Here is a 56,126-nt window from a genome sequence, read left to right as displayed (position 1 = left end):
ACCGAGCATTACCCACGCGTGGACCCGGCGATCATCGTGGCGGTCAGCGATGGCGCGCGCTTGCTGCTGGGGCGGCAGGCAAGCTGGGCGCCGGGGCGTTACTCGGTGATTGCCGGCTTCGTCGAACCCGGCGAGTCGCTGGAGCAGACCGTGGCGCGCGAGGTGTTCGAGGAAACCCGCGTGCGGGTACGGGACTGCCGCTATCTGGGCGCGCAACCGTGGCCGTTTCCGGGCGCGTTGATGCTGGGCTTCACCGCGCGCGCTGCGGCAAGCGAAGTGCCGCAGGTCACCGGTGAGCTGGAAGACGCACGCTGGTTCAGCCATGCCGAAGTCACTGCAGCACTGGCCGGCGAAGGCGAGATCGGGCTGCCGCCGCGCATTTCCATCGCGCGGGCGCTGATCGAGCATTGGCATCGCGTCCATGGCTGAGCCGGGGCGAGCGCTGCAGCGCGGGCAGACCAGGTGCGCATGCATCGGCTCGGCTAGACTCGGCTGAGGAGGCCCACCCATGTTCACCACCCTGGTTGCTGTCGTCGTCGCACTTGCGCTGGGCCACCTGGCGCCCGCCCAGGTGGCGCGGCTGCGGCGTTTCGAATGGTTCGGCCAGTGGCTGCGCCGGCTGGACGGCCATGCCGCCGGGCGCGGTGCGTGGCAGGGGCGCTATGGCGTCGCGCTGGCGCTGTTGCCGGCCTTGCTGGTGGTATTGCTGCTGCAATGGCTGCTGGACGATGTCTGGCGCGGCTTCTTGGCCTTGCTGTTCGGCGTGGCGGTGCTGGCCTGGACCTGGGGGCCGCGCGATCTGGACCGCGATGTGGAAGCGGTGATCGACGCCGACGAACCGGGCGCGCGCCGCGATGCGATCGCGCAATTGCAGGCGGCCGGCGGCAGCGTGCACGAGGATGCGCCGTCGCTGGTGGAAGCGGTGGTGGTCAACGGCCTGCGGCGCTGGTTCGCGGTGCTGTGGTGGTTTTTGCTGCTGGGGCCGTTCGGCGCGGTGCTGTATCGGCTCACGGCATTGGCGGTGGAGAGCCCGCTGTCGGTACTGCTGCCGCCGCGCAACCTGGCCGGCGCGCGCTGGTTGCTGGCCGCGCTGGAATGGCCGGTGGCGCAGTTGATCACGGTGTCGATGGCGCTGGTGGGCAATTTCGACACGGTGTTCCGCGCCTGGCGGCAGGCGCATGGCAACCGCTGGTCGCTGGAGCCGCATTTTCTCGGTGCGGTGGCGCGTGCCAGCGTCAGCGCCGAGCTGCGCGAGGAAGCCCACGACTACACCGATTCGGGGCTGGTGCCGGTGTGGCGCCGCCTGCCGGAGGTGCGCGATGCGATGAGTCTGGTCTGGCGCGTGCTGCTGCTGTGGATGGTGGTGCTGGCGTTGCTGGTGATTGCCGGGTGGGTGCGGTAACACCACGATGCGTGGTGCGTCGCCGCGCGTAGGAATAGCACCGCGGCAAGCGGCTGTTCGCGGCTAACCCGGCGCCAGCAAGGTAAATGGGTACCACGGCAAGTTCCTGGCGATCCAATACGTAGGCAACGCCCACAACCAGAACTTGGGTTCGGACATCACCGCCACCACCGGTGCAAACCAGCGTGCGCGCCAGCCGGCTTTCCAGGCGATCAGGCCGGGCAAGGTGAACAGGCCGAGCACGGCGGCCGGGTTCATGGCGAAGGCGCCGGGCAGATCGAAGTGCACCAGCGCATACAGCGCGCGGGTCATGCCGCAACCGGGGCAGTAGCAACCGGTCACGGCACGGAATACGCAGGGCGGGAACGGGCTGTTGCTCGCGTTCGGATCGAAGCGATACAGCAAGCTCACGCCGAAGGCGGCCACGCTGGTGGCCGCCCCCAGTCCAAGCCAATGGCGTGGACGCAGTTCCATTACTGCATGTGCTGCAACTGCTGCATGTAGTCCATGTAGCCCTGCATGCCGCCGGTGGCGACCATGCCGATATTGATCAGCAGGCCGATGACGGCCAGCACACTGGTCACGATGCACCAGGTCTTGGCGGTGTTGGAGGCGCGCCGTGCGCCGTCGATGTCGCCCTGGTTGAGCAGGCCGTTGACCTTGCTGGAGAACACGATCGCCACGATGCCGCTGATCAGGGCCGGGCAGCACAGGCAGAAGCCGAGCACGGTGGAGACGATCGCCCAGATCAGGTGATTGGGAACCGGGCCGGGTGCGGCGCTGGACGAGGGATGGATCGGCGGCGGGATGGCACTCATGGTGAAGCTCCTTGGGTGGTAAACGACTGCGAACTGATGGGTGAGTGGGGAGAATTATCGGGTGCGTGCCGCAGCAAGAGCGACAGTCGAAGGGGTACGCAGACAACGGCCGCACGCCCCTGACGAGGCGATGGCTGGCCGCTGGAATGAGCGGCAGCTGCCGATCACGGCAGACGCCTCAGGCGCGATGATGTTGAGCACGACTTCCCCCGGTACGATCTGTCGCGTTCGTTAGACGAACGCGGCGGCAAAACGTGTGATGGCGCACAGGCTACTCGCGGCGCGCGACGGACGCAAAGCCTGCGCCCGCCGGGCTCAGGGGTGATCCTGACGCAGCGCCCGCACTTGCTGTTCGAGTAGCGCAGCGGTCGCTTCGGTACCGGGCACCGCCGCAGCTGCGGCCACGTCGATCTGCGCGCGCATCCGGCGCGGCACGCGCATGCGGCCCAGGCGGGTGTCGCGGCGGCTCCACATGCTCGACCACATGCCACGCAGCGCCATCGGAATCACCGGTACCTGGCGGCGTTGCAGGATCTTTTCCACGCCCGATTTGAACGGCGCGATCTCGCCATCCCTGGTCAATGCGCCTTCGGGGAAGATGCACACCAGCTCGCCGTCGGCCAGCGCCGCATCGATGCGGTCGAAGGCCTGTTGCATCAGCGCGGGATCTTCGCGCGCGCCGGCGATCGGGATCGCCTTGGCGGTGCGGAAGATCCAGCGCATCACCGGGATGCGGAAGATCTTGTAGTACATGACAAAGCGCACCGGGCGCGGAATCACCGCCGACAGGATCAGCGCGTCCATGTAGCTGACGTGGTTGCTGATCAGCAGCGCGGCGCCCTCGTCGGGCACGTGGCGGTCGATGTCGCGCGCGCGCAGCCGGTACAGCACGCTGACCAGCACCCAGCTGAGAAAGCGCATCAGGAACTCGGGCACCAGGGTGAAGATCCACAGCGCCACCAGCGTATTGGCCAGCGCCAGGGCCAGGAACACCTGCGGAATGCTCAGGCCCGGCAACGGAATGCGCACGCCGAACAGCACCAGCTGCGGCAACTGCAGCGCGATGCCGATGATGGCGGCGGTGACGATGAACAACGAATTCTGGATGTTGAGCCCGGCGATCACGCGCGAGAGTTCGGCCTTGGGCGTGCGACTCTGGATCAAGGCGAACAACGGCACCACGAACAGACCGGTGAACAGGCCGATGCCGACCAGATCCACGATCAATCGCACGCTGCCGGCTTGCTGCACGAACTGGCCGATCGACAGAGCGGTGGCAGGCGCGGCACCGGGGCGGGCGAAGTACAGGTCCAGCAGAAATGCGCTGATGCCGAACGCGCCCAGCGGCACCAGGCCGATTTCCACGGTGCGCCCGGACAGCCGCTCGCACAGCAGCGAACCCACACCGGTGCCGATCGAAAACAGCGCCAGCGCGAACACGTACAGATCCTGCTGCCCGCCAAGATTGACCTGCGCGTAGGTGGGCAACTGCGCGGTCAGCACGGTGCCGACGAACCAGAACCACGACACCCCGAGCACGGCGTTGCGCACTGCCGGCGTACGCCGGGTCAGGCGCATGATGGCGCGCGATTCGGGGATGGGGTTCCAGTTGATCGTCAGCTCGGGCGCGCCGGCATCGACCCTGGGCACCAGCCGCGCGACCAGGTTGCCGGTGACGGCAATCGCGATCACCGCGGTGGCCGCGGCGATCGGCCCATGGCTGCCGGCGATCTGGAAGATCAGCCCACCGAAGATCATGCCGCACAGGATCGAGATCGAGGTGCCCATCTCGACCAGGCCGTTGCCGCCGGTGAGTTCCTCCGGTTTCAGCACCGAGGGCAGGATCGAATATTTCACCGGCCCGAACAGCGTGGACTGCAGGCCGGTGCAGAACAGCGCGATGAGCAGGATCGCCATGTTCTCGGTGACAAACCCCACCGCCGCCAGCGACATGATCGCGATCTCCATCGTGGTGGTGATCACGATGAGTTTCTGCTTCTCCAGCTTCTCGGCGATCTGCCCGGCCAGCGCGGAGAACAGGAAGTACGGCAGGATGAACAGTGCCGGCGCCAGATTGGTGTACAGCGTGCGCTGCGCCGCATCGATGCCCAGGTAGAACAGCAGGCCGATGATGGCCTGCCGATAGACGTTGTCGTTGAATGCGCCCAACGCCTGCACGGCGAAGAACGGCAAGAAGCGGCGCTGCCTGAGCAGGGCGAACTGACTGTGACCGGACATGCAGTTTCCTTTGCGAACGCGCGCAGCCTAGCAGGCTTCCGCAGCGCCCTGGTGCGTGGGCCAGGCGCGCTTGGAAGATGCCGCGTCACCGCCCACACTGCGCCCCTTCTTTCAACAGGCTCCTGCCATGAGTGTGCAAACCGCTCCCTATCCGCCCCTGCCCCGACGGCTGGTCGTGTTGATGGCCGCCGCCACCGGGCTGGCGGTGGCGAGCAACTACTACGCGCAGCCCTTGCTGGAGACGCTGGCGCAGGCGTTCGGGATCCAGGTGCGCAGTGCCGGGGCGGTGGTGACCGCCGCGCAGCTGGCCTACGCGGCGGGGCTGCTGTTGCTGGTGCCGCTGGGCGACCGGCTGGAGCGGCGCGGGCTGATCGTCGGCCTGTTCGTGCTCAGTGCGCTGGGCCTGCTGGTGAGCGCCGCCTCGCACAGCTTCGGCATGTTGCTGGCCGGCACGATCCTCACCGGTGCCAGCTCGGTGGCGGCGCAGATCCTGGTGCCGTTTGCCGCGACCCTGGCCGCCCCGCACGAGCGCGGGCGGGTGATCGGCACGGTGATGAGCGGCCTGTTGCTGGGCATCCTGCTGGCGCGCACCGCGGCCGGGGTGCTGGCCGGCGTTGGCGGCTGGCATACGGTGTACTGGATCGCCTCCGGCCTGTTGGTGGTCACCGCCTGGCTGCTGTGGCGCGGGCTGCCGCGGCACCCGGGTAATGCGCAGCTGGCGTATCCGCAGCTGGTGGGCTCGGTGCTGACGCTGCTGCGCGACGATGCGGTGCTGCGCGCGCGCGCGGTGCTGGGCGGGCTGATCTTTGCCGGCTTCAGCATGTTCTGGACCACGCTGGCGTTCCTGTTGTCCGGGCCTGCGTATGGCTATGGCACGGCGGTGATCGGGCTGTTCGGCCTGATCGGTGCGGCCGGCGCGCTGGCGGCCAACCGCTCCGGTCACTGGTCCGATCACGGCCATGGCGACCGCGTCAGCTGGGGCGGGCTGGGGATGCTGCTGCTGTCGTGGGGCTTGCTGGCGTTTGCGCCGCAGTCGATCGCGCTGCTGATCGTCGGCGTGCTGCTGCTGGATATCGCGGTGCAAGGGGTGCATATCGCCAACCAGAGCGTGATCTACCAGCGCAACCCGAATGCACGCAATCGCATCACCTCGGCCTACATCACCTGCTACTTCATCGGCGGTGCGGTGGGGTCCACGCTGGGCACGGCGGCCTATGCGCAGGCCGGCTGGAACGGCGTGGTGATCGGTGGGGCGGTGCTGGCGGTGGCGGCGCTGGGCTGGGTGGGGCTGAGCGTGGCGCGCAAGCACTGGAAGTAGGCGCGGCTGCCGGAACGACGCCATGGCGATCGGATGCAGGTGGGACCTGCGCGCGCATCGGAGGGTTCGGCTTCGTCGCTGATGTGGATGCGGCAGTGACTGCGCGGCGCATACGCGCACCGCCGCCGACGACGCACTAGGCCTTGCTGGTTGCCAGGCGCGCTGCGCCCTCTGCCGGCGCGGTGGTGACCGCCAGGGCAGCGGCACGCAGTTTGGGTAGCAGCCGCAGGGTCAGTGCCAGCTGGTCGCGTACCAGGCGCTGCTTGGGCGGCAACTGCACGGCGTGTTGCTCCAGCGCTTCGGCGGTGGCGATTTCTTCGCTTTCGTCGTGCGCCGGCAGCGGCTGGCGTTCGCGCAAGGCGGTGGCGATTTCGCCCAACGCGTGTTGAAGATAGTCGCCGGCCTGCGCGATGGCGGGGTCGTGTTCGCCATCGAGTGCGGCGCGGTGCGCGCCGAGCGCAGACAGATAGCCGAGCAGGGTGTTGGACAGCGCCAGGAAGCGGAAGCCCGCATCCAGGTTGCGCCGATAGCGGCCCGGTTCGCGCAGCATGTTGGACAACGCCACCGACAAGGCGGCATCGGCGTTGTGCATGTCGCGGCGTGCGATGCGGTAGGGCAGGTCGTCGCGCATGCCGCTGGCGTATTGCTCCAGCACCTGGGCCAGATAGCGCGCGCAGCTGGCCAGCACCGTGGCCATCACCTGGTTGAGGCGGCGGCCCTGCCAGTCCGGCAGGATCAGGAACGAGGCAGCCGCGGCGATCGCGCAACCGATCAGCGTGTCGATCAGGCGCGGCCAGATCAGCACGAAGCCATCGCCGAGCAGGTTGAAGCAGAACAGCGCCATCACGGTGATGCCGGCGGTGGCCAGCATGTAGCGATCGGTGCGGGCGATGAAGAAGATCAGCGCGGCGGCCAGCGCCAGCAGCAGCTGCACTTCGGTGCCGGGGAACAGCTGCATCAGCGCCCAGGTGGCGACCAGGCCGATCAGGGTGCCGGCGATGCGCTGCACCAGCCGCAGGCGGGTGGCGCCGTAATTGGGCCGGCACACGAAGGCGGTGGTGAGCAGGATCCAGTAGCCGTTGTCGGCATGGATGGACTGCATGATGGCGTAGCCGACCACCAGTGCGATGGCCATGCGCAGGCCGTGGCGGAACAGCACCGAGCCGGGCGTGAGTTGCTGCATCAGACGCGCGGCCATTTCGCGCAAGGTGTGCGGCGCCGAGTCGCGCAGGCGGGTGTCGAGGTTGTCGCTGGTGGAGTCCGATTGCGCCGCTTCCGACAGCTTGCGTTCGATGCTCTGCAGGTTGGTCACCAGCAATTCCAGCGCACCGAGCAGGCGCGCCAGTGCGGGATCGGCACGCGCGTGCAGGTAGTCCAGCGATTGCCGCAGGTCTTCGGTGGCCAGGCGGCTGTTGTCGCCGTAATCGAACGGATGGCGCAGGCGGATCGCCTCGCCCAACGCGGCGCAGGCCTTGCCTTGCAGCGCGAGCAGGCGCTGGCAGCGGTACAGCACGTCGCTGTGGAAGAACGCCTCGGTCAGCGCTTCGTAGGGATAGTGCGAGGAACTGGCGCGCTCGTGGAATTCCTGCGCCATGTAGTACAGGCGGAAATACAGGCCCGATTGCACGCCCGGCCGCCCCGACCGGCCGAAGCGGCTCATGATCGCGGTCTTGGCGGCGTTGAGCGCGCCAACCACCCTGGCGTTCTGCTCGGCCAACGCCAGCCGGCGCGCATGCAGGTCGCTCTGCCGCACCGGTTCGAACAGATCGGCCTTGAGCTTGAGATAACGGCCCAGCTCGAAGAACAGCCGCGACAGCCGCTCGCGCACCGGGCGATTGGCGAACAGCAGGGTCCACAGGATCGACAGCACGCCGTACCAGGTGGCGCCGATCAGCAGCAGTGCCGCGCCGTGCCAGGCGATCGACGGATCGTGGCTGCCGTGCTGGTCCATGCCGATCATGGCGTAGATCGACAAGGCCACAGTGGCCTGCGCGATCGAGGCGTAACGCTCGCCCAGCGCGCCGAGCAGGGTCAGCGAGAAGGTCGCCGCCGCCATGCCGGTCACGAATGCCAGCGGATACGGGAACAGCAGCACCACCGACGCCGCAGCAGCGGCGAAACACAGCAGCGACAGCAGCACCGACTTGATGCGGCCCAGCCAGTTGTCGTCGGTCTCGGCGATGGCGCTGGCGATCGCGCCCAGGAACAGTGCCGGTACCGCAGTGAGTTGCTGCCAATGCCAGCACACCCCCATCGCCACCGCCAGCGCGATGAACACGCGCAGGCCATAGCTGGCCTTTTCATGGGCCCACAGGCGGCTAAGGCGGGTTTCGAAGGAGGAAGTGGCCACAGTCTCTGCAAGGCAAGGTGCCCGGGCATTATTGCCGCAGGCACGCGCCATCCGGGTGGAGGGCGGCTAGTTCTTTGTCAGTAGCCGCGCGGTGCCAGCTGCCGGAGCAAGCCGCTCAGGCCTGTGCGTCCTGCTCGCGGGCGATCGCGCGCCAGCCGATATCGCTGCGCTGGAACGCGCTGGCCCAGTGGATTGGCTGCAGGCCGGCATAGGCGTTGCGCTGCGCCTCCAGCACGCTGTCGCCCAGCGCGGCAACGCACAGCACGCGGCCACCGGCACTGACGACCTCGCCGTTTGCACTCAATGCGGTGCCGGCATGGAAGACCTTGGCGGTGGCAGGCACCGCGTCCAGGCCGCTGATGACCTCGCCGGTGATCGGGGATTCGGGATACGGCCTGGCGGCGATGACCACGCCCAGCGACGGACGCGGATCCCACTGCGCCTGCGCGGTGTCGAGCTTGCCGTCGATGGCCGCTTCCAGCAGGTCCACCAGGTCCGACTGCAGGCGCAGCATCACCGGTTGGGTTTCCGGGTCGCCGAAGCGCACGTTGAACTCGATCACCTTGGGCGCGCCGTGTGCATCGATCATCAGCCCGGCGTACAGGAAACCGGTGAACGGCACACCGTCGGCGATCATGCCTTGCACGGTCGGCTCGACCACCTCGCGCATCACCCGCGCGTGCACCTCGGGCGTGACCACCGGGGCCGGCGAGTACGCGCCCATGCCGCCGGTATTGGGGCCGGTGTCGCCATCGCCGACGCGCTTGTGGTCCTGGCTGGTGGCCATCGGCAAGGCGTGGGTGCCGTCGACCATCGAGATGAAGCTGGCTTCTTCGCCATCGAGGAATTCCTCGATCACCACGCGCGCGCCGGCATCGCCGAACGCATTGCCCGAGAGCATGTCGCGCACCGCGTCTTCGGCCTCGCCCAGCGTCATCGCCACGATCACGCCCTTGCCGGCGGCCAGGCCATCGGCCTTGACCACGATCGGCGCGCCCCCGCTTTCAACAGACTTGCTGCGCACGTAGGCCAGCGCTGCGTCCACCTCGGTATGCACCGCGTAATACGCGGTGGGGATGCCATGACGCGCCAGAAAATCCTTGGCGAAGGCCTTGCTGCCTTCCAGCTGCGCGGCCTTGGCGGTGGGCCCGAAGATGCGCAGGCCCAGCGCATGGAAACGGTCGACCACGCCCAGCACCAGCGGCACTTCCGGGCCGACCACGGTCAGCGCCACGGCTTCGCGCTGCGCCAGCGCGAGCAGGCCGTCCAGGTCGTCGACCTTGATCGCCACATTGCGGCACTTGGTTTCGGTCGCGGTGCCGGCATTGCCGGGTGCCACCAGCACCTCGCTCACGCGCGCGGACTGCGCGATCTTCCAGGCCAGGGCATGTTCACGGCCGCCGGAGCCGATGACGAGGATTTTCATGTGAGTGCCGAGATTGGGGAATGGGGAATAGGGAATGGGGAATGGGGAATAGAAAAGTCTTTGCTCGTGCAGGCCGTACGATGTGGAATGGCATCTAGGGAGCCGCTCTTGCGATTCCCTATTCCCCAATCCCCATTCCCGGCACGTCAGTGCCTGAAATGCCGCACGCCGGTGAACACCATCGCGATGCCGTGTTCGTCGGCAGCGGCGATCACTTCGCCATCGCGCATCGAGCCGCCGGGCTGGATCACCGCCTTGATGCCGGCCGCAGCGGCGGCATCGATGCCGTCGCGGAACGGGAAGAACGCATCCGACGCCATCACCGAGCCGGCCACGGTGAGCTTTGCCTCTTCGGCCTTGAGCGCGGCGATCTTGGCGCTGACCACGCGGCTCATCTGCCCGGCGCCCACACCGATGGTGCGGTGGTCCTTGGCGTAGACAATCGCGTTGGATTTGACGTACTTGGCCACGCGCCAGGCGAACAGCAGATCGCCCAGCTCGGCCTCGCTGGGCGCGCGCTGGGTGACCACGCTCAGCTCGCCCAGCGACATGCCGCGGTTGTCGGACGACTGCATCAGCAGGCCCGAGCCGATCCGCTTGGTGTCGTAGTTGTTGAGGCCGTTGCCGTGCGGGATCTTGAGCACGCGCACGTTGGCTTTCTTGGTCGCGTAGTCGAGCGCGCCCGGCGCGTAGTCCGGGGCGATCAGCACCTCGACGAACTGGCGATCCAGGATGGCTTTGGCAGTCGCCGCATCGAGGGTCTTGTTGAAGGCCAGGATGCCGCCGAAGGCGCTGGTCGGGTCGGTCGCATAGGCCAGCTCGTAGGCATCGCCGCAGGCCGCGCCCACCGCCACGCCGCAGGGGTTGGCGTGCTTGACGATCACGCAGGCCGGCGCGTCGAACTGGCGCACGCATTCCCACGCCGCATCGGCATCGGCCAGGTTGTTGTAGCTCAGTTCCTTGCCCTGCAACTGCTGGAAGGTGGCCAGCGTGCCCGGCACCGGATACAGGTCGCGGTAGAACGCGCCGGCCTGGTGCGGGTTCTCGCCGTAGCGCAGGTCCATCACCTTGACGAAGTTGGAATTGATCTGCGCCGGGAACGGGCTGCGCGTGGGCACGTTTTCGGTGCTGTCGGCCACCGCCGACAGATAGTTGCTGATCGCCGCGTCGTACTGCGCCACGCGGTTGAACGCGGCCACCGACAGCGCAAAGCGCCTGGCCGCCGAGAGCTGGCCGTCGTTGGCATCGAGTTCGGCCAGCAGCTCGGCGTACTGCGCCGGGTCGGTGGCCACCGCCACACGGGCGTAGTTCTTGGCCGCCGAGCGCAGCATCGCCGGGCCGCCGATGTCGATGTTTTCCACCGCATCGGCCAGCGTGCAGTCGGCCCTGGCGGTCACCGACTCGAACGGATACAGGTTCAGCACCAGCAGGTCGATCGGGACGATGCCGTGTTCGGCCATCACCGCGTCATCGATGCCGGCGCGGCCGAGCAGGCCGCCGTGCACCAGCGGGTGCAGGGTCTTGACGCGGCCGTCCATCATCTCCGGGAAACCGGTCAGCTCGGCGACGTCGGTGACCACCAGGCCCGCCTCGCGGATCGCCTTGGCGGTGCCGCCGGTGGAAAGCAGCGCGACGTTGCGCGCTGCCAGCGCGCGGGCCAGATCGATCAGGCCGGTCTTGTCGGAAACGGAGAGCAGGGCCCGGCGCACGGGCAGGAAATCGGAGGCCATCGGTGGGGGGAGGTCGTTGCGGGGCAGCCGATATTGTAGGCTGCGCCAGCGCTCGAATGGACTCAACACCCCGCGATGGCTTCGATCTATGCTCTGAAAGGACGCTTCCAGGCGCTGCTGCGGCCGATGGTGGGCGTGGCGTATCGTGGCGGCGTCACCGCCAACCAGGTGACGCTCACGGCCGCTGCGGTGTCGTTGGTGGTCGCCGCGGTGGTCTACCGCGGTGGCGCAAGCTGGCCGCTGCTGTATCTGCTGCTGCCGGCCTGGATGCTGCTGCGCATGGCGCTCAACGCGGTCGACGGCATGCTGGCGCGCGAGTTCGGCCAGCAATCGCGGCTGGGCGCCTACCTCAACGAACTGTGCGATGTGGTGGCCGATGCGGCGCTGTACGTGAGCCTGCTCGGCGTGCCCGGCGTCGATGCCACCGCGCTGTGGAGTTTTGCCTCCTTCGCCGCCTTGACCGAGTACGCCGGCGTGCTCGGCCTGATGGTCGGTGCCAGCCGCCGTTACGACGGGCCGATGGGCAAGAGCGACCGCGCCTTCGTCATCGGCGTGCTCGGGCTCGGCCTGGCGCTGGGCCTGCTCGGCGCGCGCGGTGTCACCTGGGCCGCCATTGCGCTGGGTCTTGCCTGCCTTGCCACGGTGTGGCGGCGCGTGCGCGCCGGTCTGGCCGAGGCGGCCACGCAGTAATTTCCCCCTTCTACTTTCAGGATGATGCGATGCGCACAGTCGTAGAGCGCGAGTTCGCCAGTTTCGATGGAACGCCATTGTTTTACCGGCATTGGCCGGTGGCCGATGCCGCTGGCGGCACGCCCAGGGCGGTGGTGCTGCTGCATCGCGGGCACGAGCATTCCGGCCGGGTGATGCATCTGGCCGAAGAACTGCAGCTGCCTGACGCCGCGTTGTTTGCCTGGGACGCGCGCGGCAACGGGCGCTCGCCCGGGGTGCGCGGCGATGCGCCCGGTTTCGAGGCGCTGGTGCGCGATCTGGACCGTTTCATCGCCCATATCGGCACCAGCCACGGCATCGCGGTGCAGGACATCGTGGTGATCGCGCAGAGCGTGGGCGCGGTGGTGGCCGCCACCTGGGTGCACGATTACGCCCCGCCGCTGCGCGCGCTGGTGCTGGCCTCGCCGGCGTTCAAGGTGAAGCTGTATGTGCCGTTCGCGCGCGCCGGACTGGCGTTGATGCAAGCGCTGCGCGGCAATTTCTTCGTCAACAGCTACGTCAAGCCGCAATGGCTCACCCATGATGCGCAGCGGGTGGAAAGCTATCGCAGCGATCCGCTGATCACCCGGCCGATCTCGGTGCGCGTGTTGCTGGGGCTGTATGCGGCCGCCGCGCGCGTGGTGGCCGATGCGCAGGCGATCACGGTGCCGACCCAGTTGTTGGTGTCCGGCTCGGATTTCGTGGTGCATCGCGGCCCGCAGGATCGGTTCTACGAGAACCTGCGCTCGCCGGTCAAGCAGCGGCACTGGTTGCCGGGGTTTTTCCACGACACCCTGGGCGAGCGTGACCGCGCCATCGCCATTGCGTCCATCCGCCAGTTCATCGAAGAACGCTTTGCACAAGCGCCGGTGCGCACCGACCTGCGCGATGCGCATCGCGCCGGGCCCAGCTTCGAGGAAGCCGAGCGGCTGGCCTGGCCGCCGCAACGCAACAGCGTGCAGGACCTGCGCTGGCGCGGCGTGCGCGCCGGGCTGCGGCTGGGCGGCAAGCTGTCCGACGGCATCGCGCTGGGTCTGCAGACCGGCTTCGATTCCGGCAGCACGCTCGACTACATCTATCGCAATCAGGCGCGTGGCCGCGGGCCGCTGGGGCGCATGATCGACCGCAACTATCTCAACGCGATCGGCTGGCGTGGCATCCGTATCCGCGGCATCCATCTGGGCGAGCTGCTGCGCGATGCGGCGGCGCGGCTGCGCGACGCCGGCATGCCCGTACGCGTGCTGGATGTGGCCGCCGGGCATGGCCGTTACGTGCTCGAGGCGCTAGGCAGCGGCGCGCAGCGCGCCGAGACGATCGTGCTGCGCGACTTCAGCCCGCTCAACGTGACCCAGGGCGCCGCGTTGATCCACCGCCTGGGCGCAGGCGATATCGCGCGCTTCGAGCAGGGCGATGCGTTCGATCCTGCGGCGCTGGCGGCGGTACGGCCGGCACCCACCCTGGCGGTGGTGTCGGGCCTGTACGAGCTGTTTGCCGACAACGACCAGGTGGCGCGTTCGCTGGCCGGCCTTGCTGCCGCAGTGCAGCCGGGCGGCTATCTGCTCTACACCGGGCAGCCCTGGCATCCGCAGCTGGAATTCATTGCGCGTGCGTTGACCAGCCACCGCGATGGCGTGGCCTGGGTGATGCGCCGGCGCAGTCAGCAGGAGATGGACGCATTGGTGGAGGCGGCGGGCTTTCGCAAGGTCGAGCAGCGCATCGATGCCTTCGGCATCTTCACCGTGTCGATGGCGCAGCGGATCGGCGCATGAGCGAGGCCGCGCGTCCGCTCGGCCGTGCCGCGCTGTGGCTGGCGTTGCTGGGGCCGTTGTTCTTCCTCAGTTACGGGCTGGCCAACACCCTGGCCGGGCGCGCGCCGCAGCTGCCGTCGGTGGTGTTCGGCTGGGAATACGGCCTGCCGTTCGTACCGTGGACCATCGTGCCGTATTGGTCGATCGACCTGTTCTATGCGGCATCGTTCTTCGTCTGCCGTACCCGACGCGAACTGGATACGCATGCGCTGCGTCTGCTGAGCGCGCAGCTGATCTGCGTTGCCTGTTTCTTGCTGTGGCCATTGCGCTACAGCTTCGTGCGGCCGCAGACCGAGGGCATCTTCGGCTGGCTGTTTGCGGTGCTGCTGGGCTTCGACAAGCCGTTCAATCAGGCGCCGTCGCTGCACATCGTGTTGCTGGTGGTGTTGTGGGTGCGCTATGCCCGGCATCTTGGCCGCATGTGGCGCGTGCCGCTGCATGGCTGGTTCGCGTTGATCGGTGTTTCGGTGCTGACCACCTACCAGCATCACTTCTTGGATATCCCCACTGGTTTGGCCGCGGGCTGGTTGTGCGTATGGCTGTGGCCGGAGCGCATCGTCGCACCGTTCGCGCAGGCGCGACTGACGCGCGATGCGCGCCGCTGGCGCTTGGCAGTGGCGTATCTGGCGGGCGCCCTCGTCAGCGCGGCGCTGGCGGTAGGGGTGGGCGGCGCCGGGTTGTGGGCGCTGTGGCTAAGCCTGTCGCTGAGCCTGGTCGCGCTCAACTATGCAGCGCTGGGCCCGGCCGGATTTCAGAAACGCAGCGACGGGCGCCTGAGTCTGGCCGCGCGCTGGTTGTTCGCCCCGTACCTGCTGGCCGCATGGTGCAACTCGCGGCTGTGGACGCGTCGCGACCCGCTGCCGCGCATGGTCTGCGACGACGTATGGCTGGGGCGTATTCCGCTGCCTGCGCAGCGCACGGCATTTGCCGTGGTGGTGGACCTCAGCGCCGAGCTGTCGCTGCATGCGGTGCGCACGCACGACACGGTGATTCCGATGCTGGATCTGGTGGCACCGACGCCTGCCAGCCTGTGCGCAGCCGCACGCGCCATCGCGACCGCACGCGCTCAGGGCTCGGTGCTGGTGTGTTGCGCGCTGGGCTACTCGCGCAGCGCCGCCGGGGTCGCCACCTGGCTGATCCGCAGCGGACGCGCGCATGACGTGGACGCGGCCATTGCGCAGCTGCGCGCCGTGCGCGCGTCGATCGTGCTTGGGCAAGCCCACCGCGCGGCCATCCGGGCGGCATGCACCGGCGACGACGTGGCCGACTGGAGGCCGCGATGAACAACGCCCTCATGCGGCTGGCGACCATGCGCGCGGTGCTGCGCCAAGGCGCGCCGCTGGACCGGTGTTCACTGTTGCTGCTGGCCGCGGCCATCGTATTGCTGGGGGTTGCGCAGGCACCGCCGCTGATCCAGTTGAGCTATGCGCTCAGCATCGTGACCGGCCTGATCCAACGTTATTGGGCATTGCGTGTGGGGCTGGACGTGGACCTGCTGGAAAGCGTGATCGCACATGTCGAGCGCCGCGGCGGCAGCGAGGAGGACGCTGCGCAACAGCTCGATGCGGCGCTGTACGCGGTTGGCCTGCTGGCGCGGTTGCCACCGGTACGCGACTGGTCGTCGCGCTGGGCCGGCATGCGCCGCCTGCTGCGTCGGCAGGTGCTGTGCCTGGCGGTGCAGGCACTGGCGCTGGGCGCGGCGCTGGCCCTGTGGGTACTGCGATGACGCACACGCATCGCGCCGGCCAGGGCGAGCCGATGCAGGCCACGCCAGCGCAGCCGGCGCTGTGGCAGCGATTGCAGGCTTGCCGTTCCGGTCGCAATGACAGCGCGTTGCCGGCGGTCGTGCAGCGTGTCGCCAGGCAGTCCCGCTGGCAGGTGTCGCAGGCGCAGCAGCTGGTGGGCGAGTCCCGGCAATGCTGCGTTCTTGCCTGCACCGACACGCACGATGGCACGCCCACGACGCACCCGCTGCGCCGTGGGCGGCGCTGTATTGAGTGGCGAGGGCCGATGTCCGCATGCTCGGGCTGCCTGCGGTGCGCCCGAGCCGCGCCAGGGGCCGATGGCACGCGGGCAGCGCATGCGCTGGTTGTCGCTGGGCACTGCGCTGGCCATGCCGGTGCAATGGATGGGCCACGCGCAGCGCGCGACGGGGAGGCTGGTCGGCGCACGGCGGTGTTGATCGCCGGTGCGCTGTTGACGGTGGGATTACGGTTGCGCACGCGCGTGCGCATAGTGGAGTGGACATGATTGCCCGTTTGATCGCGCGTGCCTGCAGTGGCGCCATCCGTACGCTGACCGGTGCGCGTGCGCTGTGGCGCGGCTGCGCGCCCTCCAACGAACGCCGCGTGTATTACGGCAACCACGCAAGCCACGGCGATTTCGTGCTGATCTGGTCGTCGTTGCCGGCCAGCCTGCGGCACCAGGTGCGCCCGGTGGCGGCGGCCGATTACTGGCAGCGCGATGGCCTGCGTCGCTATCTGATCCATGCGGTGTTCAACGGCGTGTTGATCGAGCGCGACCCGGCGCAGCGCACGCGCGACCCGATCGCCTGTCTGTGCGATGCGGTGGATGCAGGCGATTCGTTGATCCTGTTTCCCGAAGGCACGCGCAATCCCGACGAGGGCGTGCTGCCGTTCAAGAGTGGGCTGTATCACCTGGCACGGCAGCGCCCGGAACTGGAGTTCGTGCCGGTGTGGATCGACAACCTCAAGCGCGTGATGCCCAAGGGCAAATGGCTGCCGTTGCCGCTGTTGTGCACCACCACCTTCGGCGTGCCGCTGCGGCTGGCGGCTGACGAAGACAGGCACGCGTTTCTGGCCCGTGCGCGTGAGGCGCTGCTGGCGTTGTCGCCGGATCAGCTGGAGGCACGCGCATGAGCCTGATGGTCTATAGCGGGCAGCTGCAGCGGTCGTCGATGCATGAGCAGACCATATGGTTGTTCAGCGGTATCGCGCTGGTACTGGTCGTGGCGACGCTGATCTCGGAAACCTTGCGCTGGCGCGCACGTGCGCAGCCCAGCGCGGTGTTGGACAACCTGGTCGCGCGTATCCGCGCGTGGTGGGTGATGGCGGCGGTGGTCGGCATCGCCTTCGTGTTCGGGCGCGCCGGGGTGATCGGTCTGTTCGCGCTGGTGTCGCTGTTCGCCCTGCGCGAATTCATCACCCTGACGCCGACGCGGCGCGGCGATTACTATGCGCTGTTGGCCGCGTTCTACATCGTGCTGCCGTGGCAATACGGGCTGGTGTGGACGGGCTGGTACGGCATGTACACCTTGCTGATTCCGGTCTACGCGTTTTTGGTTTTGCCGATCCTGGCCACCATCGGCGGCGACACCACGCGCTATCTGGAGCGCACCGCGAAGGTGCAGTGGGGGCTGATGATCTGCGTGTTCTGCATCTCGCACGTGCCGGCGCTGCTCAATCTGGACATTCCCGGCTATGCCGGGCGCAATCTGCTGTTGATCACGTTCCTGGTGATCGTGGTGCAGTCCTCGGACGTGCTGCAGTACGTGTGGGGCAAGCTGGCCGGCCGCCATCTGATCGCACCCAGGCTGTCGCCGTCCAAGACCGTGGAGGGTTTCATCGGCGGCGTGCTGTCGGCCAGCCTGCTCGGCATGGCGCTATGGTGGATTACCCCGTTCGCGCCGTGGCATGCCTTCGGTCTGGCGCTGGTGGCCAACCTGATGGGGTTTTTCGGTGGCCTGGTGATGTCGGCGATCAAGCGCGATCGCGGCATCAAGGACTGGGGTCACATGATCGAAGGACACGGCGGCGTGCTCGATCGGCTGGACTCGGTGTGCTTCGCCGCCCCGGTGTTCTTCCATCTGATCCGCTACGGCTGGGCGTAAGACCCAGCACCTCAACGTTCACCAGGCGTGCGGTGCCGCTCACCGACGCGGCAACGCGCTTACGATTCCGCAATACCCATTCCCGATTCCCGGCTCACGTCAGCCCGTACTCTTTCAGCTTCTTGCGCAGCGTGGCGCGGTGAATGCCCAGCATTGCCGCCGCACGGCTCTGGTTGCCCTCGCAGTGGTTGAGCACTTCCACGAACAAGGGGATCTCCATCTCGCGCAGCACGATTTCGTAAACATCGTCGGCGTCGCTGCCGTCCAGGTCGCGCAGATAGCGGCGGACGGACTGGGCCACGTGTTCGCGCAGCGGCGACTTCGGTGCGCCACGACTGGTGTCAGGACGAGAGGGGGCTGCGTTCAAAGGAGGTTCCCAGTGTCACGAAGCCGGGACGCGTGGCCGGCGAGGGGGAGTGAGTCTAGCGCGTGACCTCACCGCTCGCCACGCCCGTGTGGCCATCGATGCAGGTCGCGTCTGCTCAGCGGAAGTCGAAACTGAAGGCTGCCGTGCTCGCGGCCGGTTCGCGCACGACAAATGCCACCTGCACCGCCTGGCCTGGCGCGAGCGTGTCCTGCGGCGCCGGCGGCTGGCCCAGATACTCCTGCGGCGCCAGCACGCGGGTGCCGATCACCCGCCCGTCGGCGTCGGACAGCGACAGCTGCAGCCACGGCCAGGCCTGCGCCCAGCGCGCCTCGTTGCGGAAACTGGCCTGGATCTGCAGCACGCCCGGCACCCCGGGAAGCGGGCGCACATCGCGGTTGAGCAGGGTCAGCGCGGCCGGCTCGCGCCAGGCCGGCAGCGTGCAGCGCGCCACCGCGCAGGCCGCGCTCACCAGCGGGCGCCAACGCGCGTCGGCGGCCAGCTGCGCGCGATCGGCGATGACGATCTGCAACGCCAGCAGGCCGACCAGCCCGACCAGCAATGCCCACTGACGCCCACTGGCGCGCAGCCGTGGCCGGGCCAGTGGGCGGCGTGCGAACGCAGGCGCGGCCTGGGCGGGAAGCGGCTGGAACTGGGCATGCGCCGCTGCGCCGGCAGCGCCCGCGCCGCCGCCGCTTGCCGCGGCGTCCCTGTCCGGATCGGTACCGGACGCGGGCGTGACCGCGAGATTGGATGCGGCGCCGTGCTCACGCTCCCGGTCTGCGCTTGTCATGCCGCCGTCAGCTGCGCCATTGGGATCTGCATCGGTCGGCTGTGCGGTGGGAGTGCCGGCGAGCGCGGCGCGGGTATCGCCGGGGCCGGCCGCTTGGCCGTCCGCAGGATCGCCGGGCAGCAGGCGAGTGGCCGATGTGGTCCATGCCAGCCGATCCATCCCGGCGTCTGCCGCGGTCTGGCCGGAATCGCCGCGTGGCAGGGTGATGTCCGCCGGCGCAGCGTCGCTGCGCGGCGTGGTCGCAGGTGGCACAGCCGGTGGCCGGACCAGCGCCGCCGCCGGGGCGGCCACTGGCTCCGCCAACGGCGCCGGCACCAGGTCGCTGGCCGGCACCGGTGGCGCGTGCGCCGGCGCTTCGGCAGCAGGTACCACCGGGGTCGGTATCAGCGAGGGGGCAGCCGGCGTCGCACGCAGGAACGTGGCCAGGGGGCGGCGCGGTGGCGGAGTCTGGGACATCGGCAGGCGTGCAGCGGGAAGAACCCTATTCAACCACGCGCACGCCGATGGGCGAACCCGGGCGCGTCATGCGTGCGGCACGCAGCCGCAAGCGCAGATGCCGCTGCTATCGACTGCGCGCACGCATTCCCATTGGTTGGCCAACCGTCGCGCTGCTGTTACCACCCTGTCGCAGCCCAAGTCCGCATTCCAGCAAAGGCCGCATTCCATCTGACGTGCAAACGGAACGACCGGCACCACATCATCCAAATCCGACGGCGCCGGCTGCCGGCGCCGAGCTTGCCTCACGAATGACGCCCCAAGCAGCCTGCCCCCGATTCCCGATTCCCGAATCAACGCCTGCGCCGCGTCTTGCCTTCGGCCAGCAGCAGATCGAGCAGGCCGCTGCGCTGGCGCGGCGCCAGCGTGTCGAAGCGGGTCAGCAGCACGCGTTGCTGGTCGTCCAGACGGCGGTACTGCGCGGGTTCCTCGGCGATCGCCGACACCGGCGGGCCGAAGGTCCGCTCGCCGCGGCCGGTGGCCAGATATTCGAACGCCATGCCGCTGCGCTTGGCCAGGCCGATCAGGTTTTCCACCGAGGGCGCGGTGCCTTCGGCCATCTCCCACTGCGCCACTGCGCTGCGGGTCACACCCAGCTCGCCGGCCAGGGCTTCCTGGGTCAGCTTGGTCAGCGCGCGAGCCTCACGGACTCGCTCATACAACTTGCTCACACGGCACCGTGAGTGGGAACAGGCCGGGAGATATAGCCCTAGCAGCATCCAGGGATAGTTCGTATGCCTTTCATATACTGATATGTTTGCGATACTGTCAGGATGTCGATGATGACGGGATCACAGCGAACTCAAGGAGGGACGTCGATGGGCGAGCCAGCCGCTTCCAAATCCGCCTGCACGACGGCGCCCGTCGCGGCGCCGGCCGCTCCGCCTGCAGCCGCATGGCCGGCCCATTCACCGCTGGATCCGGCGATCAGTGGCTTTCGTGGCGCGCCGTGTTATCAGGTCTGGCAGCGCCGGGACGCGTGGACGGCCGTGGCCGACGGTACGCAGTGGGCAGCCGGGCTGGCACCGCGTTGGTGGGCGCTGCGCCAGCGGCACTGGCGGCTACTGGCGACGAGTATGGGGCTGCTGGCGCTGGCCGGCGGCCTGGCAAGCCTGGGTCCGCAGACGTGGTCGCCCCCTGCCTGGGCAGCGTTGCTGCTGACTGAGCTGGGGTTGCGCATCCATGTGGCCCGGCAGGCCGGGCCGTGGCGCAGCGCGGCGCTGCGGCGCGCCGGCTGGCAGGCGGTGACCCGCCTGCGCGCCATCAGTGTGGCCGATGCGGTGACCACCGCGCAGATCCGCGCCGGCCGGCCACCCCGCTGACACGGCGCGGCATCAGTGGCGGCGCACGCCGTCGATGCGCATCCAGTCCTCGTCGCGTTCGCAGCGCAGTTGCTCGAACCAGGGCGCGTAGCGGTGCAGCAGCTCTTCTTCCTGACCGTGCAGGATGCCCGACAGCGCAATCCGCCCGCCCGGTGCCACACGGGCGGACAGGACGTCGGCCAGCGCATCCAGCGCCGACGCCAGGATGTTGGCGACCACCACCGGATAGGTCTGTACCGGCTCGTCCTGTGGCAGGTACACCGCCAGCTGGGCCTGCAGGGCGTTGCGCTCGGCATTGTCGGCAGTGGCCAGCAGCGCCTGCGGGTCATTGTCCACACCCACCGCGCTGGCGGCACCGAGCTTCAGCGCGGCGACGGCGAGAATGCCCGAGCCGCAGCCGAAATCGAGCACGCTGCGGCCCTGCAGTTCGCCGCTGCCGGCCAGGCTGTCCAGCCAGCGCAGGCACAGCGCGGTGGTCTGGTGCGTGCCCGAGCCGAACGCCAGGCCCGGATCCAGACGGATCACTGCGGCGTCGGGCGCCTGCGCGGCCTCGGGCAGCGCGTGATTCCACGGCACGATGAAGGTGCGCGCGCCAAACTGCATCGGCTTGAACTGATCCATCCAGGCACGTTCCCAATCGCTGTCATCGACCGTGCGGAACGCGACCTGACTCCAGTCCAGCCCGGGATCGAAGGCTTCCAGCGCGGCGAGCAGCACCAGTGCATCGCTGTCGCCGTCGAACAGCGCGTTCAGCACCATCGTGTTCCACAGCGGCGTTTCGCCGACGCCAGGTTCGAGAATGGCGCGCTCGTTGCTGGTATCGGCATTGGCATCGAGCAGCGTTACCGCCAGCGCGCCGATATCGTCCAGCGCATTCTGGTAACGGGGCTGGGTGGCGTCGGAGCAGGGCAGGGTCAGTTCAAGAAACGGCATCGTGGCAGTCGGGCAATTCGAAAGCGTGCATCGTAGACCATCCGTACAGGCGGACTGCTGCGCGACGGTGTTTCGGCGAGCGGACGTGTCGAGCGCGCGACAACGGCCGATGCCGTCGTCAGATCGACGATGCAGCGCCGTGGCGCCGGCCGCTGCCGGCGCATCACGCGCACGCGCCGGCAACCGACCTGGCGCTGCGCGCCATTCGCACCACGCGTGCAGCGCACCGTCCTCATGCGTTGCACCTGCCTGGTTCGCATCGGCAGCGTCCGCTTGCGCGCCAGCGCGTGCGGATGCGGGTGCTAGACTCCGCGCCGTCGCTGCCGGACTTTCCGCAGCAGGGTCGTCGCCTTCCATGCCGCTTGCTCGTGCCCGCCATCTCTGGCTGTTGCTGGCTCCCGTCGCGCTCGCGGCGGCGGCCTGGTGGCATGTGCGCGCGCAACCGAGCGCCGCGCCCACCGCAGCGCTTTCAGCGGCTACCGGCAGTGCCCGCGCAGGCGCGCTTGCAGCGGTGGCGCACTCGCCTGCCGAACGCAGCGCTGCCCTGCAGCTGCCGTACCGCGATGCGGTGGACGCGCAGCCGGACCTGTACCGCTATGCGCTGCAATTGCAGCGGCAGGTGCGCGCCGGCGATGCACAGGCGGGGTGGCGCCTGAGCCGCGTCTACGATTACTGCGCGCCATATGCGTCCAGCCCGGCCGGCTACGCCGCCGACAGCGCCTGGATCGCCGCGCAACCCACACCCGGCGTGGCGGCGATGCATGCGGCGCGCACCCGCGTGGCGCAACGCTGCGCCGGCTTTGCGCCCAGCGATGGCCTGAGTCCGTGGCTGGTGGCGCAGCAGCGTCACGCGGCCGCGCGTGCAGGCAATCTGGCTGCCGAGGCGGCGTTGCTGGCGCTGGGCGAACCGCTGCAGCGTTCACCGACCTACAAGCGCGCGCTGGTGCAGCGCGTGCTGGCCTCACGCGATCCGGAGGCCTATCTGGCGCTGGCGCCGGCAATGGGCGCGCGCGCCAGCGGCGATGACAGCCTCGACGGGTATGTGGCCGGCGATCAGTTCGCCGAGCTGGCCTGGCAGGTGGCTGCGTGCCGGCTCGGGCTGGATTGCAGCGCGGACAGCACCCTGGTCACCAGTTACTGCGCCAACGCGGGCATCTGCTCGCGCGACAGCGCACAGGGTTTCGTGTCGTTCGTATTCGATGCCGCGGTGCCGCGGCAGGGAGCAGACAGAGTGGATGAGATGGTCGATAGCTTGGTCTCCGAGCCGGGAGCGCAGTCATGAATTACCGTCGCCTGGCGCATGGCGCCAAGTTCTGGTTCTGGGTCGCGTTGTTTGTGGCGTATTCGGCCGCGGCCGTGGGCATCGTGATGATCGACACCGCCGATCACCGCTACCAGCCGCTGTCGGTCAAGTCGACCACGGTCGCCGCCGACGAACAGCAGCGACGGCACGGTGCCAGCCAGGTGGCTGCGGTGTACCGCGCCAGCAGCGCGATGCCGTTTTCGACATTGCCGGCCGGCTCCACCTTCCAGGTGGTATGGCCGGATGGATCCACCGAAACCATGACCGTGGTCGACCCGGCCTCCTCCAGCGGCATCGTGCCGGTGCCGGGCAGCCAGCAGCCTGCGCCGCGGCGCTGAACGATGCAGCGCATCGCGTCCCGATGCGGGCGCGATGCGCATCCGCGCGGACGACTGAAGATCTGCGCAGCGGATCCGGCAGCACCCCGGATACGGTAGGAGCGCACCCGGGCGCGACCGCGCTTTATCGGTGGAACCTCGTTGCGCCCGGGTGCGCTCCTACGCATGGGTCGGCTGGCCGCATAGTGTTGCCGGTGCGGGGTGTCGTCGGGCCGCGTGCCTGGCCTGCGTGAAGCACTGCCGGCGCGATGCACCGGGAAACAACGCAACAAGCCCGGTTTCCCGGGCCTGTTGCGCGGTGCACTGGCCAGTGCGATCAGACCAGCGCGATCGACTTGTTCTTGCGCTCGGCCAGGCGCTTTTCCAGATAGTGGATGTTCTGCCCGCCGGCCTGGAAGCCCTTGTCGCGCATGATGCGTTGCTGCAGCGGGATATTGGTCTTGATGCCGTCCACCACCATCTCGCTCAGCGCCACGCGCATGCGCGCGATCGCGGTCTCGCGGTCGGGGCCATGCACGATCAGCTTGCCGATCATCGAGTCGTAGTTCGGCGGCACCTTGTAGCCGGCGTAGATGTGCGTGTCCACACGCACGCCCGGGCCGCCGGGCGGATGGAACGCGGTGATCAGGCCCGGGTTGGGCATGAAGGTTTCCGGGTCCTCGGCGTTGATGCGGCACTCGATCGCATGCCCGCGCAGCACGATGTCGCTCTGCTTGATGGTCAGCTTGCGGCCGGCGGCAATGCGCAACTGCTCGCAGACCAGATCGATGCCGGTGATGCGCTCGGTGACCGGATGCTCCACCTGGATACGCGTGTTCATTTCGATGAAGTAGAAACGCCCGTCTTCGAACAAAAACTCGAAGGTGCCCGCGCCGCGATAGCCGATGCGGATGCAGGCATCCACGCAGACCTTGCCGATCTCGTTGCGCAGCTCTTCGGTGATGCCCGGGGCCGGCGCTTCTTCCACCACCTTCTGGTGGCGGCGCTGCATCGAGCAATCGCGTTCGCCCAGATGGATCGCACCGCCCTGGCCGTCGGCCAGCACCTGGATTTCCACGTGGCGCGGATTTTCCAGGAACTTCTCCATGTAGACCTGATCGTTGCTGAAGGCGGCCTTGGCTTCGGACTTGGTGGTTTCGATGGCGGCCTTCAACGCGGCCTCCGAATGCACCACACGCATGCCGCGCCCGCCGCCGCCGCCGGCGGCCTTGATGATCACCGGGTAGCCGATCTCGCGCGCCACCTTGGTGTTGGCGACGATGTCCTCGCCCAGCGGGCCGCCCGAACCGGGCACGCACGGCACGCCGGCGGCCTTCATCGCGCGGATCGCCTCGACCTTGTCGCCCATCAGGCGGATGGTGTCGGCCTTGGGGCCGATGAAGATGAAGCCGGATTCTTCCACGCGCTCGGCAAAGTCGGCGTTTTCCGACAAAAAGCCGTAGCCGGGATGGATGGCCTGCGCATCGGTCACCTCGGCCGCGGCGATCAACGCCGGGATGTTGAGATAACTGTCGCTGGAGGCAGCCGGGCCGATACACACCGACTCGTCGGCCATGGCCACGTGCTTGAGGTTGCGGTCGACCGTGGAATGCACCGCGACCGTGCGGATGCCGAGCGTGTGGCACGCGCGCAGGATGCGCAGCGCGATTTCACCTCGGTTGGCGATGACGACTTTATCTAGCATGGGATTGGGGATTCGAGAGTGGGGATTCGTAGAGGGCGCCGGGCTCGCGCAGATGGCGCGATTCGTCCAGCGTGCGGATCAATGCATTGAGCCTGGCAAACGTGCGATTCAAAAGATCCAGGGTTGCCGTATCGGGCGAACCGAACTGCAGCCGTGCGGCAATCTGCAGTTGCGTATCCAGCTCCGCCAGCGAACCCCGCGCCATCGACAGATAACGCAGGTACTCGGCAGTGGAACGCCGCGCGGCGCCTTCGGCGATGTTGGAGGGCACGCTGATCGCAGCGCGCCGCATCTGTGCCGTCAGTCCGAAGCGTTCGGAATCAGGAAAGTCGTGGCTCAGGCGGTAGATCGCTTCGACAAGCGACATCGCATCGCGCCAGACCATCAGGCGTTCATGCGGTCGCTCTTGCGAATCCCGAATCACGACTCTCCCATCCCCGCCGCTCAGCCAATCACGAACAACGGCTGATCGAATTCCACTGGCTGGCCGGTTTCGCTGAGGATGGCCACGATGGTGCCGGAGACGTCGGCTTCGATCGGGTTGAACATCTTCATCGCCTCGATGATCGCCAGCGTCTCGCCGGCCTTGACCTGCTGGCCGACGCTGACGAAGGCCGGCTTGTCCGGCGAGGGCGAGGTGTAGAAGGTGCCGACCATCGGCGCGCGCAGCACGTGGCCTTCCGGCAGGGCGGCAGCCTGCTTGGCGCCGCCGGTGGAGGCCTCGGTGGGCGACTGCATCGGCATGCTGGCCGCGGCCGGGGCCTGCGCGGGCGGGGCGGGTGCGTACTGCTGCACCGGCGCGCTCATCACGGTGGTGCCCTTGGGCACGCGCGCCAGGCGCACGCTTTCTTCGCCTTCCTTGATCTCGATTTCGGCGAGATTGGATTCTTCGAGCAGGTCGATCAGTTTCTTGATTTTGCGGAGATCCATACGGGCCTCATGAGGTGAATCGGTGGAGGTTGCCGGCGGCTGCCGGCGGAATGGGGTCAGGCCGTCGGCGCAGGCGCCGGCGTGGGTGAGCGGGATGTCATGCGTCGCGTTCCAGCCGCGCGATCACCGCTTCCAGCGCCAGCCGGTAGCTGTCGGCGCCAAAGCCGCAGATCACGCCATCGGCCTTGTCGCTGAGATAGCTGTGGTGGCGGAACGGCTCGCGCGCATGCGGGTTGGACAGGTGGATTTCCACGAACGGCAGGCCCACACCCAGCAGCGCATCGCGCAGCGCCACCGAGGTATGGGTGAAGGCGGCCGGGTTGATCAGGATGTAGACGGTGCCGTCCTCGCGCGCGGCGTGGATGCGCTCCACCAGCACGTGTTCGGCATTGGACTGCAAACAGGCCAGCGTATGCCCGGCGGCCTGCGCACGGTCCACCAAGGCCGCATCGATCTGCGCCAGCGTGGTGCGCCCGTAGACATCCGGCTCGCGGGTACCGAGCAGGTTGAGGTTGGGGCCGTGCAACAGCAGCAGGTGGGCCATGACATCCCGGAGAGCGGAAAGGCCGGAAGTCTGCGCGATGTCGCCGATGCTGTCCAGATAGACGAAGTTATGCTTGTTTTAAACGTATGTTTTAAATCTGGACGTGCAGGCCGGCCGAATCTGTGTCGGTGGGGCAGTGTGGCTCGGTTGAAGCTGCGGGCAATCGTCGGCGACGATGCGCATGCACCTTTGGTCGCTGTGTCTGCATCGGCACCGCGCCCGAGGGCGGACGTATCGCGGCGGTGTCCCTGCGATCCGGCAAGGACACGCGCCGGGGCCTGGCCAAACCACTCGCCCTGGCAGGAAATGACGCTTTAACGTCGTTGCTGACCACCCCACGTACGTGAAGAATCGCCGCTCTTCATCACCTGCGAATGCACATGGCACCCTCCCCTGTTCAACGTTTGGCCCGTCATGCTGCCTGGGCGATGTGTGTCGTTCTGGCCGGCTGTGCGGAACCACTGTCCAAGCCGGTATCGCCCATGGAGGCGAGGGTGGATGGCTCGGTAACCGTGCAGGAACTGATACCGCCCTATCGGGCCCGCGCAGGACGTGCCCGCCCGGTGGTCGTGGTGGTGGGCGGCAACGCGGGCGTGGAAGTCAGCGATTTCCTGGTGCCCTTCGGTCTCCTCTCGCGTGCCGGCTCCATGGACGTGCTGGCGGTGACCCTGGATACGGGGCCGCTTTCGACATTCACGGATCTTGGAAGCGTCGGCTTCCGAATCGCCACGGACATGACCGTGGCCCGCTTCGATGCCAGCCACCCACAAGGTGCCGATTACATCGTTGTCCCCGCCCAGGCAGCGGCGCCGCGGCTCATCGCATGGCTGACGCAGCAGGCCGGGCAGGGGGCCACGATCGTCACGATCTGCAACGGTGCCCTCATCGCCGCGCAGATGGACATGTTCGACGGGCGACGCGCCACGGCGCATTGGTCGACCGCTTCACGCCGTGCAAAGTCGTTCCCCGGCATTCGCTGGACCCCCAATCGGCGCTACATCGCGGACGGGAACTGGATATCGACCGCCGGCGTCAGTGCAGCCATTCCCGCATCGATCGCGCTAGTGGAGGCCATCAGTGGTCGCGAAAAAGCGCAGGAGTTGGCTTCTACGGTCGGCGCACGCGAGTGGTCATCGCGGCACAACAGCGATGCGTTCCGCCCCCGAGGCATTGCAGCCGCATGGCCGCTGGCCAAGGTGCTGTACACCAATCGATGGCTGCATGGGCGTGACCGGATCGAGGTACTCGGCAGCACTGGAGTGGATGAAGCAACGCTGGCGCTGACGGTGGACGCCTATGCCAGCACCGGCCGCGGCCACACCTCTCTGGTCTCCGACACCGGCGCGTCCGTTGTGACACGCCATGGGCTCGTGCTTGTTCCCGATCGACAGCGAACGCCAGGCGACGCAGCGGTGCTTTTGGTCCCGGCCGACCCGATGCCTGTGCGGGCATTGGAGGGTGCGCTCGATGGCATCCTGAAGCGCTATGGTCAAGCGACGGCCACCGGCGTTGCGTTGGCGTTCGAGTATCCCGATTACCTGCGCTGACCGCACAAGGCTCCCATGTCCGATTCCGTCCCTCCGCGTCATGTGGTGCTGCTTGCCCACGAGAACATGAATGTTCTCGACCTGACCGGACCGGTCCAGGCGCTACACACGGCCAATCAATGCAGGCCTGCGGCCGTCGGCAGCCTGCGCTACGACATCACCGTTGCGTCGGAGAACGGCAGATTGGTGACCACCAGCGCCGGTCTCCAGCTGATGTCCGTGGCGCTTGCGTCACTGGACGGCATGGCAATTGATACGTTGATGGCTCCAGGCGGCTGCCGTGGCGCCGTCTACGAGGTGTCCGACGGGTTGGTCGCCTGGGTGGCCGCACGCGGCGCCAGCGTGCGCAGGCTGTGTTCGATCTGTACCGGCGCCTTTCTGCTTGCCGCCGCCGGTCAGCTCGATGGCCGGCGTGCAGCGACCCATTGGGATTGGGCAGGCCGGCTTTCCAGCCTGTATCCCGGCGTCCGCGTGGACGCCGACAGGATCTTCGTGCGCGATGGCAACGTCTGGTCGTCGGCCGGCGTCACCGCCGGCATCGACCTGACGCTTGCGCTGATCGAGGACGACCACGGCCACCGGCTTGCGATCGATGTGGCCCGTCAGCTGGTGGTATTCGTCAAGCGCGCCGGCGGCCAGTCGCAGTTCAGTGCGCCGCTGTCGGCGCAATCCTCGGCCGGCGGCGATTTCGCCGAGCTGCACGCGTGGATGGCGGCCAACCTGCACGACGATCTGCGTGTAGAAAAACTTGCCGAGCGCATGAATCTGTCGCCGCGCACCTTCGCCCGCGCCTATCGACGCACCTGTGGCGTAACCCCGGCCAAGGCCGTGGCGATACTGCGGCTGGAAGCGGCGCGCCGCTTGCTGGAAGGCGGCAGCCTGCCCATCAAGCGCATTGCCGGCATCACCGGGCTATCGGACGAGCAAACCGTGCGGCGCGCCTTTCTGCGCATGTTCGGAGTCACACCCAGCGACTACCGCGATCGCTTCCAGAGTGCTGCCGCCGATACCGCCTGATCCAGTGGCTGAAACGATGCTCAGCGCTTCACTTCACCGCGCCGCGCGCAGCAACGCATCCTCGGTGATCGCGTTGGTCAGCACGGTCGGCAGCACCGCCGGTGGTGCGCCGGGGCCGTACACCACGTACAGCGGCACGCCGACGGCCTGGTGCTGGTCGAGGAAGGCGCTGATCCTGGGGTCGACGTTGGTCCAGTCGCCTTTCATGTAGACCGCGTCGACGCGGCGCAGCGCATCGCGGAAGTCGGCGCCGCTCAACACGTTCTTCTCGTTGGCCTTGCAGGTCACGCACCAGTCGGCGGTCATGTTGACGAACACCACGCGGTTGTCGGCGCGCAGGCGGTCCAGCAGCTGCGGCGAGAACGCCACCACGCCTTCGGCGGCAGTGGCGGCCGGCAGGCGCAGGCGGGTGACCCCGACCACCGGCACGATCGCCAGCACCAGCATTACCGCAGCCAGGCCCATGCCGACGCGATGGCTCTTCCAGCGGCTGCGCTCGAAGCAGAACAGGCCCAGCGCCAGCAGGGTGGCGCCGACCAGCATCAGCGCCAGCGCGTCCACGCCGCGCTGCTTGCCCAGCACCCACAGCAGCCAGACCGCAGTCAGATACATCGGGAACGCCAGCACCTGCTTGAGCGTCTCCATCCACGCGCCGGGCGTGGGCAGGCGCCGCGCCAGCGAGGGAATGAAGCCGATCAGCAGGAACGGCAGCGCCAGGCCCAGGCCCAGCGCCAGGAACACCAGCATCGCCAGCAGTGCCGGGGCGGTGAATGCGTACGCCAGTGCGGTGCCCATGAACGGGGCGATGCAGGGGCTGGCCACCACGCAGGCCAGCACGCCGGTGAAGAAATCGCCCAGCGGGCCATTGCGCGCTGCCAGCGACTGGCCGATGCCGCCCAGATTGCCGCCCAGCGTGAACACGCCCGACAGGCTCAGGCCCACCGCAAACATCAGATAGGCCAGCGCCGCGACGAACCACGGCTGCTGCAGCTGGAAGCCCCAGCCGGCCGCCTGCCCGGCCGCACGCAGGCCGATCACCAGCGCGCCGATCGCCGCAAACGACACCAGCACGCCCAGCGAGTACCAGATCGCATGGCTGCGCGCGTGGCTGTGGCTTTCGCCGCTGTGGGCCAGGCCCAGTACCTTCAGCGACAGGATCGGCAGCACGCAGGGCATCAGGTTCAACACCAGCCCGCCGAGCAGGGCCAGCACCAGCATTGCCAGCAAGCCCTTGTCGGTGTGCGGCGGCTGGGTGCGTTGCGGATTGTCGGCCGAGGCATCCGCGGCCGGCACTGCAGTCGCCGCGGGCGTCGGTGCCGGCTCCGGCTCTGCGGGCAGCTGCCCGGCGGGCAGCGGCGAAATCATCAGCGGTGCCGCCTGCGCCTGGTTCTGCGGCGACACCGTGCCGGCGGGCAACTCCAGCGCAACGCGACGGGTCATCGGCGGGTAGCAGATGCCGTCGGCCTGGCAGCCCTGGAAGGTCGCCACCAGGGTCGCCTTGACCGGTTCGGCGTGCTCGCGCAGCAGCGGCAGGGTGACTTCGGCCTGGTCGAAATACACCACCACATCGCCGAAGTGTTCATCGCGGTGCGCCTTGCCCTGCGGCCAGCGCGGCAGCCCGGGACGTACGCCGCCGGCGCCTTCCAGCGCCAGCGAGGTGCGGTCGCGGTAGATGTAGTAGCCGGGCGCGGGGGTGAAGCGCAGCAGCAGGCTATTGCCGTCGCCGACGATGGCTTCGAAGGTAAATGCCTGTTCGGCCGGCAGCGGCAGGGCGTCCACGCCGGCGGCCTGACCGGTGCTGCCGAACAGCCGCGGACCTGCCGGTGCGCGCGGCACCAGCGCGCCCAGGTTCTCGCGCTGGGCAGCGGGCGTCGCGGCGGGAGCCGCGGCATCGGGCAGGCGCACGCGCAGTTCGCGGCGTTGCGGCGGGTAGCACACGCCGGCGTCGGCGCAGCCCTGGTACTGCACCTGCAGCACCGCGGTCCGCAACCCGGCATCGGCCTTGCCGGCCAGCGTGGCCTGCAGTTGCTTGCGGTAGGTCTGCACCTGGCCGAAGAACTCGTCGTGCTTGCTCTGGCCTTCCGGCAGCGCCAGCTCGCCGGCGGCAAAGCCTTGCCCGGATTTGACGCTGATGCGGTGGCGATACAGGTAGTAGCCCGGCGCGATCTTCCAGCGCAGCGCGATGCTGTCGCGGCTGTCGGCGGTGGCGCTGAGCGTGAAGGCCTGGTCCACCGGCAGCAGGTCGGCCTCGCTGACCGCGGCCTGCGCGGGCAGGGGCGCCACCAGCGCCAGCGGCGCGGCGAGCAACGGTACGGCCAGCAGTGCGCAGCGGGCGATCCAGCGGGACAGAGACTTCATGGACGTCAGGATTCCTTGCGGGTTTCGGCCCGGACCCAATCGAGATACGCCGGCAGCCCGGCGCTGGCTTGGACCGCGATCGCCTCCGGCAGTTCATACGGATGCAGCGCCCGCAGCCGCGCGATGGCGTCCGGCACGCGGTCTTCCCAGGTCTTGATCAACAGCTGCACTTCCTGGCTGCATTCGATCGCCCCGTTCCAGCGGTACAGCGACTGCACGCAGGGCAACTGGGTGACGCAGGCGGCCAGGCGCTCGTCCAGCAGCGCGCGCGCGATGCGCTCGGCGCTGTCGGCATCCGGGCAGGTGCTGAACAACAGATGGAGAGAAGAGGCGCTCATGTGACCGCGCAGTGTAATCCCCTGTCTGCAGGGGATCGACCGTAGATTCCGGAACAGGGCGTCAAGTTCGCTGAGCCTGGCGGCTGGCCGGCGATACCGGCCCTGCGCCTGCCCGCTGATGTTGAATGTCGCAGGCCGACGACTCGCGCGCCTGCTGCGTGGTCGGGCACGTGGATTGCCGCTGCAGGCCGTCTCCCGGCCCGGCGCTTGGGGCGCCGGGCCGGGGCCGGATCAATCGGCCAGCTGGCAGCTGGCCGGCTTGGCCGAGGTGAACAGGCTCGAGGTCGCCCATTCGGGATGATCCACGAACGGATTGCGGTTGCCCTGGAAGCTGAAGATCACCTGGTTGCGCGCCCGCTCGGCATCGTCCGGCGGGTCGGCCTGGTGCCAGGCCAGCAGCGTGGACAACAGGCCCATATAGGCCGGCGAGGCCGAGGTCTGCACGATCTTGCTGCGGTCGTCGGTGAGTTCCAGGTCCGGCTCGGACTGCCCGGTGGCTGCGTCGGTACCGCCTTCGTAGCGGATCGCCATGTACATCACCGCACGCGCCATGTCGCCCTTGCGCTTGCCCCACACCTCGAAGGTGCCGCCGTTGCCATCCGGGGTGCGCACCCAGTTGGAATTGCCCGGATAGCGCCCGCTGCCGCCGCCACTGCCGTCATTGACCTCGGTGACCCGCTCGCCGCAGCTGCTGGTGCAGGCCGCGTAGGGCTTGTTGCCGCGGTCGGCGTTGAAGGCGGTGTCGGTGAGATACAGCATGTGGGTGTCGGTGTAGGGCGCATACGGCAGCCCCTTGTCGCCGCTGGCGCTGCCAAAGCCCAGCGAATTGGGCCAGGTGTGCTCGCGGTTGTAGGTCAGCCCGCTCCCGGTGCCGGCGCGGTCGCTGCCCTTGGCGTAGCTGCGGTTGCGGTAGGCGTCCAGGATCCGGCCGCTGTTATTGGGATCCTCATCGGCCATCTCCAGGATGGTCCAGGTGCTGGTGCCCGAGCCGCTGTACGGATAGACCGTGTGGCCCTTGATCACCGTATGCAGCGAACAGCGCAGTTGGCTGGCATCGGCGGTGTTGACCCGTGCGTAGTAGCCGGTGCCGCCGCCGCTGGCGGTGGCCACGGTGAAGGCGATGGACTGGTTGGCCGCCGGGCTCAGCCCGCTGGCATCGCGGATGGCGCTGGCGGTGATCGCCAGGGTGCAACGCTCGCCACCGACCAGGGCGGTGTTGGTCGACAGGCTGAAACGTGTGCCGCTGGTCGGGTAGCTCAGCGCCACCGTGCCGGAGCTGGCACAGCTAAGTGCGAAGGCGCCGCTGCTCAGCGTCACCGCCTCGCTGAAGCCCACGCTCAGGTCGCCGGCGGCGGGAAAGCCGGTCGCGCCCTGGGCCGGGGTGGTGCTGGTGATCGTCGGTGCCGCGCCGGTCTCGCCGCCACCGCCGCTGCCGTTGAAACTCTGGCCGCGGTTGCACGCGCCGAAGGTCTGCGCCGACGAGCCGGTCCAGCTGAAGTTGGCCGCGCTGCTGCCGGTGCCGGTCAGTTGCAGTGAGCTGCCGACCGCGCTGCTGTTGCTCTCGCTGACCGGCAGGTTCTGGCTGGTGATGCCGGCGGCGGGCCCGCCGCTGGCGGTGATGGCGCCTTCGTAACTGAGGAACTGCACCAGCTGCCCGTTGGGGTCGACCAGCGCCACGCCGTCGTTGGGTCCGTTCTGCACGCCGTTGCTGGCGTAGCCCACCGTGGCCACGCGCACCTGGCTGCCGCAGCTGACCAGGCTGCCGGCCGGCACCGCCGTATTGGCGTAGACCGTGGCCGCGCCCGGCGCGCTGCCGTTGTACAGATAGATGCGGTAGCCGCTCAGCGATTCGCCGGCGGTGGCCACCACTTCCACCCCTTCGCCGCTGTCGCCGGAGGCGCCCGCGTCGTCGTAATGCAGTTCGTTGATGAACACCGACGCGTGGGCGGTGGGGACGGCCAGCGCGAGCGCACAAGCCAGGGGAAGCGTGCAGCTCGGGGACCAGCTCACGGAGAAAACACGGGCACGGGACGGCAACCTCATCGACAGCTCCTTGTGATCGGGGAATGCGTTGCCGACTGTAGGACGTGCGCATGACAGCCGGTGGAACCCGGTTCCATTTTTAGAGCGCCTGACAAAACGACTGCGCAGCCGCCAGCCGGGCGCGGCCGGTGCTCGGAACCGGTATGTACCACTCGTACACTCCGGTTCCGAGCGCGCCGTCCACACCCACCTGACGACTGCTTGCGACGTTTTGTCGGCCGCTCCTATGCGGTTGCTCCAGCGGCTGCTCGATACCCACTGCTGGCGTCCCAATGTCTGGTGACCGGTGCCAGGTATGGCAGGCCATTGCACAGCCCGGTTCCAAATCCGCTGTCCGTCGCCAGCCGGCGACCTGCCTGTGGGGTGTGTCGGCCACGCTGTGGCCCTCGCACGGAACTGCCCGGCGAAAAATTTTTGCCGCCCAGCCCTTGAAAGCTGCCCACACAGCACAATCTCTGGCCCGCACCCGCTCTGTCGGGTTTTTTCCGCGCGCTGTGCTGGCAGTCGTCACATGCGAGTGCTAACATCGCCGATAATTTCCAGACCAATCAATCACTTAAGAGGGTCTTTCTCTATGAGCATCAAGCCGCTTCACGACCGCGTTGTAGTCAAGCCGATCGAAGCCGACGAAGTTTCCGCCGGCGGCATCGTGATCCCGGACTCCGCCAAGGAAAAGTCCACCAAGGGTGAAGTCGTCGCCATCGGCGCCGGCAAGCCCCTGGACAACGGCAGCCTGCGCGCGCCGGTGGTCAAGGTCGGCGACAAGGTCATCTACGGTCAGTACGCCGGCAGCAGCTACAAGTCCGAAGGCGTCGAGTACAAGGTGCTGCGCGAAGACGACATCCTGGCGGTCATCGGCTGATAGCCGTTGCCGGCGGGATTCGGGAGTGGGGATTCGGGATTGGTCACTGCGCTTGGCGCAGCTGATCCCGCATCTCCCCCGAACCCCGCTCTAGCCAATCCCCAATCCCCAATCTCAAATTCCGGAGTTACAACAAATGGCTGCTAAAGACATTCGTTTCGGTGAAGACGCACGTACCCGTATGGTTCGTGGCGTCAACGTGCTTGCCAATGCCGTCAAGGCAACCCTGGGCCCGAAGGGCCGCAACGTCGTGCTCGAGAAGAGCTTCGGCGCGCCGACCATCACCAAGGACGGCGTCTCCGTCGCCAAGGAAATCGAACTGGCTGACAAGTTCGAGAACATGGGCGCGCAGATGGTCAAGGAAGTCGCTTCCAAGACCAACGACAACGCTGGTGACGGCACCACCACCGCCACCGTGCTGGCCCAGGCCCTGATCCGCGAAGGCGCCAAGGCCGTGGCCGCCGGCATGAACCCGATGGATCTCAAGCGCGGTATCGACCAGGCCGTCAAGGCCGCCGTCATCGAGCTGAAGAACATCTCCAAGCCCACCACCGACGACAAGGCGATTGCCCAGGTCGGCACCATCTCGGCCAACTCGGACGAATCGATCGGCAACATCATTGCCGAAGCGATGCAGAAGGTCGGCAAGGAAGGCGTGATCACCGTTGAAGAAGGCTCGGGCCTGGAAAACGAGCTGGACGTGGTCGAGGGCATGCAGTTCGATCGCGGCTACCTCTCCCCGTACTTCATCAACAACCAGCAGAGCCAGTCGGCCGACCTGGACGACCCATTCATCCTGCTGCACGACAAGAAGATCTCCAATGTGCGCGACCTGCTGCCCGTGCTGGAAGGCGTGGCCAAGGCCGGCAAGCCGTTGCTGATCGTCGCTGAGGAAGTCGAAGGCGAAGCGCTGGCGACCCTGGTGGTCAACACCATCCGTGGCATCGTCAAGGTCGTGGCCGTCAAGGCACCGGGCTTCGGCGACCGTCGCAAGGCGATGCTGGAAGACATGGCCGTGCTGACCGGCGGCACCGTGATCTCCGAGGAAGTGGGTCTGGCGCTGGAGAAGGCCACGATCAAGGACCTCGGCCGCGCCAAGAAGGTGCAGGTCTCCAAGGAGAACACCACCATCATCGACGGCGCCGGCGATTCGGCCACGATTGAAGCCCGCGTTGGCCAGATCAAGACCCAGATCGAAGACACCTCGTCCGATTACGACCGCGAGAAGCTGCAGGAGCGCGTGGCCAAGCTGGCCGGTGGCGTTGCAGTGATCAAGGTCGGCGCGTCGACCGAAATCGAAATGAAGGAAAAGAAGGCCCGCGTCGAAGACGCCCTGCACGCTACCCGTGCAGCCGTCGAAGAAGGCGTGGTCCCGGGCGGCGGTGTGGCCCTGGTGCGTGCGCTGGTGGCCGTCGGTAACCTGACCGGTGCCAACGAAGACCAGACCCACGGCATCCAGATCGCCCTGCGCGCGATGGAAGCCCCGCTGCGTGAGATCGTGGCCAATGCCGGCGAAGAGCCGTCCGTGATCCTGAACAAGGTCAAGGAAGGCACCGGCAACTACGGTTACAACGCCGCCAACGGCGAGTTCGGCGACATGGTCGAGTTCGGCATCCTGGATCCGACCAAGGTCACCCGCTCGGCGCTGCAGAACGCCGCCTCGATCGCCGGCCTGATGATCACCACCGAAGCCATGGTGGCCGATGCACCGAAGAAGGACGAGCCGGCGATGCCGGCCGGCGGTGGCATGGGCGGCATGGGCGGCATGGATTTCTGATCCAGGCCACTCGGCTGTCGCAGCACAAAGGACCCCGCCGAAAGGCGGGGTTTTTTTATGGGCGGCAAGATGGATGGCGCAAAATCCGCTCGTCGATTGGTCGTGCGTGACCACGCAGACCCCATGACCTCGTAGGAGCGCACCAGGGCGCGAAGAGGCTTCACCGGGAACGCTCCAGTCGCGCCCAGATGCGCTCCTACGCGGCGCCAATGCCGCAGCCCCAACCGTGTCGAACCCGCGCGTGCATGGCCACGCAGATCCCATGACCTCGTAGGAGCGCCCCAGGGCGCGAAGAGGCTTCACCGGGAATGCCCCAGTCACGCCCAGGTGCGCTCCTACGCGGCGCCGATGCCGCGGCCCCAACCATGTCGAACCCGCGTGTGCATGGCCCCGCGACCTCGTAGGAGCGCCCCAGGGCGCGAAGAGGCTTCACCGGGAACGCCCCAGTCGCGCCCAGATGCGCTCCTACGCGGCGCCGATGCGACCACCGGCCCGCGCAATCGGTTCGCGGCCCCAACCGTGTGGAACCCTGCGCCATTCACCAAAATGCGAGCCCCATCACACTTGCATGACAATGTGTTGACACCGATGTCATCGCAGCCCTAGCGTCGTTGCGCAGGCGCTTGCGCCGAACGGTCGGGGGGCCATCGGACAGGGGGTAGCGATGCGGTGCATCGCTCGCAGGCGTCGTTGCAGTGAAACGCCATGCCGGCCGCGCCGGCCTCTCCCGGGGATCTTATGAACTGCCGCAGTCATCGCCTTGCCTTGTCGATTTCCTTATCCCTTGCCCTGACCGCAGCGGTCGCACCGTCGGCTGCTGCCCAGCAGGCCGAGCCGGATCAACCGCGTGCCACCTCCACCCTGGATGCGGTCAGCGTCACCGGTTCGCGCATCAAGCGCGCGCAGGTCGAAGGCGCGCAGCCGGTGGTCACCATCTCCGCGCAGCAAATTCAGCAAGAAGGCTTTGCCACCGTCTACGACGTGCTCAACAGCATGAACCAGCAGGGATCGGTGGAGGCCGATACGCAATGGGGCTCGCATACGCCCAACGCCTCGCCGATCAACCTGCGCGACCTGGGGCCGGGCCGCACCCTGTTGCTGGTCAACGGGCACCGCGTGGCCGATTACCCGCTGCCCTACGGCGGCGAGAGCAACTTTTCCAACTACAGCAACATCCCGTCCGCGGCGGTGGAGCGCATCGACATCCTGACCGGCGGCGCTTCGGCGATCTACGGCTCGGACGCGGTGGCCGGCGTGGTCAACGTGATCCTCAAGCGCGATTACCAGGGCGATCAGGTGCGGCTGCGCGGCGGCACTGCCACCGAAGGTGGCCGCGACAGTTTCGACGTGTCCTGGGCGGGCGGGCGCACCGGCGAGAACTGGAGCCTGACCTACGCGCTGCAGGCCACCCGGCGCGATCCGTTGAGCGGGCGCGATCGCCCCGAGATGGACGACTCCGACGACATGTCCTATTCCAACTGGACCGGCCAGAACCGCCTGTACGGCTTCAATCCGTTCACCGGCCTGAGCCTGGTCGATGCCAACACCAACGAACGTCTCGCACCGCCTGCCGGCACCTGTGCGCGCTTCGGCGGCGAGTTCATCGACGGGCAGCGGCTGAGCTACAACCAGAACACCGGTGCGCTCACCAATGCCGGCGACTATTGCGGCGTGGCCCGCGACTACGGCGACTGGGGGCTGGTCACCGGCAGCGAGGACTACTCGGCCTATCTCTACGGCACCTGGAAGTTCGGCGAGCACACCGAAGCCTGGGCCACGCTGTCGGCCAACCGCAGCATCGGCCGTTGGACCTATGACCCGCCGTACGTGTACCTGGGCCCGTTCCAGGACGCCGACACCGGCCGCTCGCTGTATGCGATCCGGCAGCTCACACGGCGCGAGGCCGGCGGTTGGGACCGCCTGGCCAACTACAACAAGGAGCAGTCCTGGGACCTGAGCGCCGGCTTGCGCGGTGCGTGGGCCGACCGCTTCGACTGGGAGTTGAGCGTGGGCCGCTCGCGCTACACGGTGGACGAATACGTACGCACCGTGGACACCGCCCGCGCCACCGATTATTTCCTCGGCAGCCCCACCGGCTCCGCCGCCGACGGCACGCCGATCTATGCGATCAACCAGGCGCGCCTGTATGCACCGCTGTCCTCGAGCGAGTACGACGACCTGGTCGCCAAATCGCATAACTCGGCGTATTCGTGGGTGAACCAGGCCAGCTTCAGCCTGAGCGGCGATCTGGTGCAGGGCTGGGCCGGGCCGATCCGCTTCGCCACCGTGGCCGAAGTCGCCAAGCAGGGCTACCAGTTGTCGCCCGACCCCTGCGCCAACGAGTGCTATCCGGTCGATGTGGTGGACAGTGGCGGCGGCGAGCGCATGCGCAGTTCGGCCGGGCTGGAATTGCAGATTCCGCTGCTGTCGACGTTGAGCGCCAATGTCGCCGGTCGCTACGATCGCTACGGCAGTTACCGCTCTTCGGCGGCGATTCCGACCGATGTCGGCACCCAAAGCGACACCACCTGGAGCGCGGGTCTGGAATGGCGCCCGGTCGACAGCCTGTTGTTGCGCAGCACGCTGGCCACCAGCTTCCGCGCGCCGGACATGCATTACGTGCTCGGCGAACCCAGCTCCACCAACCAGACCGTGATCGATCAATACCGCTGCATCGCCACCGGCGCGTATCTCACCGGCGGCTGCAACGACGAGAACAGCAACATCTACTACACCGTGGATGTGAACCGTCGCGGCACGCCGGATTTGCGCTCGGAAACCGGCCGCTCGTTCACCGGCGGGGTGGTGTGGGACATCGTGCAGGGCCTGTCGCTGAGCGTGGACTACTACCGCATCGAGCTGGAGGAAATGATCAAGGATCTGGACCGCGACGAGATCCTCTCGGCCGAAGCCGGCTGCCGCACCGGCACCACCATCAGCGGCGGCGCCTGGAACAATCCCGGCGGCGCCGGCTACTGCGACACCATCACCTCGCGCGTGCTGCGCAACGCCGATGGCACCATCGCCAGCATCGAGCGCGGCCCGATCAACCTGGCGCAGATGGAAACCTCCGGCATCGACGCCTCGCTGAAATACCGGCTTGCCACTGCGGGCTGGGGCAACTTCCAGTTGTCGCTGGACTACAACAACCTGCTGGCCTATCGCGAGCAGATCTACCGCACCGACAGCGACGAAAACCGCCGCGACGAACGCGTGCGCAGCCGTGTGCGTGGCAGCGTGCATTGGGACAACGGCGGCGCCTGGGACTGGACGGTGTACTTCCGCCGGCTCGGCTCCATGCGCGCGGTTAACTGGGGCACCTGCGAGCGCTTCGACGACGGCTACCAACCCAGCGCCTCGGACGCATGCGTGGTCACCGACACCGCCAACGTGCATCTGGGCGAGAGCAGCAAGCGCTACTTCGGCCGCGTCGGCCCGGCGATCTACTGGAACCTCAGCACCGGCTACAAGATCACCGACCACGCCAAGGTCAACTTCTACGTCAACAACGTGTTCAACGAAGTGGGCTACGAGAACAAGGAGCGCTTCTACGGCTACGGTTTCTACAACACCACCTTGTTCAACCCGATCGGCCGCGAAGTGGCGGCGGAATATGTGTTCACCTTCTGAGTGAACGTGGCGGCCGCATCGCACGTCACGGCATGGCGCCGTGGCGTGCGCTGCAGTGTCGCTGCCACGTGCTCAGGCACGTCGTGACGCCGTTGGCCCCAGGCTTGCCAGCGCGCGCGTGGCGATGCCGCCATCTTGTCGTGCGACGTGATGGTCGGCGCGGCACACGCAACTCGCAGGCTCCCCCGTGGGGCACCGCTGCAACGTTCCGTTGCCGATGAAACAGTGGCAACGGCCAAACGTGCGTGGTATCAATGCACCCAATGAACGCACCCCGCAGCCAGTTTTACTTTTGGTACTACGGTTTTCCGATGCCGCTGGCGGAGGACGGATTGCGCTCAACCTGAAGAAACCTTCAGCAGCATTCCCGAAAAGCCGCCAGCGCACACTGGCGGCTTTTTTGTTGCCGCCGCGCCTGGCTCCCTGATGCAACACCGCCCACCGAGACACTGTTATGCCGCCTGTGACCGATGACCTGCGTATCCGCAAGATCGAAGCCCTTGCCCCGCCCTCGCAGCTGCTGTCGCTGCTGCCCTGCGACGAGCGCGCCTCCGAGACCGTGACCAATTCGCGTGCCGCCCTTCACGAGATCCTGCATGGACGCGACGACCGCCTGGCAGTGGTGATCGGGCCCTGCTCGATCCACGATCCGGTCGCGGCGATGGACTACGCGCACCGCCTGCGCCCGCTGCGCGAGCAGTTCGGCGACGCGCTGGAGATCGTGATGCGGGTGTACTTCGAAAAGCCGCGTACCACCATCGGCTGGAAGGGCCTGATCAACGATCCGGATCTGGATGGCAGCTTCCAGATCAACAAGGGCCTGCGGGTGGCGCGCGGTCTGCTGCGCGACATCAACAACCTCGGCCTGCCGGCCGGTGTGGAATTCCTCGACATCATCTCGCCGCAGTACATCGCCGACCTGGTGGCCTGGGGCGCGATCGGCGCGCGGACCACCGAAAGCCAGGTGCATCGCGAAATGGCATCGGGCTTGTCGTGCCCGGTGGGCTTCAAGAACGGCACCGGCGGCGACGTCAAGATTGCGGTGGACGCGGTAGGTGCGGCCTCGCACCCGCATCATTTCCTGGCCGTGACCAAGGACGGCCACACCGCGGTGGCCGCGACCGCAGGCAACCCGGATTGCCACGTGATCCTGCGCGGCGGCAAGCAGCCCAACTTCGATGCGGTCAGTGTGGAAGCGGCCAGCCAGGTGCTCAACACGTCCGGCTTGCCGGCGCGCCTGATGATCGACGCCAGCCACGCCAACAGCGGCAAGAATCCCGAGAACCAGCCAAAGGTCATCGACGACATCGCCACGCAGCTGGAAGGCGGCGAGACCCGCATCGTCGGCGTCATGGTGGAGAGCCACCTGGTCGGCGGACGCCAGGAACTGGTGCCCGGCTGCGCACTGACCTACGGCCAGAGCATCACCGACGGCTGCCTGGATTGGGACGCCTCGGTGCAAGTGCTGGAGCGCCTGGCGACGGCCGTGCGTGCACGTCGTGCCAGGCGGCTTGCCGAAGCTGCGTGATCGCTGAGGCGCTGGGGTGAGAAGGCGAGGCTTCGCGCGTACCCTCATCCGGCGCTGCGTGCCACCTTCTCCCGCAGGGAGAAGGGATGGAGCCCCGCTTCCTTCGGGGCGCCAAGGCACCGTTTGCGCGTCACTGGCGCGCGTGCCGTGGTGCGCCCGCGCCGCAAGCGCGGGCCCGGGGCGCGGAGCGAGGGTTGGGGTCAGGGTACGGCGGAAGGCAGCCATCCAAGACCGCATGCTCATAACGGCGCGGCGCGGCGAACTCGCAATCGTGCAATGGCAACAGATTCAAGGCGCATTCCATCCGGAGCGGCAGTGCCTCAATGCGCAGGGTATTCAACGCTACGCACATTCCATTCGATGCTCGGCATCTTCAAAGTGCAAAGCATCCAGAACGCAGCACATCCGCAACAGCGCTCGCTTGCGGCGACCAGCGGCCAAACAAGCCTGTCGAGCAGCCTGGCAACGAACACGGTGATGTTGATGGCCGCTCCAGAACAAGAACGCCGGGCCGGCGCAGGGAGCCGGCCCGACGGATTGGACACCACCCAGTGATGACCCGTCGCGCCCAGCGGCAGGAGGGGGAGAGAGCCGTCCTGCCGCCGAATGCGAGCGGGCAGGAACGTTATCGGCCACATGCATGACATCGCGATGTCGCGGCATGTCGGCGCCAGCAATGAAGTTCGCGAAGCGTTAAACGGCAGGCATGACGACCGCACCCGGATCTTTCTAGCAACACCGCCACGCTAGGCTACAACTACCGATTCCCGATTCCCCAATCCCCGCTCACCCCAACATATCCCCGGTCTCCAACCAGCGCTGATGCCACGACAACGCCTCGGTCAGCAGATGCGGAGTGTGCTTGCCGTAGCTGTCGCGATTGGCGCGCGCCACATAGTCTTCCAGCGCATCGCGATAGCGCGGGTGTACGCAGTGATCGAGTAGCTGGCGTGCGCGCTGCTTGGGCGTGAGGCCGCGCAGATCGGCCAGGCCTTGTTCGGTGACGATCACCGAGACGTCGTGTTCGGTATGGTCCACGTGGCTGACCATCGGCACGATCGACGAGATGCTGCCGGCCTTGGCGATGCTGGGGCTCAGGAAGATCGACAGGAAGCCGTTGCGCGCAAAGTCGCCGGAGCCGCCGATGCCGTTCATGATGCGGCTGCCCATCACGTGGGTGGAATTGACGTTGCCGTACAGGTCGGCCTCGATCATGCCGTTCATGCCGATGCAGCCGAGCCGGCGCACCAGCTCCGGATGATTGGAGATCTCCTGCGTGCGCATGATGATGCGCTGCCGGTAGAAACCGATATTGCGCTTGAACTCCTCGTTGCCCTCCGGGCTGAGTGCAAAACCCGTGCACGAGGCGTAGCGCAGCACGCCATCGCGCAGCAGCGCGAGCATGCCGTCCTGGATCACTTCGGTGAACGCTTCCAGGTCGCGGAAACCGCTGCGTGCAAGCCCCGCCAGCACCGCATTGGGAATATTGCCCACGCCCGACTGCAGCGGCAGCAGACTGGCCGGCAGCCGGCCCTTGTCCACTTCATGGCGCAGGAACTCGATCAGATGCGCGGCGATGCGTTCGCTGCTGTCGTCGGCGGCGGCGAAGGGGCTGTTGCGGTCCGGGCCATGCGTGCGCACCACTGCCACGATCTTGTCCGGATCGCAGCGCAGGCTGGGCTCGCCGATGCGGTCGTCGCCGTGGATCAACGGGATCGGCTTGCGCTGCGGCGGCAGCGCGGTGCCGTAATAGACGTCGTGCATGCCATCCAGGCCGGCCGGTTGCCAATCGTTGACCTCGATGATCACCTTGCTGGCCAGGTCCAGCCAGGTCTTGTTGTTGCCGATCGAGGTGGACGGCACCAGGCTGCCGTCGGCGCGGATCGCCGAGACTTCCACCACGGCAGTGTCGATCTGCCCGTAGAAGCCGAACCATACGTGCTGGGCGACGTGGCTGAGATGGATGTCGATATAGTCCAGCGTGCCGGCGTTGATGCGCTGGCGCGCGTCCGGGTCGGACTGGAACGGCATGCGCATGGCGATGCCGTCGGCCTTGGCCAGCGCACCGTCCAGTTCCGGTGCGGTGGACGCGCCGGTCATCAGCTTGATCTGGAACGGTTGGCCTTGCAGATGTGCCGCTTCGATGCGCTGCGCCAGCGCCATCGGCACCGCCTTGGGGTAGCCGGAGCCGGTGAAGCCGCTCATCGCCACGGTCTCGCCGGGCTGGATCAGTGCAGCAGCGGCCTCGGCAGAAACCAGGCGCTCGCGCAGCGGCGCGTACAGGATGCGTTCGTCGGACATGGGCGGCACAGCGAGACAGGGGACTGCCATTATCGCCGCTGCATGCGCCGGCCGCGCTGCGACCTTGGTGCAATACGACTGTGCAGACGACGTCAAACGCGTGCGAAGCGACCTGTTGCGTGCCAGGCCAGGCCAGTAGCACCCCTGCGCACCGGCCACGTTCACGCTTCGCCGCCAGCGCAACCGCGATAGTGGCGGCAGACTCGACTTCTGCCTGCGCCCATGCCCTCTGTTCGCGATCGCTTCCAGCGCTGGCCCCGGCCGTGGCGTATCGCAGTGGTCGTGCTGGTGGCGCTGTATGCGCTGTACCTGCTGGCCGGCAACCTGTTCCTCAATACGCCGTTGTTCGATGCCGTCACCAACCGGCAGCCGCATAAATTCACCATGCAGACCGGCCCGGCACTGACTGTGTTTCCGGGGCAGGTGATGGCCTGGAACGTGCGCATGCGCGGGCAGGCCAACCGCACGGTCTACGTGTTTCACGCCGATCGCGCCAATGCGCGCGTGGCGTTGCTGCCGCTGCTGCGGCGCGAGGTGCGCTTGCCGTGGTTGCACGCCACCGGGCTGAGCGCGGAAGTGGAAACCTCCGACACCCCCATCCCGCCACCGCCACGCGGCGATCGGGGCTGGACGCTGCGCTTCGATGCGATCACCAGCAACAGCATCCGCAGTGCGCGCCTGGGCAAGTTGCTGATCGCCGGGCAGGGCCACGGCAGCGTCGGCTTCCTCAAGCAGCTCAAGGGCGGGCCGTCGGAGCTGTTTCCCTCCGAAGCGGGCTTTCGCGATGCGGTGGTCAGCTACGACGGGGTGCAGGTGTTCAATGGCGCGCAGCTGGATGCGCAATTCCAGTTTCCGCGCCACTACCGCGACCAGGCGCCGGGCCTGCGCAAGCTCGGCCTCACCCACGCGCGCCTGCAGCTGAAGGCCAATACCGTCGCGTTGAAGATCGACACCGGCGCGCCGCACGTGGACATCCGCAGCGGGCCGTCGGTGGCGCGGGTGGAGGCCGATATCACGCTGGATCGCGGCACCCTGCAGGAGGGCAGTCATGCGGTCTGGCGCCTGCCGTTGATGGCCGGCGTCGGCGCGACCGACCGCGGCATGCTGGCGCTGCAACTGGACGTGGCGCGCGACATCCGTGTGCAGGCACGCCTGCCGCGCGACGAGAAGACGGGCAGCGAGCTGCAGGCCGATCTGCGCATCGCCGGACGCAGCATTCCCTTCCAGGATCCTGCGCAGGTGCTGCCGCGCCTGTCCGGGCAGGTACGTGGGCGCTGGCAGTTCGAATCGCTGAACTGGATTGCCGAGCTGTTTGTGCGCAAGCCGTGGTTTCAGCTCGCAGGCGGCGGCCTGGTCGAGGCCGATCTGCGGCTGGCGCAGGGCCGCCTCGCCAGCGGCAGCAGCCTGGAGATTCCGCGCGTGGAGGCGGTGGCGCAGGTGTTCGATACGCGGCTTGCCGGTATTGCCAAGGCGCATGGACGCATCGACGATGCCGCCACGCCGCAGGCGCACCTGGAGGTGAGCATCCCCACCTTCAAGGCCACGCCGCGCGATGCGCCCAGGCAGTTCCTGCTGGACGGCCGCGATCTGCAGCTGGCCATGCATGGCGACGCCGAGCTGGCGCGCCTGCGCGACACGCTCAAGGCGCAGCTGCGTTTCAGCGATGCCCGGGTACCCGATCTCACCGTCTACAACCGTTACCTGCCGGGCAAGAACGTGCGCCTGCTCGGCGGCAGCGGCAGCCTGACCGGCGATGTGGCGATCAATGCCGCCGGCGATGTGGGCAGTGGCCATGCCAACCTGCGCGGGCAGGGCGCGCATCTGGCGCTGGCCGGTGTGCAGATGCGCGGCGATGCCGAATTGCAGGCGCAGCTGCAGCGTGCCGATTTCAAGAACAAGTTCTTCGATCTCAGCGGCACGCGCGTGCGCCTGCGCAATATGCGTGTGGGCGACGACAGCACCAATGCCGACTGGTGGGGGCAGATGCAGGTCGGTGCCGGCACCATCCAGGCCAGCGCACCGTTCCAGCTGGATGCCGATGCAGCGATCCGCATGCGCGATGTCGCGCCGCTGCTGTCGGTGTTTGCGCAACGTGCCGACTATCCGCGCTGGGTGTTGGGCCTGCTGGATTCGGGCGAGTTCGACGCCACCGGCAGGGTGCGTTGGCGCAAGCAGCAGCTGCTGATCGACGACCTGCATGCGGAGAATGCGCGGCTGTCGCTGCGTGCACGGCTGGCCTTGAACGACGAACAGCGGCGCGGCGATCTGTATCTGCGCTGGGGCGTGCTGGGCGCCGGGATCGAGCTCGATGGCAAACAGCGCCAGTGGCATCTTGCCGGCGCGCGCGAGTGGTACGACGGGCAGCCGGGGCTGTTGCCGGCGGTGTCGAAGGCGAAGTAAGCGGCTCGTTGTCTGAGGCTTGCGTATTGCGGCCAGCTTTGCCGTCTTCGAAAAGGCAGTGCGCGTACTGCCGGGCGTGTAGGACATCCAATGCACACCGGGCAGCCTGCCGGTGCCCAGCCGCAATCGCCGCTGCGCACCGCGCTCACGGTTTCCTTGGCACACTGCGCCACGCCGCGTGCGCGGTCTTCAGGAGCCTGCCGTCATGACGATGCCTGTTCGCGCCCGCTGGCACACCTTGCCGCGCCCGGTGCGTTGGCCGTTGCTGGCGTTGCTGGTGGTGTACGCAAGCTATCTGCTGCTCGGCAACCTGTTGCTCAACACGCCACTCGGGCCGGCCGCGCTCAATCGCAAGCCGGACAGGTTCACCATGCACTGGGGCCCGGCAGTGACCTGGTGGCCGGGCCGGCTGACGCTGTGGAAGGTGGAGTTGCAAGGCCGCTCGGCACGCACCCGCTGGAACGTCAGCGCGCAGCGCATGAGCGGGCAGGTGCGGCTGTTGCCGTTGCTGCATCGGCAGTTGCTGGTGCCGGAGCTGCATGCGCACGGGGTGCGTGGCGGCATGCAGGCGGCCGTGCCCACAGCCGATACCGCGGCGACGCCAGCACCGGCGACAGCGCCGAGCACGCAGGTGGCTGCCGCTCCGCTGACTAGCGCAGCCGGTACGCCGCCGCCAACGACCGCGCAGGACAAACCACCCACACGCACCACGGACGTCGTGGCGAGCACGCAGCCGCCCGCACCGACGACCGGCGCGGCCGCCCGCGTGCCGCACTCCGCCGGGGTCGCCAACATCGCCGGCGCACCTGCGGGTCGTCCATCGACCGCTCCGGCCTGGACCCTGCAGTTCAATCGCATCGTCGCCGATCAGGTCCAGGCAGTGACGCTGCGTCAGCTGCGGATCGAAGGCGATGGTCAGCTGCAGCTCGGCCTGTTCAAGCAGTTGCGCGGCGGGCCGATGGAAGTGTTTCCCTCGCGGGCGAGCTTCGACAACGCACGCATGCGCTGGGGTGACAGCGAAGTGCTGCGCAACGGCCAGCTGCGCATCGAAGCCAGCATCGCGCGGCATGCACCGGATCAGGCACGTGGGCTGGCGGTGCTGCAGCTGGCCGATGCGCAGGTGAGCGTGCATGGCGACACCGCGGCACTGGATGTCGTACGTAATGCGCAGGGGCGCCATACGCTCGCCACACGCGCCGGCAAAGGGCGTGCGGATGGGCAGTTGCGCTGGACGCGCGGCGCCTTGCAGCCCGGCAGCCAACTGCAATGGCGCGCACCCCTGCACGACAGCACGCGCACGCCGGCCGCCCTGTTGGGCGAGCTTGCAGCGCAACTGCAGGTGGATCAGGACATGCGCCTGCAGGTGAGCATGCCCGAGCCGGCCGATGCCGGGCTGACATTGGATGCGGATCTGCGCGTGCAAGGCCGGCAATTGCCGCTGCAATCGATGCGCAGCCTGCTGCCGCGCACCTCCGGGCATGCGCGCCTGCACTGGCAACTGTCCTCGCTGAGCTGGATTCCGGCGCTGTTTCCGGACGTGGACTGGCTGACGCTGGAAGGCGACGGGCTGGTGGATGCGGACCTGCGCATCGATCGCGGCCAGCTCGGTGCCGGCAGTCGCCTGCAGGTGCCGCACGTGCGTGCGCATGTCGGCGTGATGGGCCATGCGATCGATGGGCAGGCCAGCGCCGACCTGCGGGTGAGCGCCGATGCGCACGGGCAGCTGCTGCCGGCACTTGCCTTGCAGATGCAGCAGTTCTCCATTGCGCACAGCGATGCGCCCACGCGCCCGTTCGTGCAGGGCCGCGACCTGCGTCTGGACCTGCAGACGCGCGCCGACGCGCGCAACTTGGCCGCGTTACGCGACGCCACGCGCGCGCATCTGCTGTTCGCCAATGCGCGCGTGCCGGATCTGCGTGCCTACAACCGCTATCTGCCGCAGCAGCAATTGCGCTTCGACGGCGGCAACGGTGTATTGAGCGGCGATCTGCAGATCGAACCCGGCGGCCGCATCGGTAAGGGCGGCCTGCGCATCGGCGCACGTGCGGCGCGCCTGCAGTTTGCCGGCCTGGCACTGCGCGGCGATGTGGATGCGGATCTGCGTTTGCAGCGCGGCGATCTGCATGCGGAAAACTTTCGCCTCGATGCCAGCACCATCCAGCTGCGCAATATCGGATTCACCGGGCCGGATGGGCAACGCCGCGACGGCTGGTGGGCGCGCATCGTGCTGGAAGACACCCGCATGCAATGGCGCCAGCCGGTCGGTGTGGACGGACGCGTGCGCATCCAGGTGCGCGATCTGGCTTTCTTGATGTCGCTGTACGCGCGCGATCGTTCGATCCCGAACTGGATGCTGCGGCTGGTGGATGCAGGCCAGGCGCAGGTGACCGGGCGTGTGCATTGGCAGGGCGACACCGTCATCGTCGATCGGCTGCAGGCGCGCAACGAGCGCTTCCAGGTGGATGCGCGCTTGCGCTTGCAGGGCAGCCAACGCAGCGGCAGTCTGCTCGCGCGCTGGGGCATGCTGAGCGCGGCGGTGGGGTTGCGCGGCCAGACCCCGGAATGGCATCTGCTGCATGCTCCGCAGTGGTATCAGGCCCAGCCCGATCTGCTGCGCTGAAGTCCCCGCGCGCCAACGCGACGTGAAGGAAAAAGCGCCAGTTCTGTACTGCCTGGTGTTGTTTTGCAGTGCAGCGTGCAAGTGGCGTTCGGGGCGCGCACTATGCTCCTGCATCCCGACGTGGGGGAGGGAGCAAAGCCCGCTGGCAGTTCGCTGCAAGCGGGCTTTTTTATTGCCTGAAGGTTGGCCAGTCAAGCCACTTCGCCTCCGCTCACCGCGCGAAACGCGCAGATGTTGAAGGGTTGGCCAGGCCACTGCCGGGTCGCCGTGGGCGGCAACGGCCCGCAAGTCCTCGACCGGCGTGATGGGAATGGCCAGCCGCTTTGCCTGCACACGCCGCCGGCTTCCGTTAGAATGAGATCAATTCTCATTTATCGCCGGGCGCCTTGCCGCCCGGGTCCAGCCGTTCAGGAGGTCATCGTGTCGGTCACGCAAGGCGCGCTTCATCAGCAGGTGGAGCGCCTGTACACCGACCACCACGGCTGGCTGCAGGGCTGGCTGCGGCGCAAGCTGGGCGATGCGTTCGTGGCTGCCGACCTGGCGCAGGACACCTTCATCAGCGTGATCAGCGCGGGTGCGGCCGACGAGATCCGCGAGCCGCGCCCGTTCCTGGCCACCATCGCGCGCCGGTTGATGGCGCACCGGCAGCGGCGCAAGTTGCTGGAAACCAGCTACCTGGAGCTGCTGGCTGCGCTGCCGGAAGAACTGGCGCCGTCGCCGGAGCTGCAACTGCTGGCGCTGGAAGCGGTGCAGCAGGTGGACCAGGCGCTGGATGGGCTGCCGCCCAAGGTGAAGGAAGCCTTTTTGTTAGCGCACCTGCAGGAGCTGAGCTACGCGCAGATCGCGCAGCGGCTGGGCGTGTCCAGCAGCTCGGTCAAGCAATATCTCACGCGTGCCAACCGGCATTGCCTGTTCGCCCTGTCGGCGTGAGCTGCGCGGATGGCTGATGCCGCCTCGCGCCGTGCGCGCACCGCTGCCGGCCAGCGAGCACCGCTGGCCGGCGGGCAACCGATCAGCGCCGAGGTCGCCGACCAGGCCGCGCAGTGGCTGACGGTGCTGATGTCCGGCACCGCGAGCCAGGCGCAGCTGCAGCGCTGGCAACAGTGGCGCGATGCGCATCCGGACCATGCGCGGGCGTGGGCGCATATCGAGGCGGTGACCGGGCGGCTGAAGACGCTGACCCCGCAGGCGGCCTATCGCAGCCTGTCGCCGTATGCGGGCAGCAACGGCCAGGCATCGCCGGGCCGGCGCAAGGCGCTGAATCTGCTGCTGTGGGGCGGGGTGGCCGGGGCCACCGGCGTGCTGGCCTCGCGCACCGAACGCTGGCAGCGCGCCACCGCCGATTACGCCACCGCGACCGGCCAGCGCCGCGAGGTGCAGTTGCAGGACGGCAGCCGCATCACCCTCAACACGCGCAGCGCCATCGATGTGCGGTTCGATGCGCAGCAGCGGCTGCTGCGGCTGCTGGCCGGCGAGATCATGGTGACCACCGCGCACGCGCTGGGCGCGGGCCACGATGCGCAGCCGTTGCTGGTGCGCACCGCGCAGGGCGATATCCATGCATTGGGGACGCGCTTTTGCGTGCGCCAGGGCGAGGACGACACCCAGCTGAGCGTGCTGGAAAGCGCGGTGGAGGTGCGGCCACGCGCGGTCGCGCCGGCCGTCGGGCGCGTGCATGCGGGCGAGCAGTGTCGGTTTACTGCCGACGCGCTCGGCGCCATCGCGCCGGTCGATACGCAGGCCGCGGCCTGGGTGCGCGGGCAGCTGATCGCCGACGAGTGGCGCCTGGATACCTTCATCGCCGAGCTGGGCCGTTATCGCTCCGGGCTGCTGCGCTGCGACCCGCAGGTGGGCAGCCTGCGCGTCTCCGGCGTGTTCCCGCTGGACGACACCGACCGCATCCTGGCGATGCTGCCCAGCGTGCTGCCGGTGCGGGTGAGCCGGCGCAGCCGTTACTGGGTGACGGTGCAGGCAGCCGGGCAGGGCTGAGGCGCCGCCAGCCGGCACGTCGCCGAAAAAAGTTTGCATCCGGGCTGCCCGATCGCCGCCGTTGTGGCACCTCCCCAATGACGGTGTCAGTGCGACACCAAACCTTTGTGGGAACAGCATGTCGATCACTGCCCGCCGCCGCGGCCACCTTTCCTCTTCGTCGTTGCAGCGCAATACCCTGGTACAGGCCGTGCAGCGGCCGCTCGGCACGGCCGTGGCGGTTGCGCTCTGCAGCCTGGCCTTGTATGCGGGGGTGCCCGATGCAATCGCCCAGGCCGCGCCTGCCACGCAGGAGGCACGCCAGGCCTATCGCATTCCCGCCGGCCCGTTGGCGCCGGCGCTGCGTGAGCTGGCCGGTTCGGCCAACCTGTTGCTGAGCTTCACCGCCGCGCAGACCGACGGCAAGACCACCGCCGGCCTGGATGGCAGCTACACCGCATCGGCCGCCCTGGCTGCGCTGCTGGCTGGCAGCGGCTTGCAGGCCGTCCCGTTGCAGACCGGCGGCTACGTGCTGCGTGCCGCGCCGCAGCTGAGCGCGAGCAACAGCGAGGTGGACGCGTGGCTGCTGCCCACCGTCAAGGTGACCGCGCAGGCCAACCGCAGTGCGACCACCAGCGGCACCGGCAGCTATACCGCGCGCGCGGTCAGCATCGGCCGCGGCGAGCAGTCGCTCAAGGACATCCCGCAGTCGATCAGCGTGGTCACCCGTCAGTTGATGGACGAGCAGAACATCATCTCGGTCTACGACGCGCTGGCCAGCACCACCGGCATCACCATCGTGCAGAGCCCGCAGGGCGGCAAGTACATCTATTCGCGCGGGTTCGACATCACCACGGTGCAGTACGACGGCGTGCCGCTCAATCGCGGCATGTATGGCCGTGCGAGCAACTACAGCGCCAACATGGGCATCTACGATCGCGCCGAAGTGCTGCGCGGTGCGGCCGGCCTGCTGCAGGGCGCGGGCAACCCCGGCGGTGCGGTGAACCTGGTGCGCAAGCGTGCGCTGGATGTGCCGGGCGTGAGCGTGATGGTGCAGGGCGGCAGCTGGGACCGCTACGGTGCGCTGATCGATGGCAGCGCCAACCTCAGTGCCGATGGCGCATTGCGCGCGCGCGGGGTGATCGATTACCAGGACCAGCGCTCGTTCGTCGATGGGGTCACGCGCCGCACACCCACCTACTACGGCACGCTCGATTACACGCTCTCGCCACAGACCCAGCTCAGCCTGGGCGTGAGCTACGAACAGGTGGAAGGCCGGCCGTTCTTCGGCGGTCTGCCCAGTTTCAGCGATGGCCGCGATATCGGCCTGCCGCGCCAGACCAATCTGGGTGCGGCATGGAACCGGCAGTCCTCGTCCAATCGCGGGCTGTATCTGGACCTGGACCATCGCTTCAATGCCGACTGGGTGTTCAAGCTCAGTGCGGTGCAGGTGCGCGAGCTGCACGATCTGAAATTTGCCAGCTCCAGCCGCGCGATCAATCCGGCCAACGGCACCGGCGCGTTGCTGGCCGCGCGCACCATTTCCGATGCGGACGTCTTCGGCTTCGACGCCAATGTGATCGGGCATTTCAATGCACTGGGACGCAGGCACGAGTTGGTGATCGGCAGCAACTTTGCCGAGACCACCGTGGATACGGTCTACGGCAACAAGAACAACGTCCAGACCTTCAATGTGTTCAATCTGCAGCGCAATGTGCGGGCGATCAGCGATGCGGAAATCTTCGCCAATGCACGCGAGGCCCGGCATGGCACCTCGCGCGAGTTCGGCTTGTACGGCGCACTGCGCTGGCAGCTGACGGATCCGTTGCGGGCCATCGTCGGCACCCGCGTGAGCTGGCACGACACCCTGTGGAACACCACCACCACCGGGCTGTCGCCGTCGCAATCGATCGAGCACACCCGCGAAACCGGGCAGGTCACGCCGTATGCCGGCCTGGTGTACGCCGTGAGCCCGACCTGGTCGGCCTACGCCAGTTATGCGGACATCTTCCAGCCGCAGAACGCGCAGACCGAAGCCGGCGAGATGCTCAAGCCGATGACCGGCGCCAACTACGAGCTGGGCGTCAAGGGGGAGTGGCTGGACGGGCGCATCAATAGCGCGTTTGCGCTGTTCCAGATCGATCAGAAAAACCGCGCCCAGGCCGACCTGACCACCAGCCCCACCTGCCGCAACAACGATTTCTGCTACATCGACAGCGGCAAGGTGCGTAGCCGCGGGTTCGATGCCGAAGTCAGCGGCGAGGTGCTGCGCGACTGGAACGTGTTTGCCGGTTACACCTTCAACCGCACCACCTATCTGCAGGATGTCAGCAGCCAGGGCCAGACCTTCAACAGCTATACGCCCAAGCATTTGCTGCGGGTATGGACCACCTACCGTCTGCCGGGCGCGCTGCAGGACGTCACCGTCGGTGGCGGTGTCAGCGCGCAGAGCGCGGCGTATCGGCAGATCGGCACCGCCACCGCGCCGATCCAGGGGCGTGCGGTCTGGAATGCATTGGCGCGGTACCAGGTCAACCGGCAATGGTCGGTGGCGGTCAATCTCAACAACGTATTCGACAAGCACTACTACAACACCTTGTCGAGCTTCGTTAACGGGCGCTATTACGGCGAACCACGCAATGTGATGGTGACCCTGCGCGGCGCGTTGTGATGCGGGTACCAGCGCTGCGGTGGTGCATGGCGCGTGTCGGATGAAAGATGGCTTTCGCCAAAGCATGGCCTGGCTGCATACCTGGTGCGGCCTGAGCTGCGGCTGGTTGCTGTGCGCGATCTTCCTGGCCGGCACGCTCAGCGTGTTTCGCGATCCGATCACCAGCTGGATGCAGGCCACACCGGCCTTGCCGAGTGCAAGCATGCAGACGGTCCTGTCGGAAGCAGCGCTGGTGCCGCGTGCACTGGCGCAGCTGCATCAACTTGCGCCACAGGCGCGCCTGTGGCGGATCACCTTGCCCGCGCATCCGGGTGAGGCGCTGACGCTGTTCTGGCGGACGCCAAATGGCCAGGAGCAGGCGTCATTGGACCCCGGGAGCGGCGAGCTGCTGCCGTCTCCGTGGGGCCGCCAGACCGAAGGCGGCCGGCATTTCATGAGCTTCCACTACACCTTGCACGGCGGCATTCCCGGGTACTGGCTGGTGGGTTGGGTGTCGCTGTGCGGGCTGATCGCGCTGGTGTCCGGGGTGATCGTGCACAAGCGGATCTTTCTGGATTTCTTCACCTTCCGCCCGGGCAAGGGCCAGCGTTCGTGGCTGGACGCGCACAACGCCACGGCGGTGCTGACGCTGCCGTTTTTGCTGATGATCGTCTACACCGGCCTGGCGTATTTCTCCACCAGCTACATGCCCGCGCCATTGCACGCGCTGTATGGCAGCGACGAGGACGCGTACACGCGTTATGCCGATGAATTGTCGCCGGCAGTGCCTGCGACCAGCGCGGACGGAACCGCAGTCAATCGCGTGCCCGCCTACCTGCCGGAGCTGGTGCAGCGTGCAGACTCGCTCAACGGAGCACCCGCGCAAACGCTGGTGATCGAGCGGCCCGATCAACCCGGCAGCAAGCTGCGCGTGGTCGCGGGCGTGGCAGAGACCGGCAACTCGCGGCGCCTGCTCAATCCAGCCAGCAGCGTGCTGTTCGACGCGACCAGCGGTGCGCTGCTGGAGCAGCACGCAGATGCCGCGCGCACGGACCTGCACGCGCAGGATGTGGAAGAGGTCATCAAGACCCTGCACGTGGCCGGTTTCGGCGGCTGGACCAGCAAATGGCTGTATTTCATCTGCGGCCTGGCCGGCACCTTGATGATGGCTACCGGCACCTTGCTGTTTTCGATCAAGCGGCGTCGGCGTAGCGAGCAGGAGTTCGGCACGGCCACCGCCGGTATCTATCGGGTGGTGGAAGCGCTCAATGTCGCCGCGCTTGCGGGAACCGCATTGGCAAGCATTGCGTATTTCTATGCCAACCGCCTGGTGCCGGCCGCGCAGGCCGAGCGCAGCCAGATCGAAATCCACGCATTGCTGTGGGTATGGGCAGCCACGCTGCTGCATGCGCTGCTGCGCCCACCCGCGCGTGCATGGGTGGAGCAACTGGCGATGACCGCGCTGCTGTGTGTCGGCTTGCCGCTGCTCAATGCGGTCACCACCGGGCAGCATCTGGGCGTGTATCTGGCTGCCGGCGACCTGCAGCGCGCCGGGGTCGAGCTGGTCTCGCTCGTCTTCGGCGTTGCATTTGCTTACGCGGCGTATCGGGCGCATCGCAGCGCCGCGCGACCGGTACCGGCACGCACCGGGCGTGGTGCCGCAGCCGCAATGGACGGGTTGTGAAGCGGTCTTCGCGCACCGCATCGGTGACGCGCTACCGCTGGTCGGTTGCCGGTCGCGTGCTCGCTGCCAGTGTCGGCGGCTATGCGCTGACCTCCACCGGCTGCAGTGTGCTGGCGCAGCTGCTGTGGCGGTTTGCGGGCGTGTCGCCCGCGGTGTCGGTGCTGAGCACGACCTTGCTGAGCTTCGCCAGTTACACCGTCGTCGTGTTGTGGATGTTTCGTGCGCGCAGTGCATTGCGCATGTGGGGCTGGCTGGGCGTGGGCATTGCCGCGCTGAGTGGTGCGAGCTGGTCGTTGGGACATCCGCCATGGACGGGCTGATTGCCGCGCTGCTAGGCACCGCGCTCTGCCACGCCGCAATGATGGCCCTGGCCGTGGCGATGCATCGCCATTACGAGCAGCTCACCGGCCGCCGCACTGCGCCGGTCGCGCAGCGATGGTGGCTGCGTGCGCTGGCTGTCTGTCTGTTGATCGCCGCGCTGGTGCTATGCGTGCTCGCTTGGGGCGGCACAGTGGGCACGGTGTTGTGGCTGGGGTTTGTCAGCGTGGCCGCACTGTGGGCGGCGCTGGGCCTGGCGTATGCGCCGCGCTGGAGTGCGTGGCTAGCAATGCTGCTGGGCTGCATCGCATGCGGCGTGATGGGTTGGCACGTGCTGTAGTTTGCTGTCGTTTGAAGGCCACACACACCGGCCAGCTTGACTGGTCCTTGCCCGCCCACCAGGCTGCAGATCCGCCGCGCTACAACTGGTCCATCCGCACTTTCCAAGCCCTGATACACAACGCACAAAACAGTCGAGACCGAGAACGGTGAGGTTGTGCAGCCGCGATCGGATGCTTGAATCAAAAGCTCAGCTCGTCGAGTGCGCGGTGCCCTCACCGCTCGCGGGACACGCCGTGAACCCATCCCTGGGGGCTCGGTGGCGGCGTCCATGCCGCCACACGGTCCCGCAACCGGCGAGGCCACCGCACCAGACAGTTGGTCGGCTGCTTTCCTGAAAGCGTGTGACTCGGCCTGCGTCGCAGACGAGACGTTTACAGGTTGCGTGTTGC

Annotated in this window: 46 protein-coding genes, 1 other RNA gene and 1 pseudogene (1 of these 48 running past the window's edge); 30 read left to right on the top strand and 18 right to left on the bottom strand. The window is 67.6% G+C overall.

Annotation, left to right across the window (positions count from 1 at the left end; all coding sequences use genetic code 11):
* Together nudC and XarjCFBP7645_RS19125 are read left to right on the top strand one after the other, a co-directional pair.
* Nucleotides 1-429 carry the end of an NAD(+) diphosphatase gene (gene nudC, locus XarjCFBP7645_RS19130; RefSeq protein ID WP_104538876.1) on the top strand. It extends 462 nt beyond the left edge of the window, so the window shows 429 of its 891 coding nt (coding positions 463-891); the start codon falls outside the window, past its left edge; its stop codon occupies nt 427-429.
* Nucleotides 430-508: 79 nt separating this feature from the next.
* The gene (locus XarjCFBP7645_RS19125; RefSeq protein WP_047126181.1) at nt 509-1,402 is read left to right on the top strand and encodes a membrane protein; all 894 of its coding nucleotides are present in this window, start codon (nt 509-511) and stop codon (nt 1,400-1,402) included.
* A 63-nt stretch (nt 1,403-1,465) separates the two neighbouring features.
* On the opposite strand, the gene XarjCFBP7645_RS19120 is transcribed toward XarjCFBP7645_RS19125, so the two are convergent.
* The 3 genes from XarjCFBP7645_RS19120 to XarjCFBP7645_RS19110 all read right to left on the bottom strand — a co-directional run bounded on the left by XarjCFBP7645_RS19120 (nt 1,466) and on the right by XarjCFBP7645_RS19110 (nt 4,458).
* A complete protein-coding gene (locus XarjCFBP7645_RS19120; protein WP_005990725.1) occupies nt 1,466-1,876 on the bottom strand; it encodes a DUF2752 domain-containing protein in 411 nt (136 codons plus the stop codon).
* Nucleotides 1,876-2,220: a CD225/dispanin family protein gene (locus XarjCFBP7645_RS19115; RefSeq protein ID WP_006450995.1), complete on the bottom strand. Its 345-nt coding sequence runs from the start codon at nt 2,218-2,220 to the stop codon at nt 1,876-1,878. Before XarjCFBP7645_RS19115 ends, XarjCFBP7645_RS19120 begins: the two co-directional genes overlap by 1 nt.
* 315 nt (nt 2,221-2,535) lie before the next feature.
* Nucleotides 2,536-4,458 (bottom strand): MFS transporter, encoded by a 1,923-nt coding sequence (locus tag XarjCFBP7645_RS19110; RefSeq protein ID WP_104538707.1) that lies wholly within the window; start codon nt 4,456-4,458, stop codon nt 2,536-2,538.
* A gap of 127 nt (nt 4,459-4,585) precedes the next feature.
* Here XarjCFBP7645_RS19110 and XarjCFBP7645_RS19105 point away from each other — a divergent pair, with 127 nt between their 5' ends.
* Nucleotides 4,586-5,776: an MFS transporter gene (locus XarjCFBP7645_RS19105; protein WP_104538706.1), complete on the top strand. Its 1,191-nt coding sequence runs from the start codon at nt 4,586-4,588 to the stop codon at nt 5,774-5,776.
* Between the two features lie 136 nt (nt 5,777-5,912).
* Here the strand turns inward: XarjCFBP7645_RS19105 and yccS are convergent, their stop codons facing one another.
* From yccS to purH, 3 genes are all read right to left on the bottom strand, one after another.
* The gene (gene yccS / locus XarjCFBP7645_RS19100; protein WP_104538705.1) at nt 5,913-8,126 is read right to left on the bottom strand and encodes a YccS family putative transporter; all 2,214 of its coding nucleotides are present in this window, start codon (nt 8,124-8,126) and stop codon (nt 5,913-5,915) included.
* A gap of 115 nt (nt 8,127-8,241) precedes the next feature.
* Nucleotides 8,242-9,552, bottom strand: coding sequence for a phosphoribosylamine--glycine ligase (purD, locus tag XarjCFBP7645_RS19095; RefSeq protein ID WP_104538704.1), 1,311 nt, complete (start codon nt 9,550-9,552; stop codon nt 8,242-8,244).
* 146 nt (nt 9,553-9,698) lie between these two features.
* Nucleotides 9,699-11,282: a bifunctional phosphoribosylaminoimidazolecarboxamide formyltransferase/IMP cyclohydrolase gene (gene purH, locus XarjCFBP7645_RS19090; RefSeq protein ID WP_104538703.1), complete on the bottom strand. Its 1,584-nt coding sequence runs from the start codon at nt 11,280-11,282 to the stop codon at nt 9,699-9,701.
* A 75-nt stretch (nt 11,283-11,357) separates the two neighbouring features.
* On the opposite strand from purH, the gene XarjCFBP7645_RS19085 reads away from it, so the two are divergent.
* From XarjCFBP7645_RS19085 to XarjCFBP7645_RS19060, 7 genes and pseudogenes are all read left to right on the top strand, one after another.
* Nucleotides 11,358-11,972: a CDP-alcohol phosphatidyltransferase family protein gene (locus tag XarjCFBP7645_RS19085; RefSeq protein WP_104538702.1), complete on the top strand. Its 615-nt coding sequence runs from the start codon at nt 11,358-11,360 to the stop codon at nt 11,970-11,972.
* A gap of 29 nt (nt 11,973-12,001) precedes the next feature.
* Nucleotides 12,002-13,759: a bifunctional alpha/beta hydrolase/class I SAM-dependent methyltransferase gene (locus XarjCFBP7645_RS19080; RefSeq protein WP_104538701.1), complete on the top strand. Its 1,758-nt coding sequence runs from the start codon at nt 12,002-12,004 to the stop codon at nt 13,757-13,759.
* Complete coding sequence (locus XarjCFBP7645_RS19075; protein ID WP_104538700.1) at nt 13,756-15,081, top strand: phosphatase PAP2/dual specificity phosphatase family protein; 1,326 nt, start codon at nt 13,756-13,758, stop codon at nt 15,079-15,081. Before XarjCFBP7645_RS19080 ends, XarjCFBP7645_RS19075 begins: the two co-directional genes overlap by 4 nt.
* Nucleotides 15,078-15,524, top strand: a complete 447-nt coding sequence (locus tag XarjCFBP7645_RS19070) for a hypothetical protein (RefSeq protein WP_104538699.1) — start codon at nt 15,078-15,080, stop codon at nt 15,522-15,524. The genes XarjCFBP7645_RS19075 and XarjCFBP7645_RS19070 overlap by 4 nt, the downstream gene beginning before the upstream one ends.
* 271 nt (nt 15,525-15,795) lie before the next feature.
* Nucleotides 15,796-16,048: pseudogene (locus XarjCFBP7645_RS22010) on the top strand (CDP-alcohol phosphatidyltransferase family protein); the annotation flags it as partial.
* Nucleotides 16,045-16,677 carry a lysophospholipid acyltransferase family protein gene (locus XarjCFBP7645_RS19065; RefSeq protein ID WP_104538698.1) on the top strand — a complete coding sequence of 211 codons (633 nt, stop codon included), beginning with the start codon at nt 16,045-16,047 and terminating at the stop codon, nt 16,675-16,677. The pseudogene XarjCFBP7645_RS22010 and the gene XarjCFBP7645_RS19065, both read left to right, overlap by 4 nt.
* A complete protein-coding gene (locus tag XarjCFBP7645_RS19060; RefSeq protein WP_181126387.1) occupies nt 16,674-17,648 on the top strand; it encodes a phosphatidate cytidylyltransferase in 975 nt (324 codons plus the stop codon). Before XarjCFBP7645_RS19065 ends, XarjCFBP7645_RS19060 begins: the two co-directional genes overlap by 4 nt.
* Before the next feature lie 94 nt (nt 17,649-17,742).
* Here XarjCFBP7645_RS19060 and fis read toward each other — a convergent pair whose 3' ends face one another.
* The 3 genes from fis to XarjCFBP7645_RS19045 all read right to left on the bottom strand — a co-directional run bounded on the left by fis (nt 17,743) and on the right by XarjCFBP7645_RS19045 (nt 19,971).
* On the bottom strand, nt 17,743-18,015 hold the full coding sequence (gene fis, locus XarjCFBP7645_RS19055; protein WP_002804983.1) for a DNA-binding transcriptional regulator Fis: 273 nt from the start codon (nt 18,013-18,015) through the stop codon (nt 17,743-17,745).
* A 115-nt stretch (nt 18,016-18,130) separates the two neighbouring features.
* Nucleotides 18,131-19,261, bottom strand: coding sequence for a DUF3426 domain-containing protein (locus XarjCFBP7645_RS19050; RefSeq protein ID WP_104538697.1), 1,131 nt, complete (start codon nt 19,259-19,261; stop codon nt 18,131-18,133).
* A gap of 332 nt (nt 19,262-19,593) precedes the next feature.
* On the bottom strand, nt 19,594-19,971 hold the full coding sequence (locus XarjCFBP7645_RS19045; RefSeq protein ID WP_104534518.1) for a helix-turn-helix transcriptional regulator: 378 nt from the start codon (nt 19,969-19,971) through the stop codon (nt 19,594-19,596).
* A 147-nt stretch (nt 19,972-20,118) separates the two neighbouring features.
* Between XarjCFBP7645_RS19045 and XarjCFBP7645_RS19040 the strand changes: the two genes are divergently transcribed.
* Nucleotides 20,119-20,622 (top strand): hypothetical protein, encoded by a 504-nt coding sequence (locus XarjCFBP7645_RS19040; protein WP_104538696.1) that lies wholly within the window; start codon nt 20,119-20,121, stop codon nt 20,620-20,622.
* Nucleotides 20,623-20,634: 12 nt separating this feature from the next.
* Here XarjCFBP7645_RS19040 and prmA read toward each other — a convergent pair whose 3' ends face one another.
* Nucleotides 20,635-21,555 (bottom strand): 50S ribosomal protein L11 methyltransferase, encoded by a 921-nt coding sequence (gene prmA / locus XarjCFBP7645_RS19035; protein WP_104538695.1) that lies wholly within the window; start codon nt 21,553-21,555, stop codon nt 20,635-20,637.
* Nucleotides 21,556-21,910: 355 nt separating this feature from the next.
* Between prmA and XarjCFBP7645_RS19030 the strand changes: the two genes are divergently transcribed.
* Together XarjCFBP7645_RS19030 and XarjCFBP7645_RS19025 are read left to right on the top strand one after the other, a co-directional pair.
* Nucleotides 21,911-22,837 carry a hypothetical protein gene (locus tag XarjCFBP7645_RS19030; protein WP_104538694.1) on the top strand — a complete coding sequence of 309 codons (927 nt, stop codon included), beginning with the start codon at nt 21,911-21,913 and terminating at the stop codon, nt 22,835-22,837.
* Nucleotides 22,834-23,196: a hypothetical protein gene (locus XarjCFBP7645_RS19025; protein ID WP_047126172.1), complete on the top strand. Its 363-nt coding sequence runs from the start codon at nt 22,834-22,836 to the stop codon at nt 23,194-23,196. The genes XarjCFBP7645_RS19030 and XarjCFBP7645_RS19025 overlap by 4 nt, the downstream gene beginning before the upstream one ends.
* A 316-nt stretch (nt 23,197-23,512) precedes the next feature.
* Here the strand turns inward: XarjCFBP7645_RS19025 and accC are convergent, their stop codons facing one another.
* The 4 genes from accC to aroQ form a co-directional block, all read right to left on the bottom strand.
* Entirely contained in the window at nt 23,513-24,880 is a 1,368-nt protein-coding gene (accC, locus tag XarjCFBP7645_RS19020; RefSeq protein ID WP_104538693.1) for an acetyl-CoA carboxylase biotin carboxylase subunit, read from the bottom strand.
* Nucleotides 24,870-25,247 carry a four helix bundle protein gene (locus XarjCFBP7645_RS19015; protein ID WP_241235786.1) on the bottom strand — a complete coding sequence of 126 codons (378 nt, stop codon included), beginning with the start codon at nt 25,245-25,247 and terminating at the stop codon, nt 24,870-24,872. Before XarjCFBP7645_RS19015 ends, accC begins: the two co-directional genes overlap by 11 nt.
* Before the next feature lie 77 nt (nt 25,248-25,324).
* Nucleotides 25,325-25,810 carry an acetyl-CoA carboxylase biotin carboxyl carrier protein gene (gene accB, locus XarjCFBP7645_RS19010; protein WP_104538692.1) on the bottom strand — a complete coding sequence of 162 codons (486 nt, stop codon included), beginning with the start codon at nt 25,808-25,810 and terminating at the stop codon, nt 25,325-25,327.
* A 97-nt stretch (nt 25,811-25,907) separates the two neighbouring features.
* The gene (gene aroQ, locus XarjCFBP7645_RS19005; protein WP_104538691.1) at nt 25,908-26,354 is read right to left on the bottom strand and encodes a type II 3-dehydroquinate dehydratase; all 447 of its coding nucleotides are present in this window, start codon (nt 26,352-26,354) and stop codon (nt 25,908-25,910) included.
* Between the two features lie 380 nt (nt 26,355-26,734).
* Between aroQ and XarjCFBP7645_RS19000 the strand changes: the two genes are divergently transcribed.
* Together XarjCFBP7645_RS19000 and XarjCFBP7645_RS18995 are read left to right on the top strand one after the other, a co-directional pair.
* Entirely contained in the window at nt 26,735-27,901 is a 1,167-nt protein-coding gene (locus XarjCFBP7645_RS19000) for a DJ-1/PfpI family protein (RefSeq protein ID WP_104538874.1), read from the top strand.
* A 15-nt stretch (nt 27,902-27,916) separates the two neighbouring features.
* Nucleotides 27,917-28,918 carry a GlxA family transcriptional regulator gene (locus XarjCFBP7645_RS18995; protein ID WP_104538690.1) on the top strand — a complete coding sequence of 334 codons (1,002 nt, stop codon included), beginning with the start codon at nt 27,917-27,919 and terminating at the stop codon, nt 28,916-28,918.
* Nucleotides 28,919-28,951: 33 nt separating this feature from the next.
* On the opposite strand, the gene XarjCFBP7645_RS18990 is transcribed toward XarjCFBP7645_RS18995, so the two are convergent.
* From XarjCFBP7645_RS18990 to XarjCFBP7645_RS18980, 3 genes are all read right to left on the bottom strand, one after another.
* The gene (locus XarjCFBP7645_RS18990; RefSeq protein ID WP_104538689.1) at nt 28,952-31,276 is read right to left on the bottom strand and encodes a protein-disulfide reductase DsbD family protein; all 2,325 of its coding nucleotides are present in this window, start codon (nt 31,274-31,276) and stop codon (nt 28,952-28,954) included.
* A 5-nt stretch (nt 31,277-31,281) separates the two neighbouring features.
* Nucleotides 31,282-31,614, bottom strand: coding sequence for a divalent-cation tolerance protein CutA (gene cutA, locus XarjCFBP7645_RS18985; protein ID WP_104538688.1), 333 nt, complete (start codon nt 31,612-31,614; stop codon nt 31,282-31,284).
* Nucleotides 31,615-31,845: 231 nt separating this feature from the next.
* Nucleotides 31,846-33,657, bottom strand: a complete 1,812-nt coding sequence (locus tag XarjCFBP7645_RS18980) for an endonuclease (protein ID WP_104538687.1) — start codon at nt 33,655-33,657, stop codon at nt 31,846-31,848.
* 143 nt (nt 33,658-33,800) lie between these two features.
* On the opposite strand from XarjCFBP7645_RS18980, the gene XarjCFBP7645_RS18975 reads away from it, so the two are divergent.
* The 7 genes from XarjCFBP7645_RS18975 (at nt 33,801) to XarjCFBP7645_RS18950 (ending at nt 42,009) form a co-directional block, all read left to right on the top strand.
* Nucleotides 33,801-33,877: non-coding RNA, sX9 sRNA (locus XarjCFBP7645_RS18975), on the top strand.
* A 354-nt stretch (nt 33,878-34,231) separates the two neighbouring features.
* Entirely contained in the window at nt 34,232-34,519 is a 288-nt protein-coding gene (locus tag XarjCFBP7645_RS18970) for a co-chaperone GroES (RefSeq protein WP_003483210.1), read from the top strand.
* 136 nt (nt 34,520-34,655) lie between these two features.
* A complete protein-coding gene (gene groL, locus XarjCFBP7645_RS18965) occupies nt 34,656-36,296 on the top strand; it encodes a chaperonin GroEL (RefSeq protein WP_011035771.1) in 1,641 nt (546 codons plus the stop codon).
* 738 nt (nt 36,297-37,034) lie between these two features.
* On the top strand, nt 37,035-39,926 hold the full coding sequence (locus XarjCFBP7645_RS18960) for a TonB-dependent receptor plug domain-containing protein (RefSeq protein WP_104538686.1): 2,892 nt from the start codon (nt 37,035-37,037) through the stop codon (nt 39,924-39,926).
* A gap of 217 nt (nt 39,927-40,143) precedes the next feature.
* Nucleotides 40,144-40,353, top strand: coding sequence for a hypothetical protein (locus XarjCFBP7645_RS21495; protein ID WP_146096372.1), 210 nt, complete (start codon nt 40,144-40,146; stop codon nt 40,351-40,353).
* A gap of 27 nt (nt 40,354-40,380) precedes the next feature.
* The gene (locus XarjCFBP7645_RS18955) at nt 40,381-41,454 is read left to right on the top strand and encodes a 3-deoxy-7-phosphoheptulonate synthase (RefSeq protein ID WP_104538685.1); all 1,074 of its coding nucleotides are present in this window, start codon (nt 40,381-40,383) and stop codon (nt 41,452-41,454) included.
* A gap of 360 nt (nt 41,455-41,814) precedes the next feature.
* Complete coding sequence (locus XarjCFBP7645_RS18950; protein ID WP_104538684.1) at nt 41,815-42,009, top strand: hypothetical protein; 195 nt, start codon at nt 41,815-41,817, stop codon at nt 42,007-42,009.
* A 231-nt stretch (nt 42,010-42,240) separates the two neighbouring features.
* On the opposite strand, the gene XarjCFBP7645_RS18945 is transcribed toward XarjCFBP7645_RS18950, so the two are convergent.
* Nucleotides 42,241-43,755 (bottom strand): acetyl-CoA hydrolase/transferase family protein, encoded by a 1,515-nt coding sequence (locus XarjCFBP7645_RS18945; RefSeq protein ID WP_104538683.1) that lies wholly within the window; start codon nt 43,753-43,755, stop codon nt 42,241-42,243.
* 222 nt (nt 43,756-43,977) lie between these two features.
* Here XarjCFBP7645_RS18945 and XarjCFBP7645_RS18940 point away from each other — a divergent pair, with 222 nt between their 5' ends.
* The 8 genes from XarjCFBP7645_RS18940 (at nt 43,978) to XarjCFBP7645_RS18905 (ending at nt 55,735) form a co-directional block, all read left to right on the top strand.
* The gene (locus tag XarjCFBP7645_RS18940) at nt 43,978-46,155 is read left to right on the top strand and encodes a hypothetical protein (protein ID WP_104538682.1); all 2,178 of its coding nucleotides are present in this window, start codon (nt 43,978-43,980) and stop codon (nt 46,153-46,155) included.
* 205 nt (nt 46,156-46,360) lie between these two features.
* A complete protein-coding gene (locus tag XarjCFBP7645_RS18935; protein WP_104538681.1) occupies nt 46,361-48,775 on the top strand; it encodes a hypothetical protein in 2,415 nt (804 codons plus the stop codon).
* Between the two features lie 420 nt (nt 48,776-49,195).
* Nucleotides 49,196-49,705, top strand: coding sequence for a sigma-70 family RNA polymerase sigma factor (locus XarjCFBP7645_RS18930; protein WP_016902856.1), 510 nt, complete (start codon nt 49,196-49,198; stop codon nt 49,703-49,705).
* Nucleotides 49,706-49,714: 9 nt separating this feature from the next.
* Nucleotides 49,715-50,764: a FecR domain-containing protein gene (locus tag XarjCFBP7645_RS18925; protein ID WP_104538680.1), complete on the top strand. Its 1,050-nt coding sequence runs from the start codon at nt 49,715-49,717 to the stop codon at nt 50,762-50,764.
* 118 nt (nt 50,765-50,882) lie between these two features.
* A complete protein-coding gene (locus XarjCFBP7645_RS18920; protein ID WP_181126386.1) occupies nt 50,883-53,414 on the top strand; it encodes a TonB-dependent siderophore receptor in 2,532 nt (843 codons plus the stop codon).
* Between the two features lie 40 nt (nt 53,415-53,454).
* Complete coding sequence (locus XarjCFBP7645_RS18915) at nt 53,455-55,077, top strand: PepSY-associated TM helix domain-containing protein (RefSeq protein ID WP_104538679.1); 1,623 nt, start codon at nt 53,455-53,457, stop codon at nt 55,075-55,077.
* Nucleotides 55,074-55,397, top strand: a complete 324-nt coding sequence (locus XarjCFBP7645_RS18910; RefSeq protein ID WP_104538678.1) for a hypothetical protein — start codon at nt 55,074-55,076, stop codon at nt 55,395-55,397. The genes XarjCFBP7645_RS18915 and XarjCFBP7645_RS18910 overlap by 4 nt, the downstream gene beginning before the upstream one ends.
* Nucleotides 55,385-55,735 (top strand): DUF3325 domain-containing protein, encoded by a 351-nt coding sequence (locus XarjCFBP7645_RS18905; protein ID WP_104538677.1) that lies wholly within the window; start codon nt 55,385-55,387, stop codon nt 55,733-55,735. Before XarjCFBP7645_RS18910 ends, XarjCFBP7645_RS18905 begins: the two co-directional genes overlap by 13 nt.
* Nucleotides 55,736-56,126 lie beyond the last annotated feature (391 nt).

Source organism: Xanthomonas arboricola (genome assembly GCF_002940665.1).
GTDB lineage: Bacteria > Pseudomonadota > Gammaproteobacteria > Xanthomonadales > Xanthomonadaceae > Xanthomonas > Xanthomonas arboricola_B.
This window is presented reverse-complemented; position numbering and strand designations above follow the sequence as displayed.

Excerpts from the sequence above, each read along its gene's own strand:
- XarjCFBP7645_RS19085 (WP_104538702.1), top strand. The coding sequence starts at position 11,358 with ATGGCTTCGATCTATGCTCTGAAAGGACGCTTCCAGGCGCTGCTGCGG.
- XarjCFBP7645_RS18920 (WP_181126386.1), top strand. The coding sequence starts at position 50,883 with ATGTCGATCACTGCCCGCCGCCGCGGCCACCTTTCCTCTTCGTCGTTG.
- XarjCFBP7645_RS19025 (WP_047126172.1), top strand. The coding sequence starts at position 22,834 with ATGAATTACCGTCGCCTGGCGCATGGCGCCAAGTTCTGGTTCTGGGTC.
- XarjCFBP7645_RS19115 (WP_006450995.1), bottom strand. The coding sequence starts at position 2,220 with ATGAGTGCCATCCCGCCGCCGATCCATCCCTCGTCCAGCGCCGCACCC.
- XarjCFBP7645_RS19060 (WP_181126387.1), top strand. The coding sequence starts at position 16,674 with ATGAGCCTGATGGTCTATAGCGGGCAGCTGCAGCGGTCGTCGATGCAT.
- XarjCFBP7645_RS18995 (WP_104538690.1), top strand. The coding sequence starts at position 27,917 with ATGTCCGATTCCGTCCCTCCGCGTCATGTGGTGCTGCTTGCCCACGAG.
- XarjCFBP7645_RS18980 (WP_104538687.1), bottom strand. The coding sequence starts at position 33,657 with ATGAGGTTGCCGTCCCGTGCCCGTGTTTTCTCCGTGAGCTGGTCCCCG.
- XarjCFBP7645_RS18905 (WP_104538677.1), top strand. The coding sequence starts at position 55,385 with ATGGACGGGCTGATTGCCGCGCTGCTAGGCACCGCGCTCTGCCACGCC.
- XarjCFBP7645_RS18945 (WP_104538683.1), bottom strand. The coding sequence starts at position 43,755 with ATGTCCGACGAACGCATCCTGTACGCGCCGCTGCGCGAGCGCCTGGTT.
- XarjCFBP7645_RS19030 (WP_104538694.1), top strand. The coding sequence starts at position 21,911 with ATGCCGCTTGCTCGTGCCCGCCATCTCTGGCTGTTGCTGGCTCCCGTC.
- purH (WP_104538703.1), bottom strand. The coding sequence starts at position 11,282 with ATGGCCTCCGATTTCCTGCCCGTGCGCCGGGCCCTGCTCTCCGTTTCC.
- aroQ (WP_104538691.1), bottom strand. The coding sequence starts at position 26,354 with ATGGCCCACCTGCTGCTGTTGCACGGCCCCAACCTCAACCTGCTCGGT.
- XarjCFBP7645_RS18950 (WP_104538684.1), top strand. The coding sequence starts at position 41,815 with ATGCTCGGCATCTTCAAAGTGCAAAGCATCCAGAACGCAGCACATCCG.
- XarjCFBP7645_RS18935 (WP_104538681.1), top strand. The coding sequence starts at position 46,361 with ATGACGATGCCTGTTCGCGCCCGCTGGCACACCTTGCCGCGCCCGGTG.
- accB (WP_104538692.1), bottom strand. The coding sequence starts at position 25,810 with ATGGATCTCCGCAAAATCAAGAAACTGATCGACCTGCTCGAAGAATCC.
- XarjCFBP7645_RS19105 (WP_104538706.1), top strand. The coding sequence starts at position 4,586 with ATGAGTGTGCAAACCGCTCCCTATCCGCCCCTGCCCCGACGGCTGGTC.
- XarjCFBP7645_RS18955 (WP_104538685.1), top strand. The coding sequence starts at position 40,381 with ATGCCGCCTGTGACCGATGACCTGCGTATCCGCAAGATCGAAGCCCTT.
- XarjCFBP7645_RS19070 (WP_104538699.1), top strand. The coding sequence starts at position 15,078 with ATGAACAACGCCCTCATGCGGCTGGCGACCATGCGCGCGGTGCTGCGC.
- prmA (WP_104538695.1), bottom strand. The coding sequence starts at position 21,555 with ATGCCGTTTCTTGAACTGACCCTGCCCTGCTCCGACGCCACCCAGCCC.
- cutA (WP_104538688.1), bottom strand. The coding sequence starts at position 31,614 with ATGAGCGCCTCTTCTCTCCATCTGTTGTTCAGCACCTGCCCGGATGCC.
- XarjCFBP7645_RS19080 (WP_104538701.1), top strand. The coding sequence starts at position 12,002 with ATGCGCACAGTCGTAGAGCGCGAGTTCGCCAGTTTCGATGGAACGCCA.
- XarjCFBP7645_RS19000 (WP_104538874.1), top strand. The coding sequence starts at position 26,735 with ATGGCACCCTCCCCTGTTCAACGTTTGGCCCGTCATGCTGCCTGGGCG.
- XarjCFBP7645_RS18925 (WP_104538680.1), top strand. The coding sequence starts at position 49,715 with ATGGCTGATGCCGCCTCGCGCCGTGCGCGCACCGCTGCCGGCCAGCGA.
- XarjCFBP7645_RS18960 (WP_104538686.1), top strand. The coding sequence starts at position 37,035 with ATGAACTGCCGCAGTCATCGCCTTGCCTTGTCGATTTCCTTATCCCTT.
- XarjCFBP7645_RS19065 (WP_104538698.1), top strand. The coding sequence starts at position 16,045 with ATGATTGCCCGTTTGATCGCGCGTGCCTGCAGTGGCGCCATCCGTACG.
- XarjCFBP7645_RS18940 (WP_104538682.1), top strand. The coding sequence starts at position 43,978 with ATGCCCTCTGTTCGCGATCGCTTCCAGCGCTGGCCCCGGCCGTGGCGT.
- accC (WP_104538693.1), bottom strand. The coding sequence starts at position 24,880 with ATGCTAGATAAAGTCGTCATCGCCAACCGAGGTGAAATCGCGCTGCGC.
- XarjCFBP7645_RS19125 (WP_047126181.1), top strand. The coding sequence starts at position 509 with ATGTTCACCACCCTGGTTGCTGTCGTCGTCGCACTTGCGCTGGGCCAC.
- purD (WP_104538704.1), bottom strand. The coding sequence starts at position 9,552 with ATGAAAATCCTCGTCATCGGCTCCGGCGGCCGTGAACATGCCCTGGCC.
- XarjCFBP7645_RS19040 (WP_104538696.1), top strand. The coding sequence starts at position 20,119 with ATGGGCGAGCCAGCCGCTTCCAAATCCGCCTGCACGACGGCGCCCGTC.
- XarjCFBP7645_RS19120 (WP_005990725.1), bottom strand. The coding sequence starts at position 1,876 with ATGGAACTGCGTCCACGCCATTGGCTTGGACTGGGGGCGGCCACCAGC.
- XarjCFBP7645_RS18915 (WP_104538679.1), top strand. The coding sequence starts at position 53,455 with ATGAAAGATGGCTTTCGCCAAAGCATGGCCTGGCTGCATACCTGGTGC.
- XarjCFBP7645_RS19050 (WP_104538697.1), bottom strand. The coding sequence starts at position 19,261 with ATGTCCCAGACTCCGCCACCGCGCCGCCCCCTGGCCACGTTCCTGCGT.
- groL (WP_011035771.1), top strand. The coding sequence starts at position 34,656 with ATGGCTGCTAAAGACATTCGTTTCGGTGAAGACGCACGTACCCGTATG.
- XarjCFBP7645_RS19110 (WP_104538707.1), bottom strand. The coding sequence starts at position 4,458 with ATGTCCGGTCACAGTCAGTTCGCCCTGCTCAGGCAGCGCCGCTTCTTG.
- XarjCFBP7645_RS21495 (WP_146096372.1), top strand. The coding sequence starts at position 40,144 with ATGAAACAGTGGCAACGGCCAAACGTGCGTGGTATCAATGCACCCAAT.
- XarjCFBP7645_RS18990 (WP_104538689.1), bottom strand. The coding sequence starts at position 31,276 with ATGAAGTCTCTGTCCCGCTGGATCGCCCGCTGCGCACTGCTGGCCGTA.
- XarjCFBP7645_RS19015 (WP_241235786.1), bottom strand. The coding sequence starts at position 25,247 with ATGTCGCTTGTCGAAGCGATCTACCGCCTGAGCCACGACTTTCCTGAT.
- XarjCFBP7645_RS18970 (WP_003483210.1), top strand. The coding sequence starts at position 34,232 with ATGAGCATCAAGCCGCTTCACGACCGCGTTGTAGTCAAGCCGATCGAA.
- XarjCFBP7645_RS19075 (WP_104538700.1), top strand. The coding sequence starts at position 13,756 with ATGAGCGAGGCCGCGCGTCCGCTCGGCCGTGCCGCGCTGTGGCTGGCG.